This window comes from Streptomyces radicis (genome assembly GCF_003626575.1).
Classification (GTDB): Bacteria; Actinomycetota; Actinomycetes; order Streptomycetales; family Streptomycetaceae; genus Streptomyces; species Streptomyces radicis.
In genome coordinates this window covers 1-57,342 of the sequence record NZ_RBDY01000002.1, presented here as the reverse complement: position 1 = coordinate 57,342, position 57,342 = coordinate 1, and the positions used below count along the sequence as shown (strand labels likewise).

Genomic DNA, 57,342 nt, shown 5'->3' with positions numbered 1-57,342 from the left:
CGGCGCTCGCCTCACTGCTCGCCGCACTCAGCCACCCCGCGGCGAACCCGGAGGTCGCCGAGAAGCGACGTCCGGCCAGTGCGTTGGCGCGGTGCGGGGCGCGCGCCGTCCCGGGGCTGCGGGCGCTGGGGCTGCCGACCGCCGCACTTCGTGCCGATCTGGAGGTGGCCGAGCGCACGGTCGAGGACCACTTGGCGGCGAAGGCCGCCAGCGCGGGCGTCGGCCTGTTCGCCCCGTGGCTGGCGTCCGGGCTGTTCTGCCTGGGCACAGCCTCCTGGGTGGGCTGGTGGCTGCCCACGTCCGCCAGCCTGCTGCTGGCCGCCTGCCTGTTCTTCCTGCCCGACGCCGAGGTGCGACAGCTGGCGCGGCGGCGACGAGCCGGGCTGCGGCACACGCTCACCGTCGTCCTGGACCTCACCGTGATCGCGCTCGCCGGAGGCGCGGGCGTACAGCAGGCTCTCGACGACGCTTCCCGCGCCCCCCGCGGTTGGGCCGCCGGGCGGATCCGCCGCGAGATCCAGGCGTCCACCGTCACCAGGACCAGCCCGTGGATCCACCTCGGGCAGCTCGGCGAACGCACCGGTGTCGCCGAACTGTCCGAGCTGGCCGCGACGATCTCCCTCGCCGGGACGGAGGGCGCCAAGGTCCGCACCTCCCTGGAGGCCAAGGCCAGGGCCATGCGCCGCCGCCAGCTCACCGAGGCCGAGGGCGCCGCGCAGGCCGCCACCGAACGGATGGCGCTGCCGATCGTGCTCCAGTTCCTCGGCTTCCTGATCTTCATCGGCACCCCCGCCCTCTCCGCTGTCCTGGCGGGCCTCTGACCCCCTTCACCCGCCCCGAACTCCGTGCGAAAGACATCCAGCCGTGCTCACCATCCTGCTCAACCACCTGCTCGCCGCCATGCGCACCCGCGCCCACCAGCTGCGCCAACGCCTGGCCACCGACGGCGGCTACACCACCGAGACGATGGTCATCACCGCGATCCTGGCCGTGCTCGGCATCGCGGCGGCCGGGATCATCACCTCCAAGGTCCTCGCCCGCACCCGCGGCATCGACCTCGACGCCGAGTACACCGGTGAATGACCCGGGCGACCGGGGCGCCGCCAGCACTCAACTCGTCGTCCTCACCCCCGTGCTGATGCTGCTGACCCTGCTCTCCGTCCAATGCGCCCTCGCCTGGCACGCCCAGCACATCGCCCAGGCGGCGGCCTCCCGCGCCCTGGCCGACACCCGCGCCGCCCAGGGCACCAAGACCACAGGAGCCGCCACCGCCCGCGCCACGCTCGACGCGGCCGGAGGCCGCGTCCTGCACGACCCCACGGTGCGGGTGCACCGCACACCCACCTCCGCCTCGGTCGACATCCACGGCAACGTCCTCCCCGTCGTCCCCGGCCTCGACCTCACCGTCCGAGGCCACGCCGAGGGCCCCGTCGAACGCTTCCTCACCCCGGGAGATGAGGCGACCGATGGGTGACCCACGCCGCTTCCGCCGCAACGGCAACGACGCGGGCACGGCAACCGTCGAGCTGGTGCTGGTCACACCGCTGCTGGTCCTCCTCGCCCTGCTCGCGGTCGGGTTCGGCCGCGTCACCGACGCCCGCGTCCGCGTCGAGGACGCCGCCCACCACGCCGCCCGCGCCGCCTCCCTCACCCACACCACCGCACAAGCCGAACAGGCCGCCCGGAGCGCAGCCGCCTCCGCCCTCGACGCCTCGGGCGCCAGCTGTGCCTCCCACGCCGTCGCACTCCGCCACCAACGGCTCGCCCCCGGCAGCACGGTGACGGCCACCGTCTCCTGCCACAGCGACCTCAACGACCTCCTGGGCACCGGACTCCCCGGGAACGTCACGCTCTCCGCCGCCAGCACCTCGCCCGTCGACACCTACCGGAGCACCCCGTGAACGCCCCGCGCCCCCTCCGGCGAGCCGCCGACGACGACCGGGGAGCGGTCACCGCGTTCGTCATCGGCGCGTTCCTCGGGCTGTGGCTCTTCACCGGGATCGTCGTCGACGGCGGCCTGGCCCTCGCGGGCAAGACCCGCGCCATGGACAACGCGCAGGAAGCGGCCCGCACCGGAGCCCAACGCCTCGACCTGGCCGCCCTCCGCGCCAACGGCACCCCCCGGCTCGACCCCGACCGCGCCGCCGCGGCGGCCCGCGACTACATCACCTCCACAGGAGACACCGCCCGCGTCGAAGTCCAGGGCGACTCCGTCACCGTCCACGTCACCCACCGCACGCCCACCCAGATCCTCCAACTCGCCGGACTGCGCCACCTCACGGTCACCGGCCGCGCGACCGCACACGCCGAACGCGCCACCACCACCGCCACCGAAACGGAGTCCACGCCGTGACCGCCACCGGCGCACCCGGTCGGCGGCGATCCGCGGCGTCGGCGAGCCTGGCCGCACTCGCCCTCCTCGCCCTTCTCGCGGGCGTTCCGACCATCCTGTGGACGGCGGCCGGGGCGCCCTGGCCCGACCCGTCCACGTCGCCGCAGGACGTGGCCCACCGCCTGCGCCAGCCCCTCAGCGACCCCCTCGCCGTCGAACTCCTCGCCCTGCTCGGCTGGATGTGCTGGGCCACCTTCGCCGCAACGGTCCTCCGCGAGGCCGCCTGGTACCTGCGCCGCCTGCCCCACCTGCGCGCCGATCGCTCGCTCCATGCCGCGCACCTGGAGACGGTGTCCGCACCGCGACTGCTGGTCGCCACCTGCATCGGCACCCTCGTCCTCGCCGCACTCACCCCGCGCACCCCAACGGCCATTCCCTCGCCGGAGCTTGCCTCCGCGACCGTGGCGACGGCCACGTCGCTCGAGGAAGTCGCACGCGCCTCCGCGGAGCCCGAAAGCCCGGTCCGCCACGTCGTCCGCCCCGGTGACACGCTCTGGAACATCGCCGCACACCAGCTCGGCGACCCGATCCGCTGGCCGGAGATCTACGCGCTGTCCACCCCCCTCACCCAACCCGACGGCCGCAAGCTCACCGACCCCGATCTCCTCACCCCCGGTTGGCACCTCCACCTGCCAGCCGACGCACGCGACCACGCTGTGCAGACCCCACCACCCGACCGAGCCGCCGCGCCCCCGGAGACGACCCACGACCGTTCAACCGCACGCGACGAAGCGACCGACACGTCCGGCACGCCGCGAGCTTCCACGCCTGAAGACCGTCCGGTGCGGATCACCGTCGGCACCGCCTCCCTGATCGGCATCACCACCGCCGCTGGAATCGCCGCCGCCGTCACCCTCGCGCGCCACCGAGCCAGGCGACACGCACCACCTGACCTCGCAGCCGAACCCCCGAACCTCTCCGACGCCGTCCGAGCCGCCACCCAGGCCGCCCTGGCCGCGCAACGCGCCGACCAGGACGAAGCCGACGCCCACCAGGCCGACATCACCCGCCGCCCACCCCCAGCGCGGCCCGCCCCTCCCGGCACCGTCACCTGCGCTCACCGCGACGGCACCGAGATCCCCCTCGCCGCCCTCGCCACCCCCGGCGGATGGAACCTGACCGGCCCCGGCGCCCCCGCAGCCGCTCGCGCCCTCGCGATCGCCATCCTCAGCGCCGCCCCCCGCGTCTCACCACGCTCCCCGCACGTGCGCCTCATCACCACACGAGACCTCGCCGACACCCTCCTGCCCGGCCTGCACCCCGAAGTCCCCGGCTGGTACCGGGCCGAGAACACACGCGAAGCGCTCCACACCGCCCAGGCCACCACCGTCGAACGAGCCCGAGCCTCCCAGGACGGCCGCCACCCCACCCCGCGGCTGATGGACGTCCTCCTCGACGCCGACCTCCCGACACAGGCCGCGGCCACCGCCGACCACCTCGTCGTCCTCTCCCTGGGCGGTGACCAGCTGGCCAACACCGCCCGCCTGGCCCCCGACGGCACCGTCGAGCACGCCTCCGGACCCGACCATCAACTCCTCGCCCGATGCGGCATGTTCGCCCTTGCAGAGGCACCCGCCCGAGAACTCATCGACGCGCTCAACCCCCCAACGATCGCGGTCCCGGACCAGACAGCAGTTCAGGAACGGCCGAAGACAACCGCGAAGCCAGCCCTGACCATCAGCCTCTTCGGCGGCCTCGCGCTCCACCTCCACGGCGAAGAAGTCGCGCTCACGATGAAAGAGGCGGCCAAGGAATTCCTCGCCATCCTCGCCGCCCATCCCAACGGCCTGCGCACCGAAGCCCTCACCGACGCACTACGCCTCTCCCACGACCCCGAACGCGCCACCAGAGACCTGGTCAACCTCCGCCGCGCGGTACGCCGCACCCTGCGCCAGGTCACCGGAAGCCGAAGCGCCGCCTTCATCCTCCACACCACGGACCGCCACCGCCTCGACCCCCAGGTCGTCCACAGCGACGTCGACACCTTCACCACCGCCATCACCACAGCGAGCCGCACCAAGGAGCCCACCGCACGAGCAGCCGCGCTGCACCAAGCACTCGACGTCTACCACGGCCCCCTGTGCGAAGGCGCCGACTACCCCTGGGCCGACGAGGCACGCGAGCACTACCACCACAAGGCCATCGACGCCGCCGTCTTCCTCACCGACCACACCACACCAGAAGAAGCCCTCGCCCTCCTGGAACAAGCCGCGACCTGGGAACCCACGAACGAGACCATCTGCCAACGCCTCATGCGCCTCCACCACGACCTCGGCCACCCCGAAGCCGCCCGACACACCTACCAACGCCTCACCCGCCACCTCGCCGAAATCGACGCCACCCCGACCGAAACTACTGCATCACTGGTTTGTCCCGAACGCGGGATGATCTCCTCTGAGGAATTGAGGATTCGCACGTCGAGCAATGGCATCCGAGGTTGATGACTGCATGGATATCGCTGCCGCATTAGTAGGGATCGCGCCTTGTCGATTTAAGTGCTCCGAGTAAGGGGGGTGGCGAGCGTAGCAACGTGACCTGAAATCGACACCCGTCTCAGCTTGATCATCCCTAGAGGGATTTCAACATGCAGGGCGTTCGATTGCCCATGAATCATTGATCAGCCCTAGAGGGTTTTGGCGGGTCGAGCCAGCGTGCAAGGGCAGTGCCCTCATGAATCGGTATACCGGAGGTGCGACTACGCGAGGCGGAGAGCGCTGCTTTGGGCCTTAGGAGCAACCTGGGTGCCAATCAGGGGCGTGGACGCAGGTGTGCGCGCAAGCACTACAGATTGTGATCTTCTCCTTCCCGCACCTTGGCTGTCGAAGGAACGGCAGGCTGCTTCGAGGGGGGTAAAAACCGGTGATCAGGGCGCCTAGCGCTCCGCCTGCGATGAGCCCACTGAGAAGAAGTGCGACACTCTCTTCCACCCTTTCGCTCCCTTCTTGTTGTGGCCAGAGCCTAGAGGTGACGTCGCTGAGCCTTGGGAGGCTCGGCCGTCCAGATGGGTGATCTTCTTGGCTGGAATCCTCGGGTACTCGTACGTCGTGCATCGAAGGCAGATGCACTCGGGCACCGACCATGCGCTGGTGGAGGGAAACCACCGAAGCGTGAAAGTCGGACTTTTTCGGATCTGCTGACCTCCGGGGTTGATGAGGACGCATGGTGACACGCCCAACGTCCGGGCGGCAGGCCAAGTTGCGAACCCTCCGGGGTTGATGAGGACTCCCTTTCTGGCGGCGCCCGACCAGGGCGATGGGCATCCGTTGCGAACTCTCCGGGGTTGATGAGGACCCCGGGCGGGGGACGTCAGGAGCCACTCGGCCTGCGTTGCGAACCCTCCGGGGTTGATGAGGACACGTCGGACTACTGCGCGCAGGTCAAGGGCGCCACCGAGTTGCGAACCCTCCGGGGTTGATGAGGACGGGAAGAACGGGGCCGTGAACTCCTGCAACCTGCTGGGTTGCGAACCCTCCGGGGTTGATGAGGACCTCCGAGGCCGAGGTACGGGAGGAGCTGGGAGACGTGGTTGCGAACCCTCCGGGGTTGATGAGGACCAGGTGTCGTCAAATCCGGCAGCACGGGCGCCGGGACGACGTTGCGAACCCTCCGGGGTTGATGAGGACACCACCGCCCCCGCGCTGCTGCACCTGGTCGACCGCGCGTTGCGAACCCTCCGGGGTTGATGAGGACTCGCGGCCCTCCTCCACCACGCCGCGCACCGCCTGAGTTGCGAACCCTCCGGGGTTGATGAGGACGGCGAGAGCCTTCCCCCACGGGGATCGCAGCGGATCCGTTGCGAACCCTCCGGGGTTGATGAGGACGTGGCCTGGACGTCGGTGGAGCCGCGGCAGAACCCCTGTTGCGAACCCTCCGGGGTTGATGAGGACCCGCCCGGCTGGGGTGCGGTGAGACGACGGTGCGCCGGTTGCGAACCCTCCGGGGTTGATGAGGACACGCCGACGCCCTCGGTGGCCCCGGCCGAGGTTCCGCGTTGCGAACCCTCCGGGGTTGATGAGGACGCAGGGACGAGGAGTCGTGGGATTTCGTCGCGATGCGGTTGCGAACCCTCCGGGGTTGATGAGGACACGATCCAGCACCTCACCACCACCCGCACCGCCAGGAGGTTGCGAACCCTCCGGGGTTGATGAGGACCCGTGGCCTGGCTGCGCATCAGGTCGGCGAGCTCGGGTTGCGAACCCTCCGGGGTTGATGAGGACCCCGAGGGTAAAGCCGCAGGTCGGGGGGTTCCGACGTGGGGTCCTCGGGAGTGTTTTTGCAGCGGTCAGGCGGTTGTGCATCTGTGCAGGTCAGGCCGGGTGGGTGTTGGCGCGGGCGCGTTGTCAGTGGTGGCGGTTAGCTTACGTGTCGAGGCACCTCGTCGCCGAGGAGCTTTTTGCGACAGATTCTCACATTTTTAAGCTATTTGAGTCTATAAGTTCAGCCTCGCAGATGGTTCGGCTACCGTCTGAATGCATGCCGTCACCTTCCTCGGCGGCGTGAAAGTGCGTTTCGGGATAGTTGGGGTGGTATGCGAGTCAGGGTCGACGTGGCGGCCGATGTGCCGAGCCTGCGGTGGGAGGACGTGCACGGTCCGGCGCGGGCCGTTGTGTATGGGCTGCTGGGGAGCCAGGACGCCGGTCTGGCACGGTCGTTGCACGATGAGGGGTGGCGCGGGCATGGGTTGAGGCCCCTGGGGCTGACGAGTCCGCAGTTCAAGGGTGCCCCGCGGAAGAACGGTGTGTACACCACCTCCCGCGACGGGTCGGTGTGGTTCGGGTCTCCGGTGCCGGAGATCGCGTCGCTGCTCATCACGTCGTTGGCCTCGCGGGCCGAAATCGTCTGGGGAGCGGCTCGGTTGAAGATGCGGGGCTTCACGTTGGACGTCGATGTGCCGCAACCGAGCGGTCCGGTCGTTCTCGACACGATGACCCCGGTGATCGTCAAGCGTGAGAGCCGGTATCTGCTGCCGGGGGACCCCTTCTTCGTCGAGCGGTTGCAGCACAACCTCGTGCACAAGGCGGATGTGCTCGGGCTTCCGGCGCCGGAGGGGCTCCAGGTGCTGGAAGCCGGGCCGCGGCGGAGGTTCACCGTGCGGGGGGCGCCGAGGATCGGTGCCAGGGTGCGGGTGGCCATGGAGGCGGACGCGCGGTTCGTCAAGGCGTTGCGGTCGTGGGGACTTGGACTGGACACGGTCCAGGGCTTCGGGTGGGTCCGGTGAGCGCGCCTGTCGTGGCCTCGGCTGTGCTGCCGTTGACGAGTCATCCGCTTCAGCGTGCGGGTGCGTGGGCCGTCGCGGTACTGGCGGGGCGTGAGAGTCCGGGCGAGGTGACGGTCGCCGATCTGGACGCCGTCGCGGCCCGCGTCGTCGACGACGTGTGCGCCGCCGCCCTGGCCGGTAAGGACGAGGCCGTCTACGACTGGTGGAAGGTCCTGTTCGCGCTGTACCCCAACTCCAAGCCCACGCACAGCAAAAGGACTCGGGACCGCGCGGTCATGGAGGAGGCGGTCGCGGCGCTGTTCGCGCCGGATGGGGCGGACGGTGCGGCCCACCCCTGCACGTTCTGCGGGGCGCCGACGCCGGTGGTGTGGACGAAGTCGAACCTGCCGATGTTCGACACGAGCAAGGCGTTGAACACCCTGCCGCCCGGCGTGCCGGGCTGGCCGGTCTGCCGCGGGTGCCGGGTGGCGGTCTGGGCGCTGCCGTACGGGGCCTGGGTGACGGCGGGGTCGGCGAGCGTGCTGTCGTGCGAGAGCGAGCGGGCGGAGCGCGCGTTCGCCGAGCGCAACGTCCTGCGGGCGCGGCGGGTGATGCAGCTGGGGTTCGGGAAGCTGTCGGCCGCGGCACGCCCCGAGCTGGTGGCCGTGCGCGCTCTGCTTGCCGTGCGCGAGGAGTTGTCGGCGACGACGCTGTGGACGTTCAAGAACGACAACCAGGAGCCATGGCTCCGGGTCACCTCCACCCGCCGGGCGCTTCCTCGCTTTCTGGCCGTGGTGCAGGGTAACGCTCCGCTGCGCCGGGGCTGGCGGCTGCTCGAAGTGGCGCTGACGCGGCGGGACAAGGACGGTGTGGTGGTGGCCGGTGGCGCCGCGGAGGCCGCACGGCTGCTCTTTGAGGCTGAGGACGGTCGCAGCCGTTCCCTGCTGTGGCAGCTTCACCACCTTCTCACGCAGGACGCCGGTCGGTCGTGGGGTGCGCGGGATCGCGCTGATCTGACGCGGCTGGCCTTTACCTATGCCAAGGAGATTCTGGGAATGGAGCCCGATCCGACGCCCGTGGCGACCGTGATCGCCGACTGGATCCAGCATGGCTCGGGTAACCCCCGGGGGCGGCTGGCGGAGTACCGGAACGTCGCGTTGAGCGACTACAAGCTGGGGGCGTTGCTGACGCAGGCTCACTTCCGCCTCGTCTTCGACGGTCGGTCTGCCGCGGCTGGTCCGGATGACTGGGCGCCGTTGATCAGCCAGCGCCCCCGCGCCTGGGAGCAGCGCATGCTGCTGGCCGCCCGGGTGCTCGAGCTGCTTCAACAGCGGGGCGTCGCGGTGAACGCCCCGCCCGCCGACGAGGTGGAGCGGGACAGGGAGGAACGGTTGCTGGAGCAGCCGATGCTTCGCGACGAGGACGACGACTACGACATGGGAGCGGCGTGATGGCGTACCTGGCGGGCAAGATGGTGCTTTCCGTGCGGGCGAGCGCCCCCAACAACGGCAAGGGCGAGGCGACGACGGGGCGGGTGAAGAGCGCGCGGATCCGCGGTGGCCGTTACCCCTATGTCTCGGCGCAGGCCGTGCGCCGCTGGACGCGCGACAGCATGATCGAGCTGGGGGCCGTGCCCTCCCCGGTCACCCGGGTGGGCAAGGCGCAGAACAAGGCGCAGAAGGCGAACACTGCGGCCGATCCGGTCCGGTACGCGGACGACGACCTCTTCGGCTACATGAAGGCCGGTTCGAGCAAGGACGGGGCGGCCACCACCCTGCGGGACAGCCCGTTCATGCTCGGCACCCTGCTGTCGGTGGAGCCCGCCTACCCGACGGAGGACTGGGGGGTCATGGCTCGGGGGGTGGCCGAGCCGGTGCTCCACGGCCACGAGTTCTACACCGCGGACCTGGCCGCCCCGTTCCTGCTGGACGTGCCGAGAATCGGCACCTTCACCCTCCCCGACGGCGGTGGCGTCGGTCGGCCGAACTATCTCAGCCAGGAGCAGGCGCTCCAGGTGGCGCAGGCGGCTGCCGCCGGAGCCACCACCGTCACCTTCAGGGACCAGGCGGCCGTCCGGCTGCCCATCGAGGAACGCCGGGCGCGCACGGCGCTGCTGCTCGAGGCGTTGGCGCAGCTCAGCGGCGGGGCCAAGCAGGCGCTGCACTACGGCGACCGCGTGCCCGACCTGATCGTGCTGGTGCCGTTCAAGGGGGGCATCAACCCCCTGGCTCACGTCATCGACGGCGAGCCCGGCACCGGCCTGCGCGTCCGCGGCGACGTGCTGCTGGATGAGCTGCGTGCCTGGGAGGGGGAGTGGGAGACGCCGGTGCGGATCGGCTGGCGCCCGGGCTTCCGCGAAGCCCAGCGCGAGGACTTCGAGAAGAAGTGCGCGAGTGAGATCGCGAAGGATCACATCGTGATCGACCATCCCCGCACGATCCTGCGCGGCTTGGCGAAGGAGCTCCGCGAGGGGCGGCACAACGCCTGGTTCGACGACCCGGCGCGGTGATGAGGATGTCGAACGAGCCGGTCCCGGCGTGGCGGGCGGAGTTCTACGCGCCCCTCGCGTCGTTCCGGGATCCTCTCTTTCCCGGGGTGAGTCGCTGCCTTCCGCTGCCGCCTCCCTCCACGGTCCGCGGGCTGCTGGCGGCGGCCACCGGGAGGCCCGTTGAGGATCTGCCCCTGGGGATGGCCGCTTGGTCGGAGGGGAGCGGGGTGGACGCGGAGACGTTCCACCCCATCGCGGCGGATGGCTCCAACCCGGCGGTCGCCGGCCGCGTGCGCGCGGTCAAGGGCGGCATGACCATCCGGGAGCGCCCCTTCCTCGCCGACGTCCACCTGTCGGTGTGGCTGCCGGGACAGGAGGGCGAGCGCGTCGCCAGGGCGCTGCGGCGGCCGCGTTGGCCCCTGCGGCTGGGCCGATCCCAGGACATCGTGCACCTGACCTCGTTGCGGCCGGTGGAGTTAGTGCCCGCCGCGGAGGCGGTGGTCGGGCACGCACTGGCGCCGCGGGGTGGACACGACGTCGGAGAGGCGTTCTTGCACCGCATGGCGGCCAGCATCTCCGCCGACCGCCTCACCACCTCGTGGGCCGACTACCTGTGGTGCGACGTTCCTCCCGGACGCCGACCGGTGCGTGGCGCCTTCCGGCAGACGACGGACGGCGGATGGGAGGGGCAGGCGGTATGGCTGCTGGGCACGTGAACGGCGGCGCCAGGGCTCGCACGTTGGCCGACACCCGCGCCAAGTCCAAGCCCTGGGAGGACCCGGAGCGGCTCACCACGCACTCGCGCATCGTCCATGACACGGTCGCCGAGATCGAGGGCCGGGTGGCCCGAGCGGGAGTGCTCGCCACCGCCCCCTCCTTCTGGGACTGGGTGCGCCGCTCCGCGATCCTCCACGACACGGGCAAGGTCGCCGAGGGCTTCCAACGGCAGCTGCCCCCCGGCGGGCCCCCGTGGGGCGAGCGGCACGAAGTACTGTCCCTGGCCTATGTCGACCTGGCGGCCGAGGCCGCCGGTTGGAGCGACGCGGACCGGCTGATGATCGGCACCCTGGTCGCCACCCACCACCGGTCCCTGCACTCCGCATCCGGGCACGCCAACGGGAAGCCCAGCCTGTCGCAGCTGTACAACGCCCACACACGGTGGGACGAGGCGTTCACCCTCACCCCCGGTCCCCAAGGCCCTCAGGTCCAGGTCCCGCGAAGCCTCCACCGAGAGCTGCTGGCCTGGCTCGCCGGGGCGTTCGCCATGGATCCGCCTCCGCAGGCGCCGGGCGCCCCCACCCTCGCCGAACGCGCCGGTCGTTTCCTCCACCACCTGCTGGACACCTGGCGGGAGCCCGTCAAGCCGGACCATGGCTTGCTCGCCGTCCTGGCCCAGGGCGCTCTGACCCTGGCCGATCACGCGGGCTCGGCACACGTCCCGTTGCAGACCCATATGCCGCTGGACGCGGACTACTTCGCCCGCCTCCCCTACCCGCCCTACCCCCATCAGCGGCAGGCCGCCGCCACCGAGGGTCACCTGATCCTGATGGCCCCGACCGGAAGCGGCAAGACCGAGAGCGGCCTGGCCTGGGCCGCCCGCCAGCTCGCCACCATGCCAGGGCGGCCACGCCTGGTGTGGACGCTGCCCTACCGTGCCTCCCTCAACGCCGCACGCCTCCGCCTCCAGCGCGACCTCGTCCCGGCCCCGGGCGACAAGGCGGCGGACATCGGCCTGCTGCACGGCACCGTCGCCCACGCCCTCCTCACCCAGGCCGTCGACGACGACTGCGGACCCGAACAGGGCGAACCCACCGCGGCCCAGGCGAAGCAGGCCCGCGCCCGCGCCGCGGCCATGCGCCTGTTCACCCAACGCCTCCGCGTCGCCACCCCGCACCAGCTCCTGCGCGCGGCCATCGCGGGCCCCGCCTACTCCTCCGTTCTGCTGGAACAGGCCAACTCCCTCTTCGTCCTCGACGAGTTGCACGCCTACGAGCCGGAGACGTTCGGCCGCCTGTGCGCGGCGATGGCCCTGTGGGAACGGCTCGGCAGCCGGGTCGCCGTGCTCTCCGCCACGCTGGCCCCGCCCATGACCACGCTCATCGACGAGAGCCTCACCCAGCCGGTCACCAGCTACCGCGCGCCACCGGGCACCAGCCCCGTCAGGCACCGGCTCGTCCTGGACGACGAGCCGCTCGACTCACCCGTGAGCCTGGGCCGCATCCGCGACCGGCTGGCCGAAGGCCACAGCGTCCTGGTCGTCGCCAACCGGGTCGCCACCGCCCAGCGCGTCCACGCCGAGCTCGCCGACGACGCCCGCAAGAGCCGCCCCGACGATCCGCACGCCGCCCTCCTGCTCCACTCCCGCTTCAAGTACCGCGACCGCGACGCCATCGAGAAGAACCTCCTGCGCCGCCACCCCGAACGCCGCCCCGGCGAGACGGACCGACGCGGCGGACTCGTCGTGGCAACCCAGGCCGTCGAGGTCTCCCTCCAACTCGACTTCGACCGCGCGGCCGTCGAGTGCGCGCCCGTCGAAGCGGTCGCCCAGCGAGCGGGCCGCGTCAACCGCCGCGGCCGCCACCCCGAGGGTCCCGTTGAGTTCCGCGTCCACCGCGCCACCACCGACCGCCCCTACGACCAAGGCGCGATGGCCGCGGCCTGGCACGCGTTGACCGACCTCGTCGCCGACGGCGTCGACACCCTCAGCGAAGAGGACATCGACCGCCTCCTCGCCGCCGCCTACGACAGCCCCTGGGGAACGGAGTGGGCCGAGGCCGCCCGCCGCGCCCGCAACGAGTTCGCCACCAGCTTCCTCACCTTCACCGACCCCTTCCAGGACCGCGGCGAGTTCGCCGACCGGCTCAACGAGCAGTTCGACAGCGTCGACGTCCTGCACCACGAGAACACCGACGAGTACCGCAGCCGCACCACGGGGAAGAGGGGAGACCCCCTCCTCGCCACCGGACTCCTGATCCCGCTGCCCTACCGCCAGTTGAAGACGTACGACGCAACGTGGGACCGCACCCTCCGCGTCCATGTGATCCACCAGGGCACCTACGCCCCGGACACCGGGCTGACACCACCGGACGCCGACCCGGAGACGGTCCTGTGAACCAGCCCGCCCACGACCTGAACGATGAGACCACCCAACTCGGCGGCGTGCACATCAAATACCTCTACCACTGCCCCCGCCAACTGTGGCTCTATACCCGCGGCTACCGACCCGAGCAACGCAGCGACCTCGTCGCCTTCGGCGAAGTCGTCGACGACACCACCTACACCCGCCGCCGCGACATCGACCTCGGCGAGGCCAAGATCGACTGGGTGACCACCGGCGCCGTCATCCACGAGACGAAGTCCTCCCGCGCCCCCGCCGAAGCACACACCGCCCAGGTCCGGCACTACTGCCTCCTCCTGGAACGCCGAGGCGTCGCCGTCCGCGGCGGCACCGTCCACTACCCCCTCATCCGCCGCACCACCGACGTCCCATGGGACACCGCGGCGCGCGCCGAGGCCGAAGACGCCGAAGCCCGCGCCCGCACCGTCATCGCCGCCCCCACCGCACCCGCCCGCCTCGCCCGCCCCCAGTGCCGCGGCTGCTCCTACCTCGACTACTGCTGGGGAGACTGATGCCCGCCGTCGGCCGCACCTACTGGCTGACCGAACCCTGCCGCATCCGCCGCGAGGACAACAGCGTCCGCGTCGAACGCGCCGACGGCAGCCCGGTCCGCATCCCCATCACCGACATCCGCGACCTCGTCGCCTTCGACCACGTCGACGTCAACACCTCTGCCCTGTCGCTCCTCAGCCGCAACGGCGTGACGCTCCACGTCCTCGACCACTACGGCAACCATGCGGGCCACTTCGCGCCCTCGGAATCAATGTCCTCGGCCAGCGTTCTACGCCGGCAGGTCGAACTCACCGCGGACCCCGACCAACGCGCCACCGTGGGACGCGCCCTCGTCACCGCCGCCGCCGAGAACCTCCGCTGGGCCCTGGACACCGACCTACTCGACGCCGCGCTGGACACCCTGCGAGGCGCCCTACCCGACTGCAAGGACAGCGACGCCATCATGGGCCAGGAGGGCAACTACCGCCGCACCGGCTGGGCCGTCCTCGACACCCAACTCCCCACCTGGCTCCGCCTCGAAGGACGCACCCGCCGACCACCCACCAACGCGGGCAACGCCTTCATCAGCTACCTCAACGCCCTCGTCTACGCACGCGTCCTCACCGCCCTGCGCACCAGCCCGCTCCACCCGGCCATCGGCTTCCTCCACTCCGACACCGACCGCCGCCGCAACACCCTCGCCCTCGATATCTCCGAGCCCTTCAAGCCCCTCTTCGCCGAGCGCCTCCTCAGGCGCGCCGCGAGCCAGAAGGCGCTCAAGCCCAGCGACTTCGAGACCGAGGTCGGCAGAGCCTCCCTCAGCAAGAGCGGACGGAAGAAGGTCGCCATGATGGTGAAGGAGGAACTGGCCACGACCGTCCACCACCGCTCGCTCAAACGGAAGGTCAGCTACGAGGAGATCATCCACCTCGAAGCCCTCAAGCTCGTCCGCCTCTGCCTCGAAGGCACCCCCTACAAGCCGTTCCGCCCCTGGTGGTGATCCACATCTTCGTCATCCTGGTCTACGACACCGCCGTGGAACGCAACCCGAAGGTCCTCAAGACCTGCCGCAAGTACCTCCATTGGACCCAGCGCAGCCACTTCCAGGGCGAACTCTCCACCGCCCAGTACCGTGCCCTGATGGCCGCACTCGACGGCGTGATCGACCCCGAGCACGACAGCATCGTCGCCTACACCACCCGCTCCCCGGACCTCGTCGAATCCACGACCCTCGGCCTCCCCCTCGGCGGCCCCGGCGAAATCCTCTGACGAGCAGCACCCCATCTGACCTGCACCGATGCACTACCGCCGACTCGCTGCAAAATCCGGCCCGGACCACCGCCCAGGACACCTCCTGACCAGCGGTTTTACCCTCGGGCCGTCATCAGCCCTGGAGGGCTCGCAACCTAGCTCATCAGGTGGGTGCCGTCGGGGAGTTGGCGCGCCGTCATCAGCCCTGGAGGGCTCGCAACCCGCACTGCCGGGTCAGGTCAGCCACCACGATCCACTGGCCGTCATCAGCCCTGGAGGGCTCGCAACGCGGAGGCCCGACGAGCCCTGAAACGGCGGCTGTCGAGCCGTCATCAGCCCTGGAGGGCTCGCAACAGGAACGCGCCCACCACGACCGGGCGTACGACAACGCGCCGTCATCAGCCCTGGAGGGCTCGCAACACGCTCATGGCGGCGGACAGCAGCACATAGGGGCGTGCCGTCATCAGCCCTGGAGGGCTCGCAACGCGCCCGTCCAGTCGGCGGGCACCCGGACCTTGAGGCCGTCATCAGCCCTGGAGGGCTCGCAACGGGCACCGGTCCGGGCCGCAATCGCGGCCTGGGACAGGCCGTCATCAGCCCTGGAGGGCTCGCAACTGCGGCGCTATGGCACCGGACGGATGGGGGTGATCAGCCGTCATCAGCCCTGGAGGGCTCGCAACCCAGGCAGCTCGTGGACCTCCGCGCCCGTGTCTCCTAGCCGTCATCAGCCCTGGAGGGCTCGCAACCTCGATTTCGGCCGTGCGCGCTCTGCTGGGGGATGAGCAGGCCGTCATCAGCCCTGGAGGGCTCGCAACCCGAAGTCGGGAAGACCGTACTCCCGGCACACCACCACGCCGTCATCAGCCCTGGAGGGCTCGCAACGCCAGCGCGGGGGCGCCGGCGACGTCCTCGTCGCGGAGCCGTCATCAGCCCTGGAGGGCTCGCAACTCGAGCATCCTGGTCAGCCGGTCCAGGACGGCCCGGCGCCGTCATCAGCCCTGGAGGGCTCGCAACCGGTACTGGCAGAAGACGAGGGTGTGCTGCCCGGCCACGCCGTCATCAGCCCGGGAGGGCTCGCAACGGCAGATCCGTCAGCGCGTGAACCTCAATCCCATAGGGGCCGTCATCAGCCCTGGAGGGCTCGCAACACGGTTTCGACAGCGCCAGGGTCCAGGACGGCCCGGCGCCGTCATCAGCCCTGGAGGGCTCGCAACACCCGCAGTGCCACCTCACCCAGCAGCTCGGCCACGCCGTCATCAGCCCTGGAGGGCTCGCAACCACCGAACGGTCTCCTGCACGTGGACGTCGGCCAGCCGTCATCAGCCCTGGAGGGCTCGCAACAGCACCTTTCCCATGGCCTCCACCAGCTGCGGTCGGGGCCGTCATCAGCCCTGGAGGGCTCGCAACTGGGTGAGGGAGGAGATGTTCCTGGGGGACACCTGCGGCCGTCATCAGCCCTGGAGGGCTCGCAACCAGGAACTGCGGCGTCACGCCCTCCGGAGTGAGCGGCCGTCATCAGCCCTGGAGGGCTCGCAACGCGAACCAGCGGACCGCAAAGTCCGCAGTACCGCTGCCGTCATCAGCCCTGGAGGGCTCGCAACCAGTGTGGTGCCTGCCGTACGCCGCGGGCTACGACCGCGCCGTCATCAGCCCTGGAGGGCTCGCAACGTTGTATCCGGGGGCTTGCCGACGCTGGGTAAGGACGCCGTCATCAGCCCTGGAGGGCTCGCAACGCCGTCATCCGCACCCGCAGGCGGCGCTGCCACGCGGGGCCGACATCAGGCCGTCATCAGCCCTGGAGGGCTCGCAACGGCACCAGCAGGTACGGCGACGGGCCGCGCATCCACACGCCGTCATCAGCCCTGGAGGGCTCGCAACATCGGCGGCGCGATCTGCCGCAGAACCACGGTCCACAGGCCGTCATCAGCCCTGGAGGGCTCGCAACCGGACGTGGGCCCAGTCAATTGCACCCGAGACGCCGTGCCGTCATCCGCCCTGGAGGGTTCGCAATCGCTGTTTCCACAAGGACTTGGGGACCGGAACACGAGGCCGTCGGGTCACGTGAGTTGGAGTCGAACGGGTTGAGTCACGTGTGATCTGGCCGGAGGTCTTTTCATGTCGATCGATCCGGTGGTCTTGCTTTGAAAGGACCATGCGCCCGGCGTGTCGATACTGGTGGGGTGCCCGTGTGCCGCGCGCAGTTGGGGCCGACTGTATATCGGTACAGGAACGTATCCCGATCCACCCCACAGCGTGCCCAGCCCCCGTACCTCGGTGTCCTGTATCGCTGTTGTCTCTCCCGCTGCCTGTTCCTTCCGTCTTTCTCCTTTCTCTTTTCAAGCCCAATTTGGGTTCTTCCTCTCTCCTGGGGTGAGGCGCGCCTCGGTGGCCTCCTGCTGGGGCGAAGGGCTGCCTCCTCGCCCGCACCCTCATGGCCGAGCCCGCACCCGCCGCCTGCCGCCTCCGGGGCACCTGCCCCCGGGGGCGCGCCCATGACAGCATGTCAGTGCCTTGGAAACGGTCGTGGGGCCTGCCGACGGCGACGGCTTGTGTCGTGCCTTTATCGAATTCCCTGAATTCCCGTCGTGAATTCGTGGGAATTCCAGGAATTCAGAGCCGAATTCGGCGCCCGGCGGGCGCGGCATCGAGATATATTGGTGTTGTTCCCGAAGGGGCTGAACAAAAGCCCCGCCCATGGGAATGGCCCGAAATTCTGGAATGCGAATGACGGGTGACGTGTGTCCGGATTTGGATAGCTGTGCCGAATTCCAGTACCCGGCCAGCAATCCGTTGTTGCTGAAAGGCGCGACCGATGACTGCCTCCTCCACGCCCCCCTCCCCGCCGCCCGGTCCCCCGATGCCCCCGCCCGTGACAGCGGCGAAGCCTCCTACGGGGGCGGCGGGGCCGCTGACCGGTGCGGGGCGGAAAGCGCGCCCGGGTGAGCTGCGCGCGCGGATCGCGCAGGTTCTCGTGGCGAACACGTCGGCGAGGTTCACCGTGACGGCGCTGGCGAACCAGCTGGGGCACTCGGGCGGGGCCGTGGGCAACGCGTGCGAGACGTTGGTGGCCCGGGGGCAGGCCGAGCGGGTCAGTACGAACCCCCGTATGTATCGGGCGACTTCGGCGACCGCCGCCGCCGCGCAACGCCCCGCCGGGCCACCACCCGGCGCGGCAAGTGCGCCACAACCGTCTCGCCCCGTGCCGACGCGGGCGCCCGCGCGTTCCTCCTCCCTCGGGAGGCCGCTGCCGGTGACCCGCCCGAACGGGCAGACCTACCACCCTCGGGCGTTGGCGGAGTTGCCGGACGTCGAGGCGTTGCGGCGGTTGCGTGAGGCGGGTGTGCCGGTGCTGCTGTACGGGCCGCCGGGAACCGGGAAGACGAGTCTGATCGAGGCGGCCTTCCCCGACCTGATCACGGTTGCGGGGGATGGGGACACCACGGTCGGCGATCTGATCGGCGAGTACACCCAGGACGAGCACGGCGGTTACGCGTTCGTCCACGGTCCGTTGATCACGGCCATGCGGGAGGGCAGGGCTCTCCTGCTGGATGACGCCACGTTGATCTCGCCGAAGGTGCTCGCTGCCCTGTACCCCGCGATGGACGGCCGCAGGCAGATCCAGGTCAAGGCGCACAAGGGCGAGACGATCACCGCTGCCGACGGCTTCTATGTCGTGGCCGGTCACAACCCCGGTGTGCACGGCGCGGTCCTGACCGAGGCGTTGGCGAGTCGGTTCAGCGTGCAGGTGCAGGTGGGGTCCGACTACGACCTCGCCGCCTCGCTGAAGATTGACCGGACGGCGGTGCGGATCGCCCGGCGCCTGGCGAAGTTGCAGGAGGCGGGCGACATCGGGTGGGCCCCGCAGCTCCGCGAGTTGATCGCCTTCCAGAAAATCGCCGATGTCCTCGGCGTTGACGCCGCCTTCGCCAACCTGGTCGGTATCGCCCCGCTGGAGGACCGCGACACGGTCGCCGAGATCGTCACCAGGGCCACCGGTCGCGCGGTGAACGCCTTGGCTCTGGGCCGTCAGCTCTGACCCCCTCCTCACCCTGCGGCCACCGGCCGCCCCCTCCGAATCAACCCCCCGGAAGGGACTGATCCCGCCATGCCCGCGAGCACCCGAGCCCACGTTCAGCACACCCCGCCCGCCCTCACCGAGGACGAACGGGCCGCCGCCCGCTGGGAGAACGACGGCGGCCCCGCCGCCCCCGTTCTGCCGCGCCCGCATGCCGAGGAGTGGCTGCGCATCGCGGCGGCCCTCTCCGCGCGGCTGCCCGAACTCGCCGAGAGGGAAGACGTGTTGGTCGCTTGCGAGCACCAGACCCGCTCGGGGGCACCGGCGGCGTTCTTCCCCACCCTGGCCGAGTTGGAGATCGACATCGGCCTCTTCGCCCCGCTGGATCCCGCCACGATCGACCCGGCCCTCCCCGGGGACGAGGAGCGCTACCCCGTGGCCTGGGGTGCGTTCACCCACGAGGCGGCGCACGCGGCCCACACGCGTTGGGCCACGCCGGTCCCGCTGCGCGGGACGGCGCTGGACGCGGCGGGTCAACTCCTGGAGGAATCGCGGGCCGAGCGGGCTCACCTGGGTCGCCGCCCCAGGGACCGCCGCTTTCTGCGCGCCGCCGTGCGCGCCGTGGTCCTTCCGGACTTATGCTCCCCGCCATCGCCGCCCACGCCATCCGCCGCTACACCCGCCCCGGCGACCTCGTCCTCGACCCCATGTGCGGCATCGGCACCACCCTCGTCGAAGCCATCCGCCTGAGCCGCGACGCCATCGGAACGGAGTACGAACGCCGCTGGGCCGACCTCGCCCGCGCCAACCTCCACCACGCCATCGACGCCATGCGCCACGGCCGGGGAGACGTCGTCCACGGCGACGCCCGCCACCTCGACACCCTCCTCGCACCGCACCACCGCGGCGAGGTCGCCCTGGTGGTCACCTCACCGCCCTACGGCGACTCCGCCCACGGCCACGTCCGCTCCACCAGCGAGACCGGCACCCCCGGCGTCACCAAGCGCAACGCCCACTACAGCCGCGACCCCCGCAACCTCGCCCACGCCAGCACCGACCAACTCCTCGTCGCCTTCGCCCACATCCTCCGACAGGCCACCCTCTTCCTCCGCCCCGGCGGAACCGCCGTCGTCACCGCCCGCCCCTGGCGCACCCGCGGCGAACTCATCGACCTCCCCACCGCCGTCCTCGCCGCGGGCCGCCACGCCGGACTCCTCCCCGTCGAGCGCTGCGCCGCCCTCCTCGCCGGGATCCGCGACGACCACCTCGTCCTACGCCCCTCGTTCTTCCAGATGAAGAACACCCGCGACGCCCGCCGCCGAGGACTGCCCCTCCACCTCATCGCCCACGAGGACGTCCTCATCTTCCGCAAGCCGGGAACCGACACGCGGACGCGGCGTTCGTGCTCACAGCCCCGGCGCTCGGCACCAGCGCGCATCTGCGTGCATGGCTGCCCCGTGAGCCAAGGCTCGCCGCACCCGTGTCCGGCGGCACCGGAGCTGGGGTGAACGAAGCGGGTTCGGGTGCCGTCACCCGTGAGGGGGATGGCGGGCTTGAAGTGCTCGGCGAGACGGAGCGTCCATGGTCGTCGATCACCCACGACGGGGCTGGGCCTCCCAATGACGGAAGCAAACAGCCAAGAGGAGGACGGCTCCGGGTGATTGTCCACTACGTCGTCATCGACGGCGAGGACGGTGACGCTTTGCGCGAGCGTCAGGCCACAGCGATCCGTGCGGTGCTGGAGTGGGCGACCGCTCATCCCAGCGATGACCGGACCGCCTGAGGCTCTGAGTGACAGAGGCGCGGGTCTCATCCGGTGCTCGCCGCGGCCGGAGAAGGGTCAGCAGTCGTATGCAGCAATCATCAACTGGGGGAACGACTTGGACATCGCCCGCGCCTGACCGACCCTGGGCCGCAGCGGCTGCTCCCGACGCGCTCCCGGTCACTGTCCCGGTCGCTTGGCTCGGCCGCACCTCCACCGAGGATCAGCAAGACCCGACGCTTTCCCTGCCTCGCCAGCTTGGTAATTCCAGAGCGGCCCTGCCGCCAGGTTGGGTGATCGTAGCCCACTTCTACGACGTCGAGTCTGGTCGGAAGGACCTTGACGCACGTGGGCGTTCCCTCGCCCACAGCCGCTTCAAGATCCCGATCCCTCGCGATGGGGGAATCGCCGATCTTCTCGCTGAGGCCGAACATCCCGACCGGCGCTTCGCCGTTGTCATCTGTGAGTCCATCGAACGAGTTGCTCGGCGGACCTACTTCGGCACAAAGATCGAATACGACCTGGAACAAGCCGGGGTTGCGCTCTGCGCTGCGGACGAGCCCATCGTCACCGGCCGCCGAGCTAAGCGGGCAACGCCCGTCCTGACCCGTCGGGTCAAGCAAGCCGTCTCCGAGTGGTACGTCCTGCAGATGTTGGAGCTGTCGTGGGATGGCCTCGTCGAACATACCCGGCAGGGTTGGAATACCGGGAAGCCGCCATACGGGTACCTGGCCGAGAAGGTTCCCCATCCGGTGCCCGCTCGTCGCGCGGAGGGCCGCACGAAGCACCGCCTCGTGCCGGACCCGAAGCGCGCGTCGACGGTCACGCGGATCTTCCAGCTCCGCGTCGTCGACAAGCTCGGCTACGACAGCATCGCCGACTGGCTGAACAGAGATCCTGACCACTACCCGCCGCCGGAGGCAACCCGTAGGGGGGCCACGCTCGGCCGGTGGAGTGGGTCGGCCGTGCGCGAGATCCTGCACAACCCGAAGTACACCGACTACCAGGTCTGGAACCGGCGGGCGATGAAGCAGGGCGGACGTCACAACGACCCGAAGGAATGGGTCTGGTCGCCTCGGCCCTGCCATGAGCCCCTCATCACGAAAGAGCTGTTCGACAGGGCGGCAGCCGTGGCACGGACCCGGCAGGGATCCCGCAGCGGCGCCGGGATCAACCACCACCCGGCCAGTCGCCGTTCGTACGCGCTGCGTTCCCGCGTCCGGTGTGACATGTGCGGGCGACGTATGGAGGGTAAGGCTCGCCACCAGCGTCTCTACTACGCTTGTCAGCCAAACAACCACCATCATCGCGACGAGGACTGGTATCGAGTCCATCCACGAGGACTCTGGGTCCGTGAGGACGTACTTCTCGGCACGATCGCGGACTTCTTCGCTTCCCGGGTCTTCGGGCCCGACCGCCGCGCGCATCTCGGCCGTAGCCTCGCCCTCACGAGCGCGTCGGCCAAGGCAGAGTCCTGTTGGGACGAACGAGCGGCGCTTGAACGGTCGGTGGGAGCGCTTGAGGCCAAACAAGTTCGGCTCATCCGGAGTCTCGCAGCGGGTGCGGCGAGCGGGGATGACCAGCAAGGCCAGGAGGCCGTCGACCCGGCACACGAGGATCGGTTTCGTGAGGCGATCCGAAAAGAGCACGCGAACCTTGAACAGCGACGGCAGGATCTCAAGCGGCAGATCAGCGAGCTTGTCAACCCTCCCACCGACGACGGACCGGGCGACCCCGCGCTGCTGGACGCGCTACCCGAGGTCGGCCTACGCGTGGACCGCTGCCCAGAGACTATCCAGTGCAAGCTCTACGACGCCTTCGACCTAGAGGTGCGCTACAGCCGTCCCCGGGAGGAGGTCGCGATCCGAGTGCTCATCACGCCCGACGCAGCGGAAGAGGTGTCGGCCACCGTACGGACCTGGCAGAGGGGCGGCGGACGCTTCAGCGGCTTGATCGAGGGGGCTGACACAACGGACCGCTCCGGCCACCCGACACGTTCCCTTGTTCTGGGTACCCCCGACGGGATTCGAACCCGCGCTACCGCCTTGAAAGGGCGGCGTCCTGGGCCGCTAGACGACGGGGGCCGGAAGACCCGAGCAGCATATGGGATGCCCGGGGGGATCACCAAAAGACTTCCGCTGGCGGAGAATGGCCCCTGTGCTGGAGATGACGCGTGAGGAGTTCGAGGGGCTGGTCAGCGAGGCGCTTGACCGGATTCCGCCGGAATTGACGCGGCTCATGGACAATGTGGCCGTTTTTGTCGAGGACGAGCCTCCGCCCGACGATCCCGAGCTGCTCGGGCTCTACGAGGGTACGCCGCTCACCGAGCGCGGCGAGTGGTACGCGGGCGTGCTGCCCGACCGCATCTCCGTCTACATGGGCCCCACCCTGCGGCTCTGCCGACGCGAGGGCGGCGACCGCGAACTGGTGGTCGAGGAGGTCGAGATCACCGTCGTCCACGAGATCGCCCACCACTTCGGGATCGACGACGAGCGGCTGCACGCCCTCGGCTACGGGTGAAGCGCCCGGGGCGCGGATGACCGGCGCGGGCGCGTGTCCTCCGTCCGGGTGCGGGAGTTGAGAGGGCGGAATCCCGCCCGCCCCGCCCCGGAGGTGCCACCGTGCGCCGACCCCGCCCCGCCCCCGCCGCCGCGCTGCTCGTCCCGGTCGCCGCCCTGGCCGCCGCGTTGGGCGGCTGTGTGACCGTCGAGCCCGACGACCGGCCCGTGCCCGAGTCCACCGACGCCGAACGCGCCCCCCGCGGCGCCGACCCCGACCGCCCCGCGGGGGACGCCGAGCGCGACGGCGGCCCGCCGCCCGAGGTGCCCACGCCCGTCGAGGACGACGCGAGGCCCGCGCCCGAACGGTCCGACGCGCGTGCGGACGCCGAGGACCAGGCCGGTTCCGAGCAGGACTCCCCGACCCCGGCCGACGACCCAGGGCGCCCATCGGAGCAGGCGCCCCCGCCGCCGCCCGAGCCCGCGCCCGAGCCGGGTCCCGCGCCCGAGCCCGCACCGGCGCCCGAGCCGTCGCCGTCCGCCACCGCGCCCACCGAGGCCCCACCCGTCCCCGAGGGGGCGAGCTGACCCATTTGCGTGTCCACCCGCACCCTGCGTATGCTTGTAGATCGTTTGATCCCACTTCCCGGCGCCCCGATGCAGCGCGCCGTGTGGCGCGTTCCTCGTCCAGCCGTGGCTGACCGCATCCAGGCGGTCCAGAGCACCTACGGAGCTAAGGCGCGTGCCGACCACCTCACTCCGGAAGGTTCTCACTTCGCATGTCCGTGTCCACCCCTGAAGCTCTTCTCCCCCTGGACGACGAGCCGACGACCACCTTCGCCGACCTCGGCCTGCCGCAGCACATCGTGCGCAAGCTCGCCGAGAACGGCGTGACCACCCCGTTCCCCATCCAGGCCGCGACGATCCCCGACGCGCTGGCGGGACACGACATCCTGGGCCGCGGCCGCACCGGCTCGGGCAAGACGTTGAGCTTCGGGCTCCCGCTGCTCGCCCGCCTCGCGGGCGGCCGCACCGCCGCCAAGCGGCCCCGCGCCGTCATCCTCACGCCCACCCGCGAGCTGGCCATGCAGGTCTCCGACGCGCTCGAGCCCTACGGCGACGTGCTCGGGCTGCGGCTGAAGGTCGTGTGCGGCGGCACCTCCATGGGGAACCAGATCTACGCCCTGGAGCGCTGCGTCGACATCCTGGTGGCAACGCCCGGCCGCCTCCGCGACGTCATCGGCCGCGGCGCGTGCTCGCTCGACGACGTCGAGGTCGCCGTCCTCGACGAGGCCGACCAGATGGCCGACCTGGGCTTCATGCCCGAGGTCACCGAGCTGCTCGACCAGGTGCCGCCGGGCGGCCAGCGGATGCTGTTCTCCGCCACGCTCGAGCACGAGATCGACACGCTCGTCAAGCGGTACCTGGTGGACCCCGTCAGCCACGAGGTCGACGCGGCCCAGGGCGCCGTCACGACGATGTCGCACCACGTGCTGATCGTGAAGCCGCGCGACAAGGCCCCGCTGACCGCCGCCATCGCGGGGCGCGAGGGGCGCACGATCGTGTTCGTCCGCACCCAGCTGGGCGCCGACCGGGTCGCGGGGCAGCTGCGCGAGTCGGGCGTGCGCGCGGACGCGCTGCACGGCGGGATGACGCAGGGCGCGCGGACGCGCACCCTGGCCGACTTCAAGGACGGCCACGCGAGCGTCCTGGTCGCCACGGACGTCGCGGCCCGCGGCATCCACGTGGACAACATCGACCTGGTGCTCAACGTCGACCCGGCCGCCGATCACAAGGACTACCTGCACCGTTCGGGCCGCACCGCGCGCGCGGGGCGTTCCGGCACGGTCGTCTCCCTGGCGCTGCCGCACCAGCGGCGGACGATCTTCCGGCTGATGGAGGACGCGGGCGTCGAGGCGTCGCGACACATCATCGGGCGGGGCGACCTGTTCGACCCTGACGTGGCCGACATCATCGGCGCGCGCTCGCTGACCGAGGTCCAGGCCGAGGCGGCGATGGGCGCCGTACGGCACGCGGAGGGCGAGGTCGCGCGGCTGAGCCGCGAGCTCGAGCGCGCGAAGGAGCGGGCAGGCGAGCTGACTGAGGAGGCCGAACGCCTCACCGGGCGCGCGGCCCGCGAGCGCGGCGACGACCCGGCCGAGGCGATCGCCGCGGCGGCCGAGGCGCGCGCCCTGGCGCTCGCGGAGGCGGAGCGCGAGGCCGAGCGTGAGGCGCTGCGCGAGGCGCGGCGCGCGGAGAAGGCCGCGCGCGCCGAGGCGGCCCGCCACGAGGAGGGCCAGCGGGGCCGGGGTCACGGAGGGTTCCGCAGGGACGACCGGCGCGACGACCGCAGGGACGACCGGCGTGAGGGCCGCGACGACCGCCGTCCGTTCCAGCGCCGCGACGACGGCAGGGGCCGGGGCGGCGGCGGTGGGTTCCGCCGCGACGACCGTCCGTCCTACGACCGCCGTGACGACCGTCCGTCGTACGACCGGCGCGACGACCGTCCGTCGTACGACCGCCGCCCCTACGGGCGCGGCGACGACAACCGCCAGCGCGGCAACGGCGGCGGTGGCGGCAACGGCGGCGGCAACGGCGGTGGGTTCCGCCGCGACGACCGCTCGTCGTACAAGCCCCGCTGGAAGCGCGACAGCTGACACGGGCCCCCGGGCCCGGCCCTCGAACGCCCCCAAAGCCTTCGAGGCCGGGCCCACCCCCCGGCTATGCTGCTCCGTGCGGGCCGTTAGCTCAATTGGCAGAGCAGAGGACTTTTAATCCTTTGGTTGTGGGTTCGAGTCCCACACGGCCTACCGACCAGCCCCAGGTCAGAGACCTGCTGGCGCGGGCCCCTCAAGCCTGCTTGGCATGAGCATGCTCGCTGCTGGCGCCCTGCTGGCGCGAAACGCAGACGATCACGAACGAGGAGCACCGGCGGCGCCTGGGGGGCGTTCCGCCGGTGCTCCGTCTGTGGGGCATGTCCATCGCCGCGCGAGGAGCTTGCGAGACTCCGCGTCAGCAGCAGTACCCGATTTCCATGATCACTTCAGCGTGGCAGGGTGTCCGATCCGCTGCCCGACTGGCTCCGTGCCGAGCGCCTGGAGATCGGTCGGCGGATCCGCACGGTGCTCGAGCACGCCGACCTGACCCAGGAGCGTTTGGCCGAGCGGCTGGGCGTCGATCGCATGACGCTCGTCCGGATCGAGCTGGCGGTCACGAGCCCGCGGGTAGTCCGGCTCCTCCACATCGCGCGCGCCCTCGGCATCCCGCCCGCCCGGCTGACCGGTCGGGCGGGGCGTTGAGGTGCTGGTTCTACTGGTGGGGTGCGGCCCCGCACGCTCTCAGCGGCGCGTTCTCTCGTAGCGTCTGGGGCGGGGTGGGATGAAGCCGGGGAGTTGGGAGATGTGGCGGCTGGCCCACAGGGCGGTGAAGCAGCCCATGTGGAACGACTCGCCTCCGTGGAAGTGGAGCAGTTTGCCGCCGCTGGCGAGTGCGGTCATGTCGCAGACGGTGTAGGGCCGTCCTCCGACGACGAGTTGGTCGCCGATCTTGACCGTGGCGGCGGTGATCTCGATCGCGACCATCCCGGTGGGGTTCATCGCGCGATCACCGCCAGGGCGATGACGATGACGAGGGCGCAGCCGACGGCGGTCTGAGCGATGATCTCCGCCCGGGTGGGTGGGGGTTGGCGGAGGGCTGTCTCCCAGAAGGAGCGGGGCCGTAGGCCGGGCGGGTCGGCGCGCCAGATGGTGAGGGTGGTGCGGTGGGACATGACGAACAGGGCGCCCGAGGTGAGCCGCAGCCTGACCCCGCCGTGGACGCGGGTGCGCGTCATGACCTTGAAGTGGCGCTCGCCGATGGTGAGAACGTCGCCGACGCGTATGGACTTCGATGTGCCCTCGACGCGTCGCACGCTCGTGGCCCTACGCCCTTTCCGCCGCTGCGGGCGGCGAGTGGGGTGGCGCTCGTCGTGTCGGTGGGGCCGGGTAGGGGGCCAGAAAAGGAACGGCCAGAAGATGGTGAACTCCGGGTCGTGATCGTGGTGGGTATGGCCGCGTGCCCGGCGGACACGTCGGCCGGGGGGTTCAGCGGGTGGCGACCGCGCACGAGGCGGCGCCGAGCAGCAGGCGGGCGAGCACGGTGCGCTCCTTACTCGGGGATGGCGTGGCGAGTGGCCACGCTTGTCACCGGCTGCCCGGGGCATCCGGGTGTCCGGTTGTACGGGTCGCGGAACTCCTCGGTCCTGGTGGGCATGCGCCGTCCTCTCGTTTGGATGTGGGGCCCGCCCGCTCCGGTGTGACCAGGCCGAGGCGGGCGGGTGGCCCGGCACCCCGGGCAGTGGGTGCCGGGCCGGATGCCCCGGGGGCGCTCAGGGGAAGCGCGCCGGGGCGGGCCGCCCGGGACCGCCCGGGCGGGGGTGGGCCCCTGCCGCCGTCCGGACCGCACCCGTCCCCAGCGGGGCGGCCGCACGGACGACGGCAGGGAGTCAGGGGCGGTCGGCGGCGGCGGCGGGGGGCGGGCGGCGCGGTATCGGGCGAGGGGGGCAGCGCCGATCGCACGCCCACAGCTGCACCGGGTACCGGCCGCGTAACTGCGGCCTCGGGCGGCCGAGTTTGCGCGCCCACGCCCCCAGGCGTCGGCCGCAGTACGCGCAGTCGGCGCCCCCGAGCTGGCGTCCGGTCAGGTGCGTCAGGGCAGGGATCCGCTCGTCCTGGGGCGCCGCGGCGGGCGGCGCCATGACGGCGCTCACCGCGCCTCCCCCGGCACCGGGTGCAGCCCGCCTCTCGCGGCCAGGCCCCGCAGCCGCGCCACGATGGCGCGCGCCTCGTCGTGCGCGGCGTGGAACTCGTCGGCGTCGAGCGTGCGGTTCTTCGTGCGGGCCACGGCGGCCAGCAGCCGCCCGACCGGGGCGGCGAGAACGGGCGACTCGCCCAACACGGCGAGCTTGGCCACCAGTTCGTTCGGGACGACCTCCGGGTAGAGCAGCCGCGTCCCGTCGTGGGTGAGCGGGTGGAAGACGAACGGGATCAGCCGCTCCCGGATCAGGCAGTTCCGGCACGCGCGGTGCGTCCAGCCCGCGCCGCTGCTGCTGTGCTTCACCGCGACCACGACCAGCGGCGGCAGCGGCGTCCGGCACTCGACGCAGTCCTCGGTCACCGCGCATCGCCCGCGCACACGTGGCTGGCGAGGTCGGCAACGCGATCGCGGCAGCCGAGGCACAGGTCGAGCGGCGTCGCGGGCGGGCAGTCCCGCCCGACGATCACCGTGATCGGCTGGTCGTCGCTCAACGGCGGCGGCGCGGGCGGCAGATGCCCCGGCGCCTGGCTGCGCACGGCGGTCACCGGTCATCCCCTACGACTTGGAGGAAGGCGCCGTGCTCAGCGAGCCAATCACGCTCGCTCGCCAGGGCAGGTGCCTCGCGCGTAGTGGTGAGTATCCCGTGGGCTTGGCGCAGCAGGACGTAGCTGCGCGCCCGCTCCACCCCCGCACGCGGCACCACGGCCGTGACGTCCAACACTTCGGCTGCGACCGCCCAGTCGCGTGCGTCGGCGTGCGCTCGCAGGCGCGCCGCGGCGGCGAGGGTCGTGCTCTCGGACGGGTGACAGAGGTAGATGACCACAGCGGTCGGGGGGTGGCCGCTGGAGGCGTCGGCGATGTTCCGGCGTCGCAGGCTTGTTGCTGCTGTCCTCGGCATGGGAGTAACGATGCAACTACCCAACGCATCAGTACAGAAAGGAGGCGGACGACTACGCAAACCGGCGAAGCCGCGTGTCGTCCGCCCCGGACGACTATGGAGAGCTCCTTGACCGTAGTTGTCCCCTAGGGACGATTACGGTTCAGAGAGCCGACTTCTCCGTCGCCGTGTCGAACCCGCCAGTCACCGGGTTCGACACTCCCAACAGCTTCGACACCCGCCGGAGACGGGCCGTTGAAGCACGGCCCACCTTCTCCACGATGACGCCAGGGAGAACTTGGTGTCGCGACCACTCCGGGGCCTTGGTCAGTGTCTCTTCCAGGGTGTCCAGGCTCGCATCCCACTGCCGAGCGTGTGCTTGGGCCAGAGCCAGATCCATCGAATACCGGTTCTGCGCGGCCGGACTGAGCGCAGAGACGTCCTTGATGTCGTCCGCCAGCGCCAGCGCCTTGCCGATCCTGCCCAGCCCGACGTTGACCCCCACGGCCTGAGTGGTGGCCGACACCGGCCCCCACCGCGTGCCGTGGGCGGCAATCTCCTCTCCGAGGCGCGCACCGGCCGCGTGGGACTGAGAGAGGAATTCCTTCGCTCGCTCCTTTTTCTCCAGCCGTGCCGCCACGACCGCCGCGAAGTTGACGTGTGAGCCGTAGGCCACCAGCTCGCCCGGGGTGGCCCGGCTGAACCTGGGCTCAATGTCCACGGCGGACTTCTCCGCGAGGTCGAGCGCTGCCTTCAGCCTGCTGTCCCGGAGGTAGACCCAAGCGCGGCCGGACGTGACCAGGGCATGGCGCATGTTGTCCGCAGCGGACTCCGCGGCCTCTTGGGCGTGGCCGATCGCGGCGTAGGCGAGATCCCTTGCCCCCATCAAGTTCGCGACATAGGCAGCCAGTCGGTGTGCGTCGGAGATCAGGCCCCAGGCGGTTGCCTGCCGGTCGTGCGGCTGTTCGTGGCGATGCGCGGTGGCTGCCTCAAGGAGCGGCGCCACGATGGCGCCAGCCTCCGCGTAGTGCCCCTCCCAGTACCGGGCCCAGCAGGCATCAACGGCCGCACGCAACTCGTCGGCTGACGGCGCGGCGACTGTCCTCGGCAGCAATCCCACCCAAGAGTCGTGCACAGCTCGCGACAGTTCGCGGAGCATGGCCCGGTCGTCCATGGACATCGCCCGGCGGGGCGCCTGTTGGCCCAGGATGACGCTCGTGTCAACACCGAGCGCTCCGGCGATTCGCAACAGGGTGGTCAGCGACAACACCTTGTCCTGCTCGGCTTTCTGGATAGTGACGACGCTCAGGCCGCATCGCTCAGCGAGCTGCGGCTGGGTGATCTCCCGACCGCGAAGGATCTTGATCCGCTGACCGTTGGTGTAGTCCGACCACTGGGGCATAATGGGCCTCCCGTTCTGACCTAGACAGTCAGACGGTACTCCCGGGTGCGCGACGGGGAACAGCGAACGGCCCCCCATCACCCGGTGAAGGCGAGGCCGTTGTGCTGCGGGCTACCAGGGGCCGGGGTACTCCCGTTCGGTGAGCCACGCCACCACGTCGTCGAGCACGGCCTGGTCCTCGTCGGCAAAGAGCGCGCGGGCGAGGGCGGGGAGCAGCGCCCAGCACGCGGTGCGCGTCTCCTCGGGCTGGTCTGCGGTGGCCCAGTCCGCTGCGGAGACGACGAGTTGGCCTACGCCGCGTGCGGTGAGCTCGTGCTCGGCGCCGTAGAGCAGCGCCCTCCGCAGGGCCTTGGTGAGGACCCGGTCGGAGTCGGCACGGTCCAGGCGCTCGCCGAACGCCAACCCCTCGGTCGGCGCCCGGACTTCGGCGACCTCGTCGCGTCGGCCCGGGCGGGCGCTACCCCCTGCGCAGGGAGCAGGCCGGGCAGCGGTGTCCCTCGCCGCCCTGGGTGACGTGCCAGCCCATGTCCCGGATGTAGGGCCGCGCCTGCCCCGCCTCATGGGGTATGCCCCCGCGGTGGCCGTCCGGGGCGTCGGGTTTGGAGTCGGGCGGGGAGTCGGCAATGACCAGGTCGAAGCTGACCTCGGCCCGGCAGCCCATCCGGTCACAGGCCAAGTGGAACCGCACCGGTCCCGGGGCGATGCCGTTGGTCATCAGGCTCATGACCCGCATCGTGGCTCAGGGGCGCCCCACGGTGCAACGGGCGCACGGGGGCGCCCCGTTCACATCTCGGGGCGCAGTGCGGCAAGTGCGGCGCGGACCTGGCCGAGCGGGTCATCGCCGATCGGCCTGAGCACCACCGTGGTGGCTCCCGCCCGCCACAGGGAGCGGACCCGGTCGGCGGCGGTGGCCGCGTCGCCGGTCGCCAGGAAGGCGTCCGCGGTCGGCACCCCGAGGAAGCCCGCCGTCTCCTCGGCGACCGGGGCGACCTCGGCCGCCAGCAGGGCCGGGTCGTCGGAGACCCGGAGGTGGGTGAAGACGATCAGCTCGTGCGGGCGGGTCGGGGCGATGTGGGTCAGCGCGGTGGCCACCCGGGCGGGCCCGTTGCCCTCGGCCAGCACGGTGCCGTCGGCGACGCGGCCCGACAGCTCGAGCGAGCGGGGCCGCACCACGCCCGCCACCACGGGCGGCGGCGTCGCCGGGGGGTGGACGAGGCGCAGCTCGTCGATGCGCACGGCGCGGCCGTTCACGCGGACCGTCTCGCCCGCGAGCAGCGCGCGCAGCGCGGTGATGGTCTCGCCGAGCAGCGCCAGCTTGGACGGCGTGCCCGCGCCGACGCCCTCCATCCACGCGCCCACGCCATGGCCGACGCCCGCGACCAGCCGCCCGGGGAACACCCGGGCCAGCGTGGCGACCTCCATGGCGAGCAGCCCGGGGTTGCGCAGGGGCGCGGGCATGATGCCGATGCCGACGCGCAGCCGCCGCGTCGCCGCGAGGGCCAGCGCGGCGGACGAGACGCCGCCCGCCCACGAGAGGTCCTCGACGACCCAGAGGTCGTCGAGGCCGCTCTCCTCGGCCTCGGTGGCGAACGCCGCCAGGTCCTCGGGCCGTTGGCCCCTGTCGAACATCACGCCGACGCGTTCGATGGTCACGCGGTCAGCGTAGTTCCCGTCGGCTTCGTCGTTGTCGGGCCCACTCCGCCCGGCTGACCGCGTACTCGACGTCGCCGTGCTCGGCGCCCTGGATCGGCTCGGGCCAGTCCTCGAAGAACGTCCTGACCAGGCGCAGCCCGGTCTTCTCCAGCACCCGACGGGATGCGGCGTTGACGGTCATGGTGGTGGCGACCACCCGCGTCACGGACGGGTGCGCCGCGAACGCCGCGCCCACCACGGCCCGCGCGCCCTCGGTGGCGAGCCCGCGCCCCCAGGCGCGGGGCATCAGCCGGTAACCCAGCTCGGTGCCCCCGGTGAGCCCCCGCGTCACCGCGGGCCGCAGCGCGAACCAGCCGACGAACGCGCCCCCATCGCGTTCCTCCGCGGCCAGTGCGCCGAGCCCGGGCGGCAGCGCGCGGTACTCGGCGAGCAGCGCGGGCAGCTGCTCGGCCCTGACGACGTCGCGGGGGACGGGGCGGCCGTTGTCGATGTGGCGCATCACGGCCGGGTCGCCGTGCAGCGCGGCGAGCACGTCCCCGTCGTCCCCGGTGAACGGGCGCAGCCTCAGGCGGTCGGTCTCCACCGCCCGAGGCTACGCCCTCGCCCGGCCGGTCAGACCAGGCGGACGAGGGCCTGGACCGGGGCGTGGTCGGAGGGGTAACGGCCCTGGTGCGTGTAGGTGTTGATGGCGACCCGCCGGACCTCGACGCGCTCGTTCGCGAGGACCCAATCCATGCGGCTGCCGCCCTCGACCGGGGCCTGGTAGTCGGGGAAGGTGCCCCAGGCCGGGGTCAGGCGCTCGCCGGTGTTCCAGGTGTCGGCGAGGCCGCCCTCGGTCACCAGGACGCGGTAGGACTCGGAGCTCTCGGCCGGGGTGTTGAAGTCGCCGGTGAGGACGACGGGGAGCGCCGGGTCGAAGTCCGCGATCCGGTCCCGCACGAGCGCGGCGCCGCGCTGTCGCGCGTTCTCCGACCGGTGGTCGAAGTGCGTGTTGACGTGGATGAACTCCTTGCCGGTGCGGCGGTCGGCGAAGCGCACCCACGTGGTCATCCGGATGACCGTGTTCCCCCAGTGTGCGGAACCGATCACATTCGGGGTGTCGGACAGCCAGAAGTGGTCGTAGTCGAGCGGCTCGACGCGCCGCGTGTCGAAGTAGACGGCCATGAACTCGCCCCGGCCGCCGCCCTCGCGCCCCAGGCCGATCCAGTCGTAGTCGCGGTCCAGGTCGCCGTCGAGCTGCTTGACCTGGTGGTACAACGCCTCCTGCACCCCCATCACGGTGGGCTGCTCGACGCGCAGGAACCGTTCGAGCACGGGCCGCCTGTCGGTCCAGGAGTCGGGCGTGCCGGGGGCGGCGCCCGCGTCGTAGCGGATGTTGAAGCTCATGACGTGCAGCCGGTCGCGCCCCGCGGGCCCGATCACCGCCCGCCCGTGCGCGCCGGTGGCGGGCGAGGCGGGCGAGGTGGGCACGGCGCTCGCCGCGGTCGCGCCGGCGACCCCCGCGATCCCCGCGGCGCCCGCCGCCCCCGCCGCACCGAGCACTCCTCTGCGTGACACAGCCATGACGGTACTCCTCACCTGTGCGCTTCCGTTCGACGGCGACTGTCCCGCCTCCCGACGAAGCCCACCCGTCGCCCCGCCGAACTCCAGCGGAAGCCGAACGGAAGCACCCGCCAGGACCGTCCCTGACTGCCCCTGACCGTTCCGGACCACCTCCGACCACCCCTGACCATGATCGACTCGCCGCCTCCGGGTATCGGGGGCAGATTGGGGGGCGTGCGTACGACGGCGCCATGGGGGGTTCGGGCCTGGGTGTATGCCGTGTTGCCCGCGGCGTTCCTCCTGATGGGGCTGCTGTTCGACCTCTTCACCCCGCCGCACGTCACGCTCACCGCGTTCTACTGCGCCGCCCCGCTGCTCGCGGCGCCGGTGCTGTCGTTCCCTGTCACGGCCCTCTACGGCGCGCTCGCCACCGGCGCGGTCGTCGCCCAGACGTACTGGCACGTCTCCAGCGCGTTCAAGACCAGCACCGTCGCCGTCATCTCCGTGCTCGCCCTCGCCATCAACCGGATCGTCGCCCACCGCGACCAGCGCGTCGTCTCGGCCACGAACGTCGCCGAGGCCGTTCAACGCGCCGTCGTCCCCGAGCCGCCGGAGCGCGCCGGATCCCTGCGGGTCGCGGCGCGCTACCGGGCGGCCCAGCGCAACACGCTCATCGGCGGCGACATGTACGCCGCCCGCGAGACCCCGTACGGCGTGCGCCTGCTGGTCGGCGACGTCCGCGGCAAGGGCCTGATCGCGACCGAGGCGGTCGCCGTGCTGCTCGGCGCGTTCCGGGAGGCGGCCGAGAACGAGCCGCGCATCGACGAGGTCGCCGTGCGGTTGGAGAGGGCCCTGGTCAGGGAGCGTGCCGACCGCGCCTCGCTCGACCCCGTCGAGGGGTTCGCCACCGCCGTCGTGGTCGAGGTGGACGAAGGCCCGCCGCTCGGCATCCGCTTCGTCAACCGCGGCCATCCCCCGCCCGTGCTGCTCGGTCCCGGCGGCGAGGCGTGCTACCTCGCCGCCGAGCCCGCCCTCCCGCTGGGCCTCGGCGATCTGCTGCCGGGGCCCGAGCGGGTGGAGCACGCGCGGTTCCCGCCGGGGAGCCAGCTGCTGCTGTACACCGATGGGCTGAGCGAGGCCAGGAACGCGGTGGGCACGTTCTACGACCCGGTCGCGCGGCTCAACGGGCGGGCGTTCTGCGGGCCCACCGAGCTGCTCGACGCCGTGGTCACCGATGTCGTCGCGCACTGCGACGGGGCGTTCGACGACGACATGGCGCTGCTGGCCGTCCACCACCCCGTGCCGGACGGCCACCCCGCGACCCCGCGCGCCGTACCGTGATCCGCGCGCTACCCCGTGACCGCCGGCGTGGCGGCGTCCTCGCGCGCCCTCTCGCGCGCGGGCCCGTTCCGCCGCAGCCCCGACGCGGTGACGAGCGCCCCGAGCACGGCCGCCCCCAACGGCACCAGCAGCGCCGCCCGGTACCCGTCGAGCATCCCGCGTTCCCCCGCGCCCCCCACCGCGACGCTCACGGCGGTCGCGGACGAGAGCCCGAGCGCCGCCCCGAACTGGAACGACGTGTAGAACAACGCCCCCGCGAGCCCCTGCTCCTCCTCCGCGATCCCGTCCGTGGCCGCGATGGTCAGCGGGCCGTAGGCGAGCGCGAACGAGATGCCGACCAGCAGCATCGTCGGGAACATCGCGAGATAGACCGTGTCCATCCCGATCGGCAGGAACAGCGCGTACCCGGTCGCCGCGACGACGAGGCCGCCGAGGATGACGCGGGTGTTGCCCCAGCGGTTGACCAGGCGCGGGGTCAGCAGCGGCGCCAGGATCGCGTCGATGCCGAGCACCAGCATCGCGAAGCTCGTCTCGAGCGTGGACCAGCCGCGCAGCTCCTGGAGGTAGAGCACCGCGATGAACTGGAAGCCGAAGAACGCGGCCGCCACCAGCAGGCCCCCGACGTTCGCCCGCACCAGCGCGGACGAGCGGAGGATGCCGAGCCGCACCAGCGGGGCGGCCGAGCGCCGTTCGATCACCACGAACGCCGCGAACAGCGCGAGCGAGGCCGCCAGCGTCGTGACGCTCCTGGCGGCGGTGGTGTGGGTGGCGCCTTCGACGGTGGCGACCAGCAGCAGGATGGCGCCCGTCACGGTCAACGCGCCCAGCACATCCACCCCGCGCCGGCGCGCGCGCCCCACCGCGGCCCCCGTCGCCCCGTTCTCCTCTGCCCCGTCCTCTCCCGCATCGGCCCGCGGCAGCAGCGCCAGCGCCGCGACCAGGATCACCGCCGACAGCAGCACCGGCGCGAAGAAGACCCAGCGCCAGCCGATCGACGTCAGCAGCCCTCCGGTCACCAGGCCGAGCGAGAAGCCGCCCGCGGCGGTCCCCGAGTAGACGAGCAGCGCCTGGTTCCGCCGCGGGCCCTCGGGGAACGTCGTGGTGATGATCGAGAGCCCGGCCGGGGTCATGAACGCCGCCGCCACCCCCGTCACGAAGCGCGCCGCGATCAGCATCCACGCCTCGGTCGCCAGCCCGCCGAGCCCCGAGAACAGCAGGAAGACCGCGAGCCACCCCACGAACATCCGGCGCCGCCCGAACAGGTCGGCGGCCCGCCCGCCCAGCAGCATGAAGCCGCCGTAGCCGAGGACATAGGCGCTCATCACCCACTGGAGCTCGCCGGTCGACAGGCCGAGATCGGCCCGGATCGAGGGCAGGGCCACATTGAGCATGGCGAGGTCGATGCCCTCGAGGAATATGGCGCCGCACAGGACGAACAGCATGCCCCAGGCACGTGTGGACACGTCAGAAATCCCTTCGGAAGATGCGTATCGGTCGATCAGAGGTGGTTCCCTCTTGTAACTGACAGCATCATCCGGAACCATCAAGGGTCATGGAAGAAGGCACTTCGGAATTCCCCAGGCACCGCACGGGTACCGAGGCGGTCGGCCCCGCCCCCTGCGTGGACGACTACGCCTACGACGCCCGCCAGTGGGACACCCGCGAGGACTGCGAGGTCCGCCAGATCCTCGACCGCATCGCCGACAAGTGGTCGCTGCTGGTCATCGCCCTGCTCGACTGCCAGGGCCTGCGCTTCACCGAGCTGCGCCGCGAGGTGGACGGCATCAGCCAGCGCATGCTGACCAAGACGCTCCGCCAGCTGGAGCGCGACGGCCTGGTCAGCCGCACCGTGCACCCCACCGTGCCGCCCCGCGTCGACTACGCCCTCACCCCGCTCGGCTCCACGCTGCACGCCACCATCCAGGCGCTGGTGACCTGGACCGAGCGCCACCAGTCCGAGATCGCCACCGCCCGCGCCGCCTACGACGCGCGCGAGGCCGTCGGGTCGGCGGGGGCCGCCGCGCCCGCCCTCGAAGCGGCCACCACCCCCGTTGATCACCGTGCGTAGGTGAAGGACGCCGCTCCGCATAACAATTGACGTACCGTCAGATGCGACGTGCCGCACATCGCCCCGCAAAAATGCCCGGTTTTGCGGGACTTGAAGGGTTTAAATCCTGGTCATGGACTCGTTTATTTTCCGTGGGCACTTGGAATCCGGTGGCCGCGTCTATTAACGTTCGATAACGCAGCGCGGTCGTCACCGCCGTCGCACAGGGACGGCACCGTGCTCCATCGCCGAATCCGGCGTGTGCGAAACAACTGCACCAAAGGAACCGGGGACCCAACACTTGGGGTGAATCGGACTGCCGGCAGCCACCCAGGCCGGCCGACCGTAGGAGACCTTCCTGCTCCGAACCCGTCAGCTAACCCGGTAGGCGAGAGGAAGGAAAGGAGAACGCCTCCGTGGCGTCGAACCGGCATGCCTCGCTCGAGGACACCCACCAGGACACGTTCGGCCCGCACGACCCGCACGGCGCGCGCGACACCCTCGACGCGTACCCCGCCTTCTACGGCCCCACCACCACGCCGGACGAGCCCTACGCCGAGTGGAACCCCAGCGAGGAGACGCTGCGCCCCGTCCGCGGGAAGCACCGCGTCGCCCGGCAGCGCGGCGGCACGATCGCCCGCAGCCGCGCGGTCCTCGGCGTCGGGGTGATGGCGGCGGTCGGCGCCGGTGGCATGGCCACGGCCAACGAGGAAGGCGCCGCCGGGATGCCCGGCGTCGGAGCCGCGGCCGACAAGGTCAAGGAAATCCCGGTCCTCGGTGGCCTGTTGGGCACCCCGGACACCGCGGAAGCGGCCCCCGCCGCGGCGCCTTTCACCTCGGCGGGCGTGACCCAGGCCGACATCGCCGCGGGCCACACCGACGCGGGCGAGGCCCTGCGCGCCCGGATCCTCCAGCAGGCCGACCAGCAGGAGGCCACCGCCGAGGCCGAGGACAGGGCCGCCGCGCTCGAGGCCGTCCAGGCCGACGCCGCCGCCGAGGCGGCCGAGGCCGCGGAGGCCGAGCGCGCCGCCGAGGAGGAGCGGCAGCGCCAGGCCGAGGAGGAGCGCCAGCGCCGCGAGGAGGAGGAGCGGCTGCGCCAGCTCCGCGAGAGCTACGCCCTCCCCCTCTCCGACTACCGCATCTCCACGACGTTCGGCGAGAGCGGCCCGATGTGGCAGACCACCCACACCGGCACCGACTTCGCCGCCCCCGCGGGCACCCCCGTGAAGAACGTCCACACCGGCACCGTCCAGGAGGCCGCGTGGGCGGGCTCGTACGGGTACCGCGTGATCATCGAGCTCGAGGACGGCACCGAGGTCTGGTACTGCCACCTCTCCTCGATGAGCGTCTCCGCGGGCCAGGAGGTCACCACGGGCGACACGATCGGCGCGGTCGGCTCCACCGGGAACTCCTCGGGCCCGCACCTCCACCTGGAGGTCCTGCCGAACGGCACCGACGCGATCGACCCGCTCGCCTGGCTGCGCGACAAGGGCCTGTCCATCTGACCGGCCCCCTCAGGTTCCGGCGGCCCTGGCGGCTCCCCCCGACGTCAGGGCCGTCGGTCTCTCATCAGGCGTTCACGTAAGGCGCCTACGCTGAACGCATGCATCCCACACGCACCGTCGGTTCCCTCCAGGTCTCCCCGCTGTGCCTCGGCGGGAACGTCTTCGGCTGGACCGCCGACGAGTCCGCCTCTTTCGCCGTCCTCGACGCCTACGCGGCCGCCGGCGGGAACTTCATCGACACCGCCGACTCCTACTCCCACTGGGCGCCCGGCCACGCGGGCGGCGAGTCCGAGGCCGTCATCGGGCGCTGGCTCGCCCGCCGCGACCGCGACTCGGTCGTCATCGCCACCAAGGTCGGCAGCCACCCCGAGCTGACCGGCCTGGCCGCGCCCACGATCAAGCGCGCCGCCGAGGAGTCCCTGCGCCGCCTCGGCACCGACCACATCGACCTGTACTACACGCATGTCGACGACGAGACCGTCGAGGTCTCCGAGATCATGACCGCCCTGGACGACCTGGTCACCGAGGGCAAGGTCCGCGAGATCGCCGTCTCCAACATCACGCCCGAACGGCTGCGCGCCTCCCTGGAGTTCTCCGTCGCCGAGGGCACGGCCCGCTACGTGGCCATCCAGCCGCACTACAGCCTGGTGTCCCGCGACACCTACGAGGGCGAACGTAGCGCGCTCGCCGAGGAGTTCGGCCTCGCCGCGCTGCCCTACTGGGGCCTGGCCGCCGGGTTCCTCACCGGCAAGTACAGGCCGGGGGGCGCCGAGGTGGACAGCCCGCGCGCCGGGAGCGCGGCCGCGCACCTCGCGACCGAGCGCGGCCCGCGCGTCCTGGCCGCCCTCGACGAGGTCGCCGCGGCCCACGGGGCCGCCCCCGCGACCGTCGCCCTGGCCTGGCTCGCCTCACGCCCCACGGTGGCCGCCCCGATCGCAAGCGCGAGCACCCCGTCCCAGCTCCCCGCGCTCCTGGCCCTGCCGGACCTCACCCTGAAGGACACGGAGCTCGCCACCCTGACCGAGGCGGCGGCGTAGCCCGCGACCCCACCCGCCCGACGCGCCGGCCACGCCCGCGCGTTGCCCCGACGGCTCACCCCGCCCGCCGTTCCCCCACCACGCGCGCCACCTCGCCCGCCACGACCTCCGGGGACTCGTGCTCCCAGAAGCGCAGGACGCGCCAGCCCTCATCGGTCAGCCGCGCGGTCGTCTCCCGGTCCCTGGCGACGTTGGTGTCCAGCTTCGCGCGCCACCACGCCCCGTTCGCCCGGGGCGAGGTGGCGTGTTCGGGGCAGCCGTGCCAGAAGCACCCGTCGAGGAACACCGCGACCCGCGCGCCGGGGAAGGCGATGTCGATCGTCCGCCGCGGCATGCCGGGGACCTTCCGCTGGAGGCGGTAACGGTGCCCCGCCGCGTACAGGAGGCGGCGAACGGCCAGCTCGGGGCGGGTGTCACGGCGGGCCTGGCGGCTCATCCTGGCGGCGACGGCGGGGCTCGACGCGGTGGGCATCCGCCCATCATGCCGCGCCCCGCCGAACGCCCTCACGGCGCCCGGGTCAGCAGGGTCAGGTCCGTCGCCGTCGCGACCGCGAGGGTCTGGCCCGTCGGGGAGAAGCCCGCCGTGCGGAGGGGCGCGTGGGAGGTGTGGTGGATGTGCCACCACACGCCGCCCGCCGGGCCGTGGCACAGGCCGCCGTCGGTGGACAGCAGCACGCGGTGGTGGGGCCAGTCCGGGCTGACGACATCGAGGGACCAGCCGTCGTCCGTCGTGGCGTGCAGGCCGCCGCCGTGCAGGCCCGCGATGCGGATCTGCGCGCCCGCGAGCGGGCCGAGGCCCGGGCACGTCAGCAGGGGCCCCACCGGGTCGGAGACATCGGGGTCGGGGTCGCGGTCGCGGGCGAGCAGCTTCCCCGTCGTCGTGTCGAACACCCCGTGCCCGCCCTGTGACACCACCATCACCAGGTCGTGCCCCGCCGCGGGGTCCGGCGCGAAGCCGATGCCGAGCAGCCCGCCGATCGGCACGGTGGGGCGGGGATGGAAGACGGGTCGCCAGGGCGCCGGGGCCGGGGAGACGGGAGCGGCGAGAAAGCGCTCCCGCAGCTGCACTTCGTAGTCGGTGAACATCGCGCTCCAACCCACGCGTACGGTGAGGGGAACACTACGGTCGGTTGACGCGAAGCGCTAGACAGGCAACGTTCACCTTGCCGGTGCTTGGCAGTCACACGGGCAGCCCGACCGGCGTGCACAGTCGAGAGTATGAAGGTCAGGCTGCGACCCGGAAGCCTCGCGCGCGCGGAGGATCTCCTCACGGCGTGCGTGCGCGAGTGCGCCGCACACCTCGTCTCCCTCGAAGGGCCGACCCCGGCGGAGCGCACCGAGCTCGTCGCGGCCGTCGGCGCGCTCGTGGCCGAGCACACGACGTTCGAGCCGTCGGTCGACCGCTCGTTCGAGGCCCTGCTGAATGTCGGGCGCCGCGCCCTGGACGCCGGGGAGATCCGGCTGGCGCGCCGCCTGGCCGACAGCGCCGTGGCGCTGCGCCCCGGCGCGGGCGGCGCGTGGCGGCTGCGCGCGGAGGCGCTCGAGGCGGACGGGCGCGAGGAGGACGCCATGCACGCGCAGGGACGGTTCGAGACGCTCACCGGCCACCGGCTCGACCACGAGCTGCCGCTCGACGGCGGCGACCCGATCGGCGTGGACGCGTTCCGCGCCCAGCTCGCGGGCCGCTCCGTCTGCGTCGTGGCCAACGGCGAGAGCGTGGCCGCCAGCGGCCTCGGCGCCGCGATCGACGCCTACGACTTGGTGGTGCGCGTCGACTCGTTCCAGACCCACCGCGAGGGAACGGGCGAACGCGTCGACGTGCACGCCGTATCGCACCGCAGCGGCGGCCCGGGGTGGCGGCGGCGGGCGCGCACGCGGCTGGTGTTCGGCGAGCGGCCCGCGCAGTGGCGCGCGGCGATCCGCGGGCGGCTGGTCGCGGGCGCGCAGTCCTACGTCGGCGACCTGTCGCTCAGCCGCCCGGTCCGCGACCCCGCGCTGATCGGCGAGGTCCGCTGGGCCGCCGAGCCGACCACGGGGTTCACCGTGGCCCGGCTGCTCGACCACCTCGACGTGAACCCCCGGATCGACCTCTTCGGCTTCGCCGTCCCCGGTCAGCTCCGTGCCGAGGAGCGGCAGTGGATCCTGGGCCACGCCAAGAGCCGCGACGGCCTGCGCCTGTCGCTGCGTTGACCGGCAGCCCTCTGGGGCGCCGCCGCCTCAAGCCCCGCAGCGGCCCTTACGGCGCGCTCACCGGCGGCGTCACCGCCGCCCGATGCTCCGCGAGCCGCGACAGCAGCTCCCGCTCGGCCGCCACGAAGTCGGGCCGCACCGCGCCGCGTTCGGCCCGGTGCCGCAGGAGCGCCAACGACGTCGCCGCCGCCTGGTAGCCCGCCATCGCGCGCCACCCCGTGGACCCGTGCGCCTCCCGCGCGCGCCGGCGCGCGGCCGAGCGCGCCCGCAGCGACGCCAGCGCCTCGGGATCCCCCGGCGCCACCCAGCCCGCCGCCGCGTAGAGCGGCAGCGTCTTCCGCACCACCCGCAGCTGCCGTTGCCGCGCGGAGGCGACCAGCCAGCACAGCACGCAGAACGCGGGCATCATCACGAGCCCGTAGACCGCGCCGAATCCCGTCAGGCTCAGCGAGGCGGCGGCGTTCCACGCCGAGTGCAGCCCCATCGCGAGCGCGAGCCCGCCGAGCGGCAGCAGCCACCGCCACGACGGGGGCCGGTGCGGCGCGAGCGTGGCCGCGAGGCCGAGGCCGATCCCGGCGAGCACCGTGAACATCGGGTGCGCCAGCGGCGCCATCACGATCCGCACGAAGAACGCCACCAGCGTCCCCGAGTGCATCCCGCCCCCGCCGTCGGCGCTGTCCTGGGTGAAGGCGTTGCCCAGGTAGAGGACGTTCTCGGTGAACGCGAACCCCGTCGCCGCCAACCCGGCCGTGACGACGCCCCCGATGACGCTGTGGAACGCCCGCGGCCGGTGGAGGAAGAGCAGCAGCACCGCCACCGCCTTCGCCGTCTCCTCGACCACGGGCGCGATCACCGTCAGCTCCAACGTGTCCGCGCGCGTGGGTCTGATGGTGGCGGGGTCGTCGGTGAGCCAGCTCACCAGCAGGTTGTTGGCCAGCAGCGCGAACAGCGTCGCGACGCACGCCCCCCAGCCGAACGCGAACGCGAGCGGGCGCCACGGGCGCGGCGCCAGCGCGTCCACCCAGTGGAAGACGCCGATCAGCACCGGCACGGGGAGCAGGGCGAGGCCGAGGCCGACGAGGAATCCCGGCGCGCCGGTCTCGCGCCACACCAGGACCGACACGATCAGGCCACAGACCACCAGGGGCACCACGGTGGCGAACGTGGGGGAGAGCGACGGGCGCACGCCATGACCTTACGGTGTGCGCCCTGGCGTTGACAGATGCGCCCACGGCGGCGGCGAACCGTTTCACCCGCCCGTCGCCCCCGCGTCGACGGGCCGTCAACAGCGCGGTCGTCTGCTCGGCTCGCGGCTCGGCTCGCGGCTCAGCCGTCTGCTCGGTCGTCGAGCCGCCTGAAGAGCAGGTCCCGCACCTCGTGCCCCTTCGCCAGCCCCTGCCGCTCGAACCGGGTCAGCGGCCGCACCGCGGGTCTTGGCGCGAACGCCCTGACGCCGTCCGCGCCTTCGGGCGCGGCGTTGGCGAACGACGGACTGGCCGTCAGCACCTCGAGCATCGACGCGGCGTAGGGCGCCCAGTCGGTGGCGCAGTGCAGCAGCGCCCCCGGCGCCATGCGCGAGGCGGCGAGCTCGACGAACTCCGGCTGGATGATGCGCCGCTTGTGGTGTCGCTTCTTGGGCCAGGGGTCGGGGAAGAAGACCCGCACCCCGGCGAGCGCGCGCGGCGGCAGCATCGTGCGCAGCAGGATGAGCGCGTCGCCGTTGGCCACGCGGACGTTGGTCAGGCCGCGCTTCTCGGCGAGCCGCAGCAGATGGCCCTGGCCCGGGGTGTGCACGTCAACGGCGAGGATGCCGGTGTCCGGGTCGGCCGCGGCCATCTCGGCGGTCGCCTCGCCCATGCCGAACCCGATCTCGAGCACCACGGGCAGCCCGCCGAACAGCGCGGGCAGGTCGAGCGGCGCGAGCCCGTCGATGTCCAGGCCCCAGCGCGGCCACAGGCGCAGCAGCGCGTCCCGCTGCGAGGGCGTGACCCGGCTGCGCCGCGGCTGGAAGCTGCGGATCGTCCGGTCGTGGTGCGCCCCGGCGGGATCGGGCGCGGGACCGGCGCCCCGCGGGAACATCCGGGCGCGTTCAGTCGTGAGAAAGGTGAGGTCGCTGTCGGTCTCGGTCACAATGCGTCCGATTTTACGGCGATTCGGCGAGGAACCGAGCGGCGGCTGTGCGGCGTCGGACACGGTGAGCCGGTCCGACGGGCGTTCAGCGCGCCCCGGGCAGTGACGTGTGGGACTTCGGGGGATGTGCCATGGGTGAAGGGCAAGGCCGCACAGGACTGTTCGTGCTGCCCGTGGCGGTGCTGCTGCTGGCGCTGCTGACGGTCTGGGTGGTGGTGTTCAGCCGGGAGAACGGCTCGGCGGGCGCCGAGGACATGGTCGCGGCCACGGCCACGCCGACCGGCGAGCCCGAGGAGCTTGTGGAGGCCTGGGACGCGCCCCCGGTGCGCGCCGGCGCCGACGAGTCCGACCGGCGCGCGACGCGCCTGTGGGCGCACGACAGCACGGTCACGCTGGTCTCGACCGCGGGCGTGACCGGCTATGACACGGTGGACGGGGTGCCGCGCTGGCAGGTGGACCCGCCGATGGGCGGCACACGGCCCTGCGCGGCGTCCGACGCGACCAACTCCGCGGGCGTCGGCGCCGTTCTCTACCGCGCCGAGGGCGCCGCGAGCCCGGACGCGACCCCCGCCGCCGACTGCTCCGTGCTCGCCGTGATCGACACGACGACGGGCGCGCTGCTGTGGTCCGAGCGGTTCGAGCGCCCGGTGGTGGCCGCCGACGCGACGGTGACGGTCGGCGAGGAGGCCGTCACCGTGGGCCTGGAGGCGACGGGCGCCGTCGAGGGCTTCCACCGCTTCGCCGTCGGGACCGGCGAGCCGCTGGCGTTCCCCGCCCCGCCCGAGGACGGCGGCATCCCCCTGTGCCAGGGCGGGCGCGAGCCGCTGTCCGCGACGCACGTCGGCTCGCGCGTCGCGGTCCTGACCCGCTGCGGCGGTGCCGACGACCCCGGGGGCGAACGGGAGTTGAGCGTCTACCACGCGGACACCGGGGCCCTGGAGTGGACGCACCCGGTCACCGACCCCGCGCTCGGCCTCAGCGGGATCCTGGCGGGCGACCCGGTCCTGCTGTTCCAGGGCGATGACCTGGTGGCCTACGCGGAGACCGGCGAGGAGGCGTGGCGGCTGCCGCGCGACCGGGTGCGCCCCGAGATGGCTGCGGTGACGGGCGAGGTGCTGTTCACGCGGGAGAGCGACACGTCGTTCGCGGGCTACGACCTGGCCACGGGCGAACGCCGCTGGAGCGCCGAGCTGCCGTCGGCCACCCAGCTGTTCGGCGTGGACGGCGACGGCAGGCCGCTGCTCGCGCACCCGGTGAACGACGACGGGCTGCGGCTGTTCCGGCTCGACGCGCCCGACGGCGCGGAGTCCCCGGCGGGGCGCGTCCCGCTCGACCCCGAGCGCTCGTCGGACGAGGTGACGGTGGCGTTCGACGGCCACCAGCTCTACACGCTGACCCCGGTGACGCGCGAAGGCTCTGAGGGCCTACGCCTCGCGGCCTACGAGCGCTGAGGGCGCGCCGGGGGCGCGCGGGGACAGCGCCGGGCGCGCGCTCCCGCTACGCGAGCCCAGGCCCGTCCAGCAGGCGTGTGGCGACCTCGCGGCCGATGGGGAGGCACGCCGTGGCGGCGGGGGACGGCGCGTTGAGCACATGCACCGTGTGGGGGGCCTCGGCGATCTCGAAGTCGTCGGCCAGGCTCCCGTCCGGCAGCACCGCCTGGGCGCGCACCCCGGCGGGGGACGGCAGCAGGTCGCGCTCGGTGATCCCGGGCAGCAGCCGCCGCACCGCCGCCGTGAACGCGCGCTTGGACAGCGAACGGCGCAACTCCCCCGCGCCATACCGCCAGTGGCGCCGCGCCATGCGCCACACGCCGGGGTACGCCAGCTCGTCCGCCAGCTCGCGCGCCCCCACCGTGCGCCAGTCATAGCCCTCACGCGCCAGCGCGGGCACGGCGTTGGGCCCGATGTGCACCTCGCCGTCGAGCCCCGCCGTCAGATGGACGCCCAGGAAAGGGAACGCCGGGTCGGGCACCGGGTAGACCAACCCCCGCACCAGCGACGCCCGCTCGGCCCTCAGCCGGTAGAACTCCCCGCGGAACGGCACGATCCGCAGCCCCGGGTCGTCGCCCGCCAGGCGCGCGATCCGGTCGCTGTGCAACCCGGCGCAGTTCACCAACGCGCGCGCCCTCAGCACCTCCCCGCGCCGGGTGCGCACCGCCACACCCCGGCCCACGCGCCGGTCCACGGCCACGACCTCCGCGCCGGTCCGCAGGTCCACCAGCCGCGCCAGCTGCCGCGCGACCGCCGCGAAGTCGCACTGGCCCGTGCTCTCCACGCGCAGCGCCGCGATGCCCGCGACCGCCGGCTCGTACTCCGCGATCTGCGCGGGTCCCAGCTCCCGCACCGGAACGCCGTTGCGCCGGGCGCGCTGGGCCAGCTCGTGCAGCCTGGGCAGCTCGTCGGGCTCGGTGGCGACGATCAGCTTCCCCGGCGTGGCATGCGGGATCCCGTGCTCCGCACAGAACTTGACCAGCTCGGCCGACCCGCTCACCGCGAACCGCGCCTTGCGCGACCCGGGCCTGTAGTACACGCCGCTGTGGATGACCCCGCTGTTCCGCCCGGTCTGGTGGAGGGCGGGCGCCGCCTCCTTCTCCAGCACGGTCACGGCGAGCCCGGGGCGCGCCTCACGCAGCGCGTGCGCCGTGGCCAGCCCGACGACGCCGCCGCCGATCACCAGCACATCGCATCCGTACCCTGCCAGTGTCATGTGTCACATCATGCCGGAGCGGTCAGGAGCGGGCGGGCCTGCTCCTGGAGCTCCTTGACCAGCGGCTCGTCCGCGTAGGGCGCGAGGCGGGAGAGTAAGTCGCGCACATAGTCCGTCGTGCGGGCCGACGAGATGCGCCCCGCGACCTCGACGGCGCGCGCGCCCTTGGCGCACGCCGCGTCCAGGTTCCCCTCCTCGAGGTCGGCGACCGCGGCCACCACGAGGCGCAGCCCGTGCGAGCGGACGAACTCCTCGGTCGGCTCGGACAGCGCGTGCTCGGTGAAACGCCGCACCTGCCCGGGGACGTTGAGGTCGATGTAGCACTCGGCGGCGTCGGCGGCCAGGCGGTTGTAGCTGTAGAAGTCGAGCCAGCCGGGGTCGCCGTCGCCGTCACGCGACCGTTCGAGCCAGCCCTCGGCGGCGTTGAGCGCGGACTCGCAGCCCGGCGCGTCCTTCGCCTTGGCCAGCGCGCGCGCCTCCACCAGCTTGAAGAAGCTCATCGTCTTCGCGGTGGCCAGCGAGCGGTTCCGCTCGAGGGCGGCCTGGGCCAGGTCGACGGCCTCCTCGGCGAAGCCCCGGTAGACCGCCTGGAGCGACATCGACGCCAGCGCGTACCCGCCGAGCGGCACGTCGGCCGCCGCGCGCGCGAGCCTGAGCGCCTGGATGTAGTACCGCTGGGCGGCCTCCTGCTGGCCCGTGTCGAACGCCATCCACCCGGCGAGGCGGGTCAGCTCGGCCGTGGCGCGGAAGAGGGAGCGGCCCACCTCGTCGGTGTAGCTGCCGAGCAGGAGCGGCGCCGCGTCGGTGCGGAGGCACTGCGGCACCATCGACGAACGCCAGTCGCCGCCGCCGTACTTGGAGTCCCAGCGGCGCGCCTCCTGCGCCGCCTCGCGCAGCTTGGAGACGTCCGAGTGGCCCACGCGCCCGATCCCGCCGTCGCGCGGCGCGGCGACGCCGTCGCGGGCGACGGAGACGTCGGCGGGGCTTATGAGCCAGCGGGAGACGGGCGTCGCGTAGGCGCTGATGGCGAACGACCCGGCCAGCGTCTGCCAGATGCCCTTGCCCGGCGAGACGTCGAGCCGGTACAGCTCGGTCGCGGAGGCCACGGCCCCCGGCACGTCCCGGGTGAACGCGAGCCCCACCTCGGGCGCCGGGTCCGTGTCGGCCAGGCCGATCTCGTGCAGCGGCACGGGGCGGCCCAGCTTGCTGCTGATGGCGGCGGCGATCAGGTGCGGTGCCGAGCCCTGCGGCACCATGCCCTTGGTGACCCAGCGCGCGACCGATGTCTTGTCATAGCGCAGCGTCAATCCCCGCTGTGCGCCGAGGTCGTTGACGCGCCGGGCGAGTCCGGCGTTGCTGATCCCCGCGAGGGCCAGAACCGCGCCCAGCTTTTCGTTCGGCCCGCGTTGTTCCCTGGACATGCGCGCACCCCTGACACACACCAACGGCAGCCCCGCGACCAGCGCAGGGCTTTTCCGTGCCTCCGCCAACCCAGCGTAGTTCGGCGCCTGCTGACCGTTAAGGGGGTGGATCCCGGATGGCGTGTTTATGACCGTACATGTGTACGAGCGTCGGGTCGGCGCCGTGACTGTGCTCCCGGCATGTGGCCGTGCGCCCGCCCGTGCGCTCTGGGCAGTCGGGGGCGGGGCCGCTTCGATGGACAGCGCGTGGGTCGGCCCGTTGTCCCGAGGGACCAGCGGGCCGGGGGAAGCCACCGTCTCATTCCCCGCGGACGGTGGCCTGGTCCGGGAGGCGGCCAGCGTCTCCCGGACCACGACGTCACCTGCCCCCGCGCGCCCGCGCCATGGGCCGTTCCTCGGCCAGACTTTGGCCGAAAATGGTCGGTTTCCCCGGAGTCGCCCCACGGGCCCCGGTAATCCCGTCCTTCACACCGGGGAGCGCACAGGGTAGTTCGCCACGCGGGCGAACTACCTCACGGTCATGCCCCGTTCCCGCCCCTCCCGTGGCAGCATGGGCCTGTCAGCAAACACCCATGCGGCGGTCCATGCATTCTTTCAGTGGGGGAGGCGGCGATGCGGTGGTTGGTGGGGTGGTGCGGCGCATCCGCCAGCGCGGCCCGGGAGATCCAGCCCCTGGGCGCCCAGTTGCTGTGGGAAGGGCCCGATCCCCTGTGGGCCGTGGGCGATTGGCGCCCCGACGAGGTGCGCCTCGTCTACGCCGACGGCGACACCCACCTGGCCGTCTTCGGCTACTGCGGCGCGGATGACGAGACGTTGCGCCGCTCGCTCGTCTCGGCGCGCGCCGGCGCGCTCCGCCAGCTCACGACGTGGCCGGGGAGCTACACCGCCGTCGCGCGCTTCGGCCGGCGCACCGTCATCCCCGCCGACCTCGCGGGCACAAGACCGGTGTTCCACACCAGTTGGGCCGGCGGCACCGCGTACTCCACCGCCGCCCTCCCGCTCGCCGACCTCACCGAGGCCCAGCTCGACGTCCCCCACCTCGCCGCCCTGCTCGCCTGCCCCGACGCCCCCGAGGCCGTCGGCGACGGCACGCCCTACCGAGGCGTCACCCGCGTCCCCCCGGGCCACGCCCTGCGGCTGCGCGAGGGCGGCAGCCGCGACATCCTCGGGTACGAGCCCGCCACCCCCCTCGTCGTCGCCGCCCCGCCCGTCGAGCGCGAGGCCGCCGTCGCCGGGGTCCGCGACGCGCTCGTCGCCGCGGTGCGCACCCGGCTCGCGGCCCCGCGCCACGCGCCGGCGCGCGACCCGGGGCCCGTGCCGGGCATGGGCCCCGCCGACCGCCGCGCGGCGCGCATGGGCCCCGAGCCCGCCCCCGGCGTCGGCGCCGACCTCTCGGGCGGCAGCGCCTCGGCCACCGTCGCGCTCCTCGCCGCCGGGCTCCCCGGCATGCCGGGCACGGTCTACGGCACCGGCGCGACCCTCGCCGGCGAACGCCTCCTGGCCGTGACGTTCAACGACCTGACCGCCACCGGAGGCCACGCGGGCGTCGACCGCGCCGCCGAGATGGAGCGCGCGCGGATCATCGCCGAGAGCCCCCGGCTCCACCACGTCGTCGTGGCCGCGGGCGACGAGGCCCTGCCCTACGCCGACCTGGAGGGCGGCCCCCTCACCGACGAGCCGGGCCCCTCCCTCGTCAGCGCCGCCCGCCACCGCCACCGGCTCGCCGCCGGGAGCTCCGACCACCTCATCGGCAACGGCGCCCGCCAGGTCCTCGACGCCCACCCCGCCCGCCTCGCCGACCTCCTGCTCGACCGCCGCCGCCGCCATCTGGTCCGCCCCGTCACGGCGTTGGCCAAGGCCAGCGGGGGCGGCGGGCGCGCGATCCGCGTCCCGTTCACCGTCTACCGCGCCGCCCGCAAGCTCGCCCGCACGCCCTACCCCGAGGGCCTCTCGAGCGCCGCCGTCCTGCTGCGCCGACCCATCGATGACGAGCTGCTCTCCGACGGGGCGCTCGGCGCCTCGCTCGCCGCGCTCGCCTGGTGCAGGCCGGGGCCCGCGGCGCGCTGGCTCACCGGCGAGGCGCTGGCAGAAGTATCGATTCGACTCGAGGCCGTCGCCGCCCACCCCAGGGGCGGCGCCACCACAGGGCGCCCCGGCGAGCAGCTGGCCCGCGCCGTCCTCGCCCGCCACGCCGCCGACCACCGCGTCTTCGAGCAGGCCGCGGAGGTGCGCCACCAGCGGCTCCACGCGCCGTTCTACGACAACCAGGTCGTGCGCGCCTGCCAGGCGCTCCCCGAGAGCCACCGCGTCCAACCCGGGGCGCGCGCCGAGGTGTTGCGCGCCGTGCTCGAGGGCGCGGGCGTGCGCGACCTGCCCCCGGGCTGGGGCCACACCACCCACGCCTCACACGCGGACTCCGTGCGCTCGGGGCTGCGCGCGTACATCAGCGACGTGGTGGGCCTCTTCGAGGCGCCGCTCCTCGCCGACGCGGGCCTGATCGAGGCCCGCGTCGTCCGCAAGGCGCTGCGCGCGGCGGCCGAGGGCGAGCCGCTGCCGCTCGACGGCCTCGCCGAGCTGGTCTCCACCGAGGTGTGGCTGCGCCGCCTGCTCACCCGCCGCGGCTCCTGCTGGACGGCCGAGGGCCACCACGACCCCCGCGCCGTCACCAGCGGCGTCAGCCCGTGACGCCCCTCAGGCGCAGCTGATCTCCGACTCCGCCCAGTCCGCGAGCGCGGCCGCCCCGAGCGGGCCCCGCGGCTCGACCGTCAGCCGCAGCGTCTCCACGCCCGTCAGCGGAACGTTCACCCGCACCGCGTCGTCCGTGCCCGCCACCACGTCCGACGTCCACAGCAGCGTCCCGTCCCCGTACACCCCGAACACCGCCGCGCCGATCCCGTGCGTCAGGTCGTCGAGCCCGGCCAGCGCCTCGTAGGTGACGCAGTCGCGGTTGAGGTCGATCGTCACCGACGACCAGGCCGCCGACACGCTGATCCCGTGCTCGTACGCCCGGCCGTTGATCGACACCCCGTCCCGCTGCCACACCGGCGTGCTCTCCAGCGTCCGCAGCGCCGGGGTGGTGCCGTCGCTCAGGAAGTCGAACGCGAGCCGCCGCAGCTCGAACCCCTCGGCGGGCGGCGGCGGCTCGGGCGGCGCGGGGGGCGCGGGCGACTCGGGAGGCTCCGGCGGCGCGGGCGGCTCGGGCGCGGGCTCGGGCTCCGGAGCGGGCGGCTCGGGCTCGGGCGTCGGCTCGGGCGCAGGGCCAGGGTCCGGTTCGGGCTCGGGCTCCGGAACCGGCTCCGGAACGGGCTCCGGCGCCGGGTCGGGCGGCGCGGGCGCCGCCGCCGGGGGCGCGGGCGTCCGCCGCGGCGGCTCCTCCTCCGCCGCGGGCGGCGCAGGATCGGGCTCCTCCTCCGCCTCGCCCCCCATCAGGGCGAGCGCGAGCGTCGCCGCCGCGGCCGCGACCACCGCCCCGCCCACGATCCCCACCTTGGCGGGCGCGCCGAGCCCTTCGGCCGCCGCCCCGCCACCCACCGATCCCGCGCCACCGGCGGCGCCACCGGCCGCGCCGCCCGCCGCTGCGGCCGACCCCGCGGCCCCCGCTCCCGCCGCCCCGAGGAACACCCCGGCGCCCTTGAACGAGAACTCCGCCGCGAACCACCCGACCACCGCGATCGGCAGGATCGCTCCGATCCGCTCGTTCAGGTCCCGCACCTCGGACGCCGCCAGCGCGCAAGCCCCGCACTCGGCAAGGTGCTTGCGCAGCCCCCGCTCCGCCCGCGCCCGCAAACCCCCCCGCGCGAACGCCCCGAGCCGGTCCGCGTACCGCGCGCACTCCCCGCCGTCGCTGCCCGCCCGGTTCACGTGCTGTTGGAGATACGCCTGCCGCAGCCCCTCACGCGCCCGGTGCGCGAGCACCGACGTGGCGTTCGGCGTCAACCCGAGCAACGGCGCCACGTCCTGCGGCGACGCCTCCTCCACCGTCGTGTGCCACAGCACCGTCTGCCAGCGCTCGGGCAGGCTGCGGAACGCCCGCATCGCCATCGACTGCTCGGCGTGGTGCATCGCCCTGACGTCAGCGCCCAGCTCGAGCGCGTCCGCGTCCCCCGCCCGCGCCGCCGCGTCCGACGCCGCGAACGTCGCGAAGTCCTCGACGAGCTGCTCCCGCCGCGCCGTTCGCCCCCAGTCCGCCGCCACGCGCCGCACCGACGTCAGCAGATACGCCCGCACCGCCGTCCTCGGCCCGCCACCCCGGCGCACGGCCTGCAACGTCGCCGCGAACACCTCGTTCGTCAGGTCGTCCGCCGTGTCGGCGTCCCGGCAGCACGTCCGCGCATAACGGCGCACGGCCTCCGCATGGCGCCGGTACAACTCGTCGTACGCCTCCGGCGCACCCCGACGCATCCGGTCGACCAACTCCAGGTCGCCCGCCTCACCATGGGGAACGCGCTGCCGCGGCACCACGGACTCACCGGCGTCCTCGCCATGCCCCTCAACGCCGTCAACGCCCATAGCCGGAAAGCCCCTGTTTACATAGCTGTCAGCGACACCGGCAAGGCTGCCACAACGCTCCGGTGGCCCAAGGGCAGTTCACCGGAGAACCACCCGTTGGTGGGGCATCCACCTCGCTTCGCGCGCTCTCCGTCACCGCTCCCTTACGCGCCCCTCACCTACGCGCCCCTCGCCGCTGGCCCGCAACCCCTGGAGCAATATCTCGAGCAGCCGCGACTCCGCCGCCGTCTGCCGCGCCGGATCCTCGAACCTGGGCGGCGTCGTCGCTATCACCAGCATCAGGTCGGCCACCGTCACATCCGCCCGCAACTCACCCGCGGCCCGCGTCCGTTCCACCAGCTTCCCGACCACCGAGAGCAGCTCCCGCGTCCCCGCCCCCCTGCCCTCACGCGCCTCGCCCGCGTCCCCCTCGGGCACCGCCCGCTGTATCGGGACCCGCTCGCGCCCCCCACCGCCCGCCGCGACGCCCGCCCCCGCCGTCAACAGTTCGGGAGGCAGCAGCCGCCCGGCCCCCGAAGCCGCCGACCGCTCCACGAAGCCCGCGAGCGCCCGCCACGGCTCGTCGTCCCTCGCCAGCGCCTCGAGCGCCCGATCCGTCAACCGCCGCGTCTCCTCCGCGGCGATGTGCCGCACCAGCGCCTCCTTGTTCGGGAAACGCCGGTACACCGTCCCCACGCCGACCCTGGCCCGCCGCGCCACCTCCTCCATCGGCGCCCCGTACCCCTGCTCGCCGAACACGTCCCGCGCCGCGCTCAGCACATGCCGCAGATTGCGCTGGGCGTCCACGCGCAGCGGCGCGGACGACTTCCCCGCCGCCGCCCCGCCCGCCGCCACACGCCCACCGGCACGCTGGTGCTCGACCGAGGGCGGCACTTCAGAACCGTCCCCGGATCCACTGATCCGCATATGAAATTCCCCCGGTGCTGCGGTCGCTTCCCGAAAAGACGCCGCGTGTAGTAAGAGTTACGAACCAAGAGTTACGAACATAGTTGAGGCCACTGACAGCGAGAGGGCTCCCTTCCGACCCCGCCGCGCCAGGCCCCCGCCGCCCCCGATCGGAGCAGCGCCGTGTCCCGCCTGTGGACAAACGGCCACCCACGGGTGCCTTATGGACAGGTGACCAAGCAACCCGCCCACATCGTGGTGGCCGGCGGCGGCCATGTCGGCCTGTTCACCGCACTCCGCCTCCAGCGCGGACTCCGGCGCGAGCTACGGCGCGGCGACGTCCGGATCACCGTGATCAGCCCGGATCCGTACATGACGTACCAGCCCTTCCTGCCCGAGGCCGCGGCCGGATCGCTCTCGCCCCGCCACGTCGTGGTCCCGCTCCGTCGTGTGCTCTCCCGTTGCCGCTTCCTCCCCGGCGAGGTCACCGCCGTCGACCCGGGAAGGCGAACGATCTCCGTGCGGACACCCGCCGACCAGGAGACCGGCGGCGAACCGCTCCGGGTCGACTACGACGAACTGGTGCTGGCCCCCGGTTCCATCTCCCGCACGCTCCCCGTCCCAGGCCTCGCCGACCACGGCATCGGCTTCAAGACCATCGAGGAGGCCATCGGCCTGCGCAACCACGTCCTGGAGCAGCTCGACATCGCGTCGTCCACCCGCGACAGCGCCGTCCGCGACGCCGCGCTCACGTTCGTCTTCGTCGGCGGCGGCTACGCGGGCGTCGAGGCCCTCGCCGAGCTCGAGGACATGGGACGTTACGCGTGCCGTTACTACCACAACATCCGCCCGGAGGAGCAGAAGTGGATCCTGGTGGAGGCCACCGACCGCATCCTCCCCGAAGTGGGTGAGCAGATGGGCACCTACGCGCTCCGCGAGCTCCGCGGACGCAACGTCGACGTCCGGCTCGGCACCCGCCTCGAGTCGTGCGACGACCGCGTCGCCACCCTCAGCGACGGCTCACGGCACCCCACCCGCACCCTCGTGTGGACCGCGGGGGTCAAGGCCCACCCCGTCCTCGCCTCGTGCGACGTCCCCCTCGACGGCCGCGGTCGCGTCCGCTGCCGCCCCGACCTGCGCGTCGAGGACAGGGAGCACCTCTGGTCGGCGGGCGACGCCGCCGCCGTGCCCGACCTCACACGCGAGGACACCGGCGGACCACGCGCCCTGTGCGCCCCCACGGCGCAGCACGCGACGCGCCAGGCCCGCCGCCTCGCCGACAACATAGCCGCCGCCCTCCGCGGCGAGCCCCTCACCGACTACCGTCACCGCGACCTCGGCTCGGTCGCGTCCCTCGGCCTCCACAAGGGCGTCGCCCGCGTGCGCCGCCGCCGCGTCAAGGGCCCGGCGGCCTGGCTGATGCACCGCGCGTATCACCTCGGCCGCGTCCCCACCGCCCACCGCAAGGCGCGGATCCTCGCCGAATGGGCCCTTGCGGGATTGTTCAGACGTGAGATCGTCTCACTCGGCTCGCTCGAACACCCCAGGGCCGAGTTCGAGCTCGCCGCCGGCACCGGACGCCACCCCGAGGGCACCTGACCGAGACCCGGCATGTGACGATGGGTGCGCTGCCGCTCAGCGAAGAGTAGACGTGCAAACCAGAACGAATCAGATCGGAAAGTCGTGAATTTGACGCGCTGGGGCATCCGGCTGCCCGGGGCACAGCGGCGCCACGGCGGCGCCACCGGAGCGGACGCGGGCGCCGTGCCCGCCGCCCGCGGAGGCGGCGACCGCCAGGACCCGGCGGCCAGACCGAGGAGCGGCCACGGCGTCGACGCGTCGGCCATCGACGAGCTGCTCGGCCACGTGCAGGCCCCCGTCGTCGTCGTCCGCGGCCCCGACCACCGCGTCGCCTACGTCAACGACGCCTACGCCGCCCTCTTCGGCCACCGCACCCCCGGCGCCCCCGCGCGCACGGCCCTCGAGGAGCTGGCCGAGGTCGGCCTGCTGCCCCTCATGGACCAGGTGCAACGCAGCGGCACCCCGCGCACCCTGAAGTCCCGCGGCGTCCACGGCACGGGCCGCGACAGCTACTTCACGTTCACGTGCACCCCCGTCGAGCTCACCGCCACGCCCGACGCCCCCGCGCAGCGCGGCGTCCTCGTCTTCGCCGCCGACGTCACCGACCAGGTCGTCTCCGCCGAGCGCCTGCGCGAGAGCGAGAGCCAGCAGCGCGCCGCGGCCGTCACGTTGCAGCGCAGCCTGCTCCCCCAGCGCCTCGAACAGCCAGACGACCTCCGCGTCGCCGCCACCTACCAGCCGGGCGGCACCGACGCCGCCGTCGGCGGCGACTGGTACGACGTGATCACCCTGGGCGCGGGGCGCACGGCCGTGGTGATCGGCGACGTCATGGGCCGGGGCGTGCGCGCCGCGGCGATCATGGGCCAGCTGCGCACCGCCGTGCGCGCCTACGCGCGTCTCGACCTCCCGCCCCACGAGGTCCTCCAACTCCTCGACGGCCTCGCGATCGACATCGACTCGACCCAGATCGCCACGTGCCTCTACGCCGTCCACGACCCCAACGAGGGCAGCCTCACCTACGCGTCCGCGGGCCATCTGCCCATCTTCATCCGCGAGCCCGACGGCGGCGTGCGCCGCGTCTCCGAGCCCACGGGCCCCCCGCTCGGCACCGGCGGCTGGGTCCATACATCGGGCACGGTCCCCTTCGGCCAGGGCGCCACGGCCGTGCTGTGCACCGACGGCCTGGTGGAACGGCGCGACGCGGACATCGACGAGGGCCTCGACGCGCTCGAACGCGCCGTCGCGGGCGCGGGCGACACCCCCCAGATCATCTGCGACCGCCTGCTGCGCGCCCTGGGCATCACCGAGGAGCACGACGACGACGTCGCGATCCTCGTGCTCAGCTGCCCGGCCCGCGAGGGCGAGGAGGCCGACCTCTTCAGGGGCGCGGCCCTCGACCTCCTCGGCGGCATCGAAGCCGCCCCGCGCGCCCGGGCGTTCGCGGACGGCGTGCTCGCCAGCTGGCGCTTCCCCGAGGAGCTGCGCGAGCTCGGCGTGCTCGCGGCGAGCGAGCTGGTGGCCAACTCCCTCAAGCACGGCCGCGCCCCCATGGGCCTGCGCCTGCGCCGCACGGACCGCCGCCTGATCGTGGAGGTCACGGACGGCGACGAGCACCTGCCACGCCGCCAGCAGGCGCAACCCGCCGACGAGGCGGGCCGCGGCATCGCGGTCGTCGCCACGATCGCGGCCGAGTGGGGCGCCCGCCGCCTCCCCGAGGGCGGTAAAGCGGTGTGGGCGGAGTTCGCCCTCCCGGGGTCAAGTTGACGCACCGGAGTCGGGGGCGTAACGTTGCCCGAGCGCTCTTGACAGGGCGCACTCCACCACAAGCGTTCAAAGGCCCGTGAGGGTTTCTTTGGTCTGCCTGGAATGGGGATCCCGGGGCCGGATTTGGAATTCGGCGGGGATTGCTTCTAGAGTGGTGGACACAGCGAAGGGAAACGCCCGGAGGGTCCTGAGAGGGGCTTGAAGGAAGTGTCCGTTCCTTGAGAACTCAACAGCGTGCCAAAAGTCAATGCCAGTTGTATTGATGAAGTATGTTCAGCGAGAATCTGTTCTCGGTGGATTGCTTGGTTTGAAGCATTCACGGAGAGTTTGATCCTGGCTCAGGACGAACGCTGGCGGCGTGCTTAACACATGCAAGTCGAACGATGATCCGGTTTCGGCCGGTGATTAGTGGCGAACGGGTGAGTAACACGTGGGTAATCTGCCTCGCACTCTGGGATAAGCCCGGGAAACTGGGTCTAATACCGGATATACATCGGTGGCCTCATGGTCTGTCGGTGGAAAGCTTTTGCGGTGTGGGATGAGCCCGCGGCCTATCAGCTTGTTGGTGGGGTGATGGCCTACCAAGGCGACGACGGGTAGCCGGCCTGAGAGGGTGACCGGCCACACTGGGACTGAGACACGGCCCAGACTCCTACGGGAGGCAGCAGTGGGGAATATTGCACAATGGGCGGAAGCCTGATGCAGCGACGCCGCGTGAGGGATGACGGCCTTCGGGTTGTAAACC

Annotated in this window: 51 protein-coding genes, 2 tRNA genes, 1 rRNA gene, 1 pseudogene, 2 CRISPR repeat arrays and 1 riboswitch (1 of these 58 only partly in view); of the genes and pseudogenes, 34 read left to right on the top strand and 21 right to left on the bottom strand. The window is 72.5% G+C overall.

From position 1 onward, the window contains the following. The 19 genes and pseudogenes from D7318_RS03155 to D7318_RS33655 all read left to right on the top strand — a co-directional run. Nucleotides 1-821 carry the 3' portion of a type II secretion system F family protein gene (locus D7318_RS03155; RefSeq protein ID WP_120695294.1) on the top strand. The gene continues 76 nt to the left of window position 1, outside the view, so the window shows 821 of its 897 coding nt (coding positions 77-897); the start codon falls outside the window, past its left edge; the stop codon is at nucleotides 819-821. A 43-nt stretch (nucleotides 822-864) separates the two neighbouring features. Beyond that, nucleotides 865-1,083 (top strand): hypothetical protein, encoded by a 219-nt coding sequence (locus D7318_RS03150; RefSeq protein ID WP_230423301.1) that lies wholly within the window; start codon nucleotides 865-867, stop codon nucleotides 1,081-1,083. Further along, the gene (locus D7318_RS03145; protein WP_120695293.1) at nucleotides 1,076-1,474 is read left to right on the top strand and encodes a TadE/TadG family type IV pilus assembly protein; all 399 of its coding nucleotides are present in this window, start codon (nucleotides 1,076-1,078) and stop codon (nucleotides 1,472-1,474) included. Before D7318_RS03150 ends, D7318_RS03145 begins: the two co-directional genes overlap by 8 nt. Further along, nucleotides 1,467-1,901, top strand: coding sequence for a TadE/TadG family type IV pilus assembly protein (locus tag D7318_RS03140; RefSeq protein ID WP_120695292.1), 435 nt, complete (start codon nucleotides 1,467-1,469; stop codon nucleotides 1,899-1,901). Before D7318_RS03145 ends, D7318_RS03140 begins: the two co-directional genes overlap by 8 nt. Next, nucleotides 1,898-2,353, top strand: coding sequence for a pilus assembly protein TadG-related protein (locus D7318_RS03135; RefSeq protein WP_120695291.1), 456 nt, complete (start codon nucleotides 1,898-1,900; stop codon nucleotides 2,351-2,353). The genes D7318_RS03140 and D7318_RS03135 overlap by 4 nt, the downstream gene beginning before the upstream one ends. Then, complete coding sequence (locus D7318_RS03130) at nucleotides 2,350-4,833, top strand: BTAD domain-containing putative transcriptional regulator (protein WP_120695290.1); 2,484 nt, start codon at nucleotides 2,350-2,352, stop codon at nucleotides 4,831-4,833. Before D7318_RS03135 ends, D7318_RS03130 begins: the two co-directional genes overlap by 4 nt. A 753-nt stretch (nucleotides 4,834-5,586) precedes the next feature. Beyond that, nucleotides 5,587-6,609: a CRISPR direct-repeat array (repeat unit 29 nt; unit sequence GTTGCGAACCCTCCGGGGTTGATGAGGAC). Nucleotides 6,610-6,938: 329 nt separating this feature from the next. Further along, entirely contained in the window at nucleotides 6,939-7,610 is a 672-nt protein-coding gene (gene cas6 / locus D7318_RS03125) for a CRISPR-associated endoribonuclease Cas6 (RefSeq protein ID WP_230423300.1), read from the top strand. After that, nucleotides 7,607-9,040, top strand: a complete 1,434-nt coding sequence (locus tag D7318_RS03120; protein WP_183091305.1) for a hypothetical protein — start codon at nucleotides 7,607-7,609, stop codon at nucleotides 9,038-9,040. The genes cas6 and D7318_RS03120 overlap by 4 nt, the downstream gene beginning before the upstream one ends. Continuing rightward, nucleotides 9,040-10,098 (top strand): type I-B CRISPR-associated protein Cas7/Cst2/DevR, encoded by a 1,059-nt coding sequence (gene cas7i, locus D7318_RS03115; protein ID WP_120695287.1) that lies wholly within the window; start codon nucleotides 9,040-9,042, stop codon nucleotides 10,096-10,098. Before D7318_RS03120 ends, cas7i begins: the two co-directional genes overlap by 1 nt. Next, complete coding sequence (gene cas5, locus D7318_RS03110) at nucleotides 10,098-10,793, top strand: CRISPR-associated protein Cas5 (RefSeq protein ID WP_120695684.1); 696 nt, start codon at nucleotides 10,098-10,100, stop codon at nucleotides 10,791-10,793. The genes cas7i and cas5 overlap by 1 nt, the downstream gene beginning before the upstream one ends. After that, entirely contained in the window at nucleotides 10,775-13,189 is a 2,415-nt protein-coding gene (cas3, locus tag D7318_RS03105; protein ID WP_120695286.1) for a CRISPR-associated helicase Cas3', read from the top strand. The genes cas5 and cas3 overlap by 19 nt, the downstream gene beginning before the upstream one ends. Then, the gene (locus tag D7318_RS03100) at nucleotides 13,186-13,707 is read left to right on the top strand and encodes a CRISPR-associated protein Cas4 (protein WP_120695285.1); all 522 of its coding nucleotides are present in this window, start codon (nucleotides 13,186-13,188) and stop codon (nucleotides 13,705-13,707) included. Before cas3 ends, D7318_RS03100 begins: the two co-directional genes overlap by 4 nt. Then, complete coding sequence (cas1b, locus tag D7318_RS03095) at nucleotides 13,707-14,687, top strand: type I-B CRISPR-associated endonuclease Cas1b (protein WP_120695284.1); 981 nt, start codon at nucleotides 13,707-13,709, stop codon at nucleotides 14,685-14,687. The genes D7318_RS03100 and cas1b overlap by 1 nt, the downstream gene beginning before the upstream one ends. Beyond that, on the top strand, nucleotides 14,681-14,956 hold the full coding sequence (locus tag D7318_RS03090; protein ID WP_230423298.1) for a CRISPR-associated endonuclease Cas2: 276 nt from the start codon (nucleotides 14,681-14,683) through the stop codon (nucleotides 14,954-14,956). The genes cas1b and D7318_RS03090 overlap by 7 nt, the downstream gene beginning before the upstream one ends. A 108-nt stretch (nucleotides 14,957-15,064) precedes the next feature. Then, a CRISPR array of direct repeats spans nucleotides 15,065-16,949; the repeat unit is 29 nt; unit sequence GCCGTCATCAGCCCTGGAGGGCTCGCAAC. A gap of 945 nt (nucleotides 16,950-17,894) precedes the next feature. Beyond that, nucleotides 17,895-18,974: an AAA family ATPase gene (locus tag D7318_RS03085; RefSeq protein ID WP_230423377.1), complete on the top strand. Its 1,080-nt coding sequence runs from the start codon at nucleotides 17,895-17,897 to the stop codon at nucleotides 18,972-18,974. Between the two features lie 69 nt (nucleotides 18,975-19,043). Further along, a complete protein-coding gene (locus D7318_RS03080; RefSeq protein ID WP_230423296.1) occupies nucleotides 19,044-19,703 on the top strand; it encodes a hypothetical protein in 660 nt (219 codons plus the stop codon). Beyond that, the gene (locus tag D7318_RS03075; RefSeq protein WP_120695283.1) at nucleotides 19,592-20,461 is read left to right on the top strand and encodes a TRM11 family SAM-dependent methyltransferase; all 870 of its coding nucleotides are present in this window, start codon (nucleotides 19,592-19,594) and stop codon (nucleotides 20,459-20,461) included. The genes D7318_RS03080 and D7318_RS03075 overlap by 112 nt, the downstream gene beginning before the upstream one ends. Next, complete coding sequence (locus D7318_RS32370; RefSeq protein WP_147437600.1) at nucleotides 20,458-20,736, top strand: hypothetical protein; 279 nt, start codon at nucleotides 20,458-20,460, stop codon at nucleotides 20,734-20,736. The genes D7318_RS03075 and D7318_RS32370 overlap by 4 nt, the downstream gene beginning before the upstream one ends. 68 nt (nucleotides 20,737-20,804) lie before the next feature. Continuing rightward, nucleotides 20,805-21,797: pseudogene (locus tag D7318_RS33655) on the top strand (recombinase family protein); the annotation flags it as partial. Nucleotides 21,798-22,726: 929 nt separating this feature from the next. On the opposite strand, the gene D7318_RS03065 reads toward D7318_RS33655, so the two are convergent. Then, nucleotides 22,727-22,799, bottom strand: a tRNA-Glu gene (locus D7318_RS03065). Nucleotides 22,800-22,872: 73 nt separating this feature from the next. Between D7318_RS03065 and D7318_RS03060 the strand changes: the two genes are divergently transcribed. The 5 genes from D7318_RS03060 (at nucleotide 22,873) to D7318_RS03040 (ending at nucleotide 26,512) form a co-directional block, all read left to right on the top strand. Next, a complete protein-coding gene (locus tag D7318_RS03060) occupies nucleotides 22,873-23,235 on the top strand; it encodes a metallopeptidase family protein (RefSeq protein ID WP_181727464.1) in 363 nt (120 codons plus the stop codon). A 101-nt stretch (nucleotides 23,236-23,336) separates the two neighbouring features. Further along, on the top strand, nucleotides 23,337-23,801 hold the full coding sequence (locus D7318_RS03055; RefSeq protein WP_120695282.1) for a hypothetical protein: 465 nt from the start codon (nucleotides 23,337-23,339) through the stop codon (nucleotides 23,799-23,801). Between the two features lie 191 nt (nucleotides 23,802-23,992). Continuing rightward, complete coding sequence (locus D7318_RS03050; protein WP_120695281.1) at nucleotides 23,993-25,870, top strand: DEAD/DEAH box helicase; 1,878 nt, start codon at nucleotides 23,993-23,995, stop codon at nucleotides 25,868-25,870. Between the two features lie 80 nt (nucleotides 25,871-25,950). After that, a tRNA-Lys gene (locus D7318_RS03045) sits at nucleotides 25,951-26,023 on the top strand. Nucleotides 26,024-26,269: 246 nt separating this feature from the next. Beyond that, nucleotides 26,270-26,512 carry a helix-turn-helix domain-containing protein gene (locus tag D7318_RS03040; protein ID WP_120695280.1) on the top strand — a complete coding sequence of 81 codons (243 nt, stop codon included), beginning with the start codon at nucleotides 26,270-26,272 and terminating at the stop codon, nucleotides 26,510-26,512. 39 nt (nucleotides 26,513-26,551) lie between these two features. Here the strand turns inward: D7318_RS03040 and D7318_RS03035 are convergent, their stop codons facing one another. The 11 genes from D7318_RS03035 to D7318_RS02985 all read right to left on the bottom strand — a co-directional run bounded on the left by D7318_RS03035 (nucleotide 26,552) and on the right by D7318_RS02985 (nucleotide 33,502). Continuing rightward, complete coding sequence (locus D7318_RS03035; protein WP_147437599.1) at nucleotides 26,552-26,809, bottom strand: hypothetical protein; 258 nt, start codon at nucleotides 26,807-26,809, stop codon at nucleotides 26,552-26,554. Beyond that, on the bottom strand, nucleotides 26,806-27,123 hold the full coding sequence (locus tag D7318_RS03030; RefSeq protein WP_120695278.1) for a hypothetical protein: 318 nt from the start codon (nucleotides 27,121-27,123) through the stop codon (nucleotides 26,806-26,808). The genes D7318_RS03035 and D7318_RS03030 overlap by 4 nt, the downstream gene beginning before the upstream one ends. A gap of 573 nt (nucleotides 27,124-27,696) precedes the next feature. Beyond that, entirely contained in the window at nucleotides 27,697-27,960 is a 264-nt protein-coding gene (locus tag D7318_RS32365; RefSeq protein WP_147437598.1) for a hypothetical protein, read from the bottom strand. After that, entirely contained in the window at nucleotides 27,957-28,367 is a 411-nt protein-coding gene (locus D7318_RS03025; protein ID WP_120695277.1) for a hypothetical protein, read from the bottom strand. The genes D7318_RS32365 and D7318_RS03025 overlap by 4 nt, the downstream gene beginning before the upstream one ends. Beyond that, nucleotides 28,364-28,552 carry a hypothetical protein gene (locus D7318_RS03020; RefSeq protein ID WP_120695276.1) on the bottom strand — a complete coding sequence of 63 codons (189 nt, stop codon included), beginning with the start codon at nucleotides 28,550-28,552 and terminating at the stop codon, nucleotides 28,364-28,366. Before D7318_RS03020 ends, D7318_RS03025 begins: the two co-directional genes overlap by 4 nt. 495 nt (nucleotides 28,553-29,047) lie before the next feature. Beyond that, complete coding sequence (locus D7318_RS03010; protein ID WP_120695274.1) at nucleotides 29,048-30,286, bottom strand: helix-turn-helix domain-containing protein; 1,239 nt, start codon at nucleotides 30,284-30,286, stop codon at nucleotides 29,048-29,050. A gap of 111 nt (nucleotides 30,287-30,397) precedes the next feature. Next, nucleotides 30,398-30,688: a hypothetical protein gene (locus tag D7318_RS03005; protein ID WP_120695273.1), complete on the bottom strand. Its 291-nt coding sequence runs from the start codon at nucleotides 30,686-30,688 to the stop codon at nucleotides 30,398-30,400. A gap of 55 nt (nucleotides 30,689-30,743) precedes the next feature. Next, nucleotides 30,744-31,010, bottom strand: coding sequence for a hypothetical protein (locus tag D7318_RS03000; protein WP_120695681.1), 267 nt, complete (start codon nucleotides 31,008-31,010; stop codon nucleotides 30,744-30,746). 59 nt (nucleotides 31,011-31,069) lie between these two features. Continuing rightward, a complete protein-coding gene (locus D7318_RS02995; RefSeq protein ID WP_120695272.1) occupies nucleotides 31,070-31,939 on the bottom strand; it encodes an LLM class flavin-dependent oxidoreductase in 870 nt (289 codons plus the stop codon). A 4-nt stretch (nucleotides 31,940-31,943) separates the two neighbouring features. Next, nucleotides 31,944-32,522 (bottom strand): GNAT family N-acetyltransferase, encoded by a 579-nt coding sequence (locus D7318_RS02990; RefSeq protein WP_120695271.1) that lies wholly within the window; start codon nucleotides 32,520-32,522, stop codon nucleotides 31,944-31,946. Between the two features lie 29 nt (nucleotides 32,523-32,551). Beyond that, a complete protein-coding gene (locus tag D7318_RS02985) occupies nucleotides 32,552-33,502 on the bottom strand; it encodes an endonuclease/exonuclease/phosphatase family protein (RefSeq protein ID WP_120695270.1) in 951 nt (316 codons plus the stop codon). Nucleotides 33,503-33,751: 249 nt separating this feature from the next. On the opposite strand from D7318_RS02985, the gene D7318_RS02980 reads away from it, so the two are divergent. Next, entirely contained in the window at nucleotides 33,752-34,822 is a 1,071-nt protein-coding gene (locus tag D7318_RS02980) for a PP2C family protein-serine/threonine phosphatase (RefSeq protein WP_230423294.1), read from the top strand. Between the two features lie 8 nt (nucleotides 34,823-34,830). On the opposite strand, the gene D7318_RS02975 is transcribed toward D7318_RS02980, so the two are convergent. Beyond that, nucleotides 34,831-36,285, bottom strand: coding sequence for an MFS transporter (locus tag D7318_RS02975; protein WP_230423292.1), 1,455 nt, complete (start codon nucleotides 36,283-36,285; stop codon nucleotides 34,831-34,833). A gap of 89 nt (nucleotides 36,286-36,374) precedes the next feature. On the opposite strand from D7318_RS02975, the gene D7318_RS02970 reads away from it, so the two are divergent. From D7318_RS02970 to D7318_RS02960, 3 genes are all read left to right on the top strand, one after another. Continuing rightward, nucleotides 36,375-36,890: a winged helix-turn-helix transcriptional regulator gene (locus D7318_RS02970; protein ID WP_120695267.1), complete on the top strand. Its 516-nt coding sequence runs from the start codon at nucleotides 36,375-36,377 to the stop codon at nucleotides 36,888-36,890. A 215-nt stretch (nucleotides 36,891-37,105) separates the two neighbouring features. Then, nucleotides 37,106-37,275: riboswitch (cyclic di-AMP (ydaO/yuaA leader) on the top strand. Between the two features lie 10 nt (nucleotides 37,276-37,285). After that, nucleotides 37,286-38,374 carry a M23 family metallopeptidase gene (locus tag D7318_RS02965; protein ID WP_183091307.1) on the top strand — a complete coding sequence of 363 codons (1,089 nt, stop codon included), beginning with the start codon at nucleotides 37,286-37,288 and terminating at the stop codon, nucleotides 38,372-38,374. Between the two features lie 98 nt (nucleotides 38,375-38,472). Then, complete coding sequence (locus tag D7318_RS02960) at nucleotides 38,473-39,411, top strand: aldo/keto reductase (RefSeq protein WP_120695266.1); 939 nt, start codon at nucleotides 38,473-38,475, stop codon at nucleotides 39,409-39,411. A 55-nt stretch (nucleotides 39,412-39,466) separates the two neighbouring features. Here the strand turns inward: D7318_RS02960 and D7318_RS02955 are convergent, their stop codons facing one another. Together D7318_RS02955 and D7318_RS02950 are read right to left on the bottom strand one after the other, a co-directional pair. Further along, on the bottom strand, nucleotides 39,467-39,883 hold the full coding sequence (locus D7318_RS02955; protein WP_230423291.1) for a very short patch repair endonuclease: 417 nt from the start codon (nucleotides 39,881-39,883) through the stop codon (nucleotides 39,467-39,469). A gap of 32 nt (nucleotides 39,884-39,915) precedes the next feature. Next, a complete protein-coding gene (locus D7318_RS02950; RefSeq protein WP_120695265.1) occupies nucleotides 39,916-40,497 on the bottom strand; it encodes a hypothetical protein in 582 nt (193 codons plus the stop codon). 132 nt (nucleotides 40,498-40,629) lie between these two features. Here D7318_RS02950 and D7318_RS02945 point away from each other — a divergent pair, with 132 nt between their 5' ends. Further along, on the top strand, nucleotides 40,630-41,601 hold the full coding sequence (locus tag D7318_RS02945) for a hypothetical protein (RefSeq protein WP_120695264.1): 972 nt from the start codon (nucleotides 40,630-40,632) through the stop codon (nucleotides 41,599-41,601). 46 nt (nucleotides 41,602-41,647) lie between these two features. Here D7318_RS02945 and D7318_RS02940 read toward each other — a convergent pair whose 3' ends face one another. Together D7318_RS02940 and trmB are read right to left on the bottom strand one after the other, a co-directional pair. Then, the gene (locus tag D7318_RS02940) at nucleotides 41,648-42,787 is read right to left on the bottom strand and encodes a PrsW family intramembrane metalloprotease (protein ID WP_120695263.1); all 1,140 of its coding nucleotides are present in this window, start codon (nucleotides 42,785-42,787) and stop codon (nucleotides 41,648-41,650) included. Nucleotides 42,788-42,927: 140 nt separating this feature from the next. Then, complete coding sequence (trmB, locus tag D7318_RS02935; protein ID WP_120695678.1) at nucleotides 42,928-43,680, bottom strand: tRNA (guanosine(46)-N7)-methyltransferase TrmB; 753 nt, start codon at nucleotides 43,678-43,680, stop codon at nucleotides 42,928-42,930. Nucleotides 43,681-43,862: 182 nt separating this feature from the next. On the opposite strand from trmB, the gene D7318_RS02930 reads away from it, so the two are divergent. Next, nucleotides 43,863-45,182: an outer membrane protein assembly factor BamB family protein gene (locus D7318_RS02930; RefSeq protein ID WP_147437597.1), complete on the top strand. Its 1,320-nt coding sequence runs from the start codon at nucleotides 43,863-43,865 to the stop codon at nucleotides 45,180-45,182. Nucleotides 45,183-45,228: 46 nt separating this feature from the next. Here D7318_RS02930 and lhgO read toward each other — a convergent pair whose 3' ends face one another. Next, complete coding sequence (lhgO, locus tag D7318_RS02925) at nucleotides 45,229-46,437, bottom strand: L-2-hydroxyglutarate oxidase (protein ID WP_120695261.1); 1,209 nt, start codon at nucleotides 46,435-46,437, stop codon at nucleotides 45,229-45,231. Nucleotides 46,438-46,445: 8 nt separating this feature from the next. Further along, on the bottom strand, nucleotides 46,446-47,858 hold the full coding sequence (locus D7318_RS02920; protein WP_120695260.1) for an MFS transporter: 1,413 nt from the start codon (nucleotides 47,856-47,858) through the stop codon (nucleotides 46,446-46,448). Between the two features lie 612 nt (nucleotides 47,859-48,470). Between D7318_RS02920 and D7318_RS02915 the strand changes: the two genes are divergently transcribed. Further along, nucleotides 48,471-50,543, top strand: a complete 2,073-nt coding sequence (locus tag D7318_RS02915) for an asparagine synthase-related protein (RefSeq protein ID WP_120695259.1) — start codon at nucleotides 48,471-48,473, stop codon at nucleotides 50,541-50,543. Between the two features lie 6 nt (nucleotides 50,544-50,549). On the opposite strand, the gene D7318_RS02910 is transcribed toward D7318_RS02915, so the two are convergent. Together D7318_RS02910 and D7318_RS02905 are read right to left on the bottom strand one after the other, a co-directional pair. Further along, nucleotides 50,550-52,367, bottom strand: a complete 1,818-nt coding sequence (locus D7318_RS02910) for a sigma-70 family RNA polymerase sigma factor (RefSeq protein WP_120695258.1) — start codon at nucleotides 52,365-52,367, stop codon at nucleotides 50,550-50,552. A gap of 132 nt (nucleotides 52,368-52,499) precedes the next feature. Further along, a complete protein-coding gene (locus tag D7318_RS02905; protein ID WP_120695257.1) occupies nucleotides 52,500-53,273 on the bottom strand; it encodes a TetR/AcrR family transcriptional regulator in 774 nt (257 codons plus the stop codon). A gap of 210 nt (nucleotides 53,274-53,483) precedes the next feature. Between D7318_RS02905 and D7318_RS02900 the strand changes: the two genes are divergently transcribed. From D7318_RS02900 to D7318_RS02890, 3 genes are all read left to right on the top strand, one after another. Then, entirely contained in the window at nucleotides 53,484-54,851 is a 1,368-nt protein-coding gene (locus tag D7318_RS02900; RefSeq protein ID WP_120695256.1) for an NAD(P)/FAD-dependent oxidoreductase, read from the top strand. 84 nt (nucleotides 54,852-54,935) lie between these two features. Further along, nucleotides 54,936-56,597, top strand: coding sequence for an ATP-binding SpoIIE family protein phosphatase (locus tag D7318_RS02895; protein WP_120695255.1), 1,662 nt, complete (start codon nucleotides 54,936-54,938; stop codon nucleotides 56,595-56,597). Between the two features lie 315 nt (nucleotides 56,598-56,912). After that, nucleotides 56,913-57,342 (top strand): 16S ribosomal RNA (locus D7318_RS02890); the annotation flags it as partial.

Excerpts from the sequence above, each read along its gene's own strand:
- D7318_RS03140 (WP_120695292.1), top strand. The coding sequence starts at position 1,467 with ATGGGTGACCCACGCCGCTTCCGCCGCAACGGCAACGACGCGGGCACG.
- cas7i (WP_120695287.1), top strand. The coding sequence starts at position 9,040 with ATGGCGTACCTGGCGGGCAAGATGGTGCTTTCCGTGCGGGCGAGCGCC.
- cas5 (WP_120695684.1), top strand. The coding sequence starts at position 10,098 with ATGAGGATGTCGAACGAGCCGGTCCCGGCGTGGCGGGCGGAGTTCTAC.
- cas3 (WP_120695286.1), top strand. The coding sequence starts at position 10,775 with ATGGCTGCTGGGCACGTGAACGGCGGCGCCAGGGCTCGCACGTTGGCC.
- cas1b (WP_120695284.1), top strand. The coding sequence starts at position 13,707 with ATGCCCGCCGTCGGCCGCACCTACTGGCTGACCGAACCCTGCCGCATC.
- D7318_RS03080 (WP_230423296.1), top strand. The coding sequence starts at position 19,044 with ATGCCCGCGAGCACCCGAGCCCACGTTCAGCACACCCCGCCCGCCCTC.
- D7318_RS03075 (WP_120695283.1), top strand. The coding sequence starts at position 19,592 with ATGCTCCCCGCCATCGCCGCCCACGCCATCCGCCGCTACACCCGCCCC.
- D7318_RS03050 (WP_120695281.1), top strand. The coding sequence starts at position 23,993 with ATGTCCGTGTCCACCCCTGAAGCTCTTCTCCCCCTGGACGACGAGCCG.
- D7318_RS03035 (WP_147437599.1), bottom strand. The coding sequence starts at position 26,809 with ATGAACCCCACCGGGATGGTCGCGATCGAGATCACCGCCGCCACGGTC.
- D7318_RS03010 (WP_120695274.1), bottom strand. The coding sequence starts at position 30,286 with ATGCCCCAGTGGTCGGACTACACCAACGGTCAGCGGATCAAGATCCTT.
- D7318_RS03000 (WP_120695681.1), bottom strand. The coding sequence starts at position 31,010 with ATGAGCCTGATGACCAACGGCATCGCCCCGGGACCGGTGCGGTTCCAC.
- D7318_RS02985 (WP_120695270.1), bottom strand. The coding sequence starts at position 33,502 with ATGGCTGTGTCACGCAGAGGAGTGCTCGGTGCGGCGGGGGCGGCGGGC.
- D7318_RS02970 (WP_120695267.1), top strand. The coding sequence starts at position 36,375 with ATGGAAGAAGGCACTTCGGAATTCCCCAGGCACCGCACGGGTACCGAG.
- D7318_RS02960 (WP_120695266.1), top strand. The coding sequence starts at position 38,473 with ATGCATCCCACACGCACCGTCGGTTCCCTCCAGGTCTCCCCGCTGTGC.
- D7318_RS02955 (WP_230423291.1), bottom strand. The coding sequence starts at position 39,883 with ATGCCCACCGCGTCGAGCCCCGCCGTCGCCGCCAGGATGAGCCGCCAG.
- D7318_RS02950 (WP_120695265.1), bottom strand. The coding sequence starts at position 40,497 with ATGTTCACCGACTACGAAGTGCAGCTGCGGGAGCGCTTTCTCGCCGCT.
- D7318_RS02945 (WP_120695264.1), top strand. The coding sequence starts at position 40,630 with ATGAAGGTCAGGCTGCGACCCGGAAGCCTCGCGCGCGCGGAGGATCTC.
- trmB (WP_120695678.1), bottom strand. The coding sequence starts at position 43,680 with ATGTTCCCGCGGGGCGCCGGTCCCGCGCCCGATCCCGCCGGGGCGCAC.
- D7318_RS02930 (WP_147437597.1), top strand. The coding sequence starts at position 43,863 with ATGGGTGAAGGGCAAGGCCGCACAGGACTGTTCGTGCTGCCCGTGGCG.
- lhgO (WP_120695261.1), bottom strand. The coding sequence starts at position 46,437 with ATGACACTGGCAGGGTACGGATGCGATGTGCTGGTGATCGGCGGCGGC.
- D7318_RS02920 (WP_120695260.1), bottom strand. The coding sequence starts at position 47,858 with ATGTCCAGGGAACAACGCGGGCCGAACGAAAAGCTGGGCGCGGTTCTG.
- D7318_RS02915 (WP_120695259.1), top strand. The coding sequence starts at position 48,471 with ATGCGGTGGTTGGTGGGGTGGTGCGGCGCATCCGCCAGCGCGGCCCGG.
- D7318_RS02910 (WP_120695258.1), bottom strand. The coding sequence starts at position 52,367 with ATGGGCGTTGACGGCGTTGAGGGGCATGGCGAGGACGCCGGTGAGTCC.
- D7318_RS02905 (WP_120695257.1), bottom strand. The coding sequence starts at position 53,273 with ATGCGGATCAGTGGATCCGGGGACGGTTCTGAAGTGCCGCCCTCGGTC.